Genomic DNA, 57,671 nt, shown 5'->3' on the forward strand with positions numbered 1-57,671 from the left:
CGCTCAGGCGGCTGCCCCTTACCCGTCCCCCCGTGGAGGCGGGGCCTCAGGCCCTGCGGTCCAGCACGTCCTCGACCTTCGCGCGGACCTCGTCCGTGGCCAGGCCGCGGATCGTCAGCGTCGTACGGCGGCGCAGCACGTCGTCCGCGGTCTCGGCCCACTCGTGGTCGCGGGCGTACACGACCTGCGCCCAGATCTCCGGCGCGTCCGGGTGGACGCGCTCGGCCAGCGCCGGGTCCTCGTTCGCCAGGCGCGCGATGTCGAACGCCAGCGAGCCGTAGTGCGTGGCCAGGTGGCGCGCGGTGTCGGCGGCCATCCGCGGACCGGGCGTGCCGCCGTCGACGAGCAGCCGGTGCGCGACCGCGTTCGGGTTGGAGATGCCGGGCAGCGGCAGCTTCCTGGGCAGCCGCGAGACCGGCTCCATGTCCTCGCCCAGCGGGTGGCCGGGCAGCGCGGCGAGCTTGTTCATGACGGTGCGGCCGATGTGACGGAACGTCGTCCACTTGCCGCCCGCGACCGACAGCATGCCGCCGCGGCCCTCGGTGACGACCGTCTCGCGCTTGGCCTTGGAGGTGTCACCGGGCCCGCCGGGCAGCACCCGCAGACCCGCGAAGGAGTACGTGATGAGGTCGCGGGAGAGCTGCTGGTCGCGGATCGAGAAGGCGGCTTCGTCCAGGATCTGGGCTATGTCCTTCTCGTTGACGGAGACGTCCCCGGGGTCGCCCTCGTACTCCTCGTCGGTCGTGCCGAGCAGGAGCTGGTCCTCCCACGGCAGCGCGAAGGTGATGCGGTACTTGTCGATCGGCGTGGCCAGCGCGGCCCGCCAGGGAGCGGTGCGCTTGAGCACCAGGTGCGCCCCCTTGGAGAGCCGGATGGAGGGGGCCGCGTACGGGTTCTCCATCGTGCGCAGGTGGTCGACCCACGGTCCGGTGGCGTTGAGCACCAGACGGGCCGTCACGCCGAACTCCGCGCCGTCGAGGCGGTCCCTGAGCTCCGCGCCCGTGACCCGGCCGCTGGTGAAGCGCAGGCCGGTGACCTCGGCGTGGTTGAGGACGGTCGCGCCCGACTCGACCGCGGCGCGGACCGTCATCAGGGCCATGCGCGAGTCGTTCATCTGGTCGTCGCCGTAGACGGCGACGGCCTTGAGGTCGTCCGTACGGAGTTCGGGCACCGCACGCGCGGCCTTCGCCGGGCTGATGACGTGTCCGACACCGTCCCCGAAGGCGGACAGCGCCGAGTAGGCGAAGACGCCCGCACCGAGTTTGGCCGCTCCGTGCGGACCGCCCTTGTAGACGGGGAGGTAGAAGGTCAGCGGATTGGCGAGGTGCGGCGCGACGTCCCTGGAGACGGCGCGCCGCTCGAAGTGGTTCTCCGCCACCAGCTTGACCGCGCCGGTCTGCAGGTAGCGCAGTCCGCCGTGGAGCAGCTTGGAGGAGGCGGAGGAGGTGGCGCCGGCGAAGTCGCCGGCGTCCACCAGGGCCACCCGCAGTCCCGACTGGGCGGCGTGCCAGGCGGTGGAGATGCCCAGGATGCCGCCGCCGATCACCAGGAGGTCGTACGTCGCCTTGGAAAGGTGTTCCCGGGTTTCGGCGCGGCTCGTCGTGGCACAGCCGTCGGCCGGGCGCGTCCCGAGGGCCGGGACGCTCTGCAGGGTGGTCATTTTCGTAACTCCTCGTCAGCTCTCGTCTTCGAGCCAGCCCATGGACCGCTCAACGGCCTTGAGCCAGCTCTTGTACTCGCGGTCCCGCGTGGCCGCGTCCATGCGGGGGGTCCACTCGGCGGCCCTGCGCCAGTTGGCACGCAGCTCGTCGGTGCTGGACCAGAAGCCGACGGCCAGGCCGGCGGCGTAGGCGGCGCCGAGGCAGGTCGTCTCGGCGACCATCGGGCGCACCACCGGTGCGTCCAGGAAGTCGGAGAGCGTCTGCATCAGCAGGTTGTTGGAGGTCATGCCGCCGTCGACCTTGAGGGCCGTCAGCTCGACGCCGGAGTCCTTGGTCATGGCGTCGCTGATCTCGCGGGTCTGCCAGGCGGTGGCCTCCAGGACGGCACGGGCGATGTGCGCCTTGGTGACGTACCGGGTGAGGCCGGCGATCACACCGCGGGCGTCGGGACGCCAGTACGGGGCGAACAGACCGGAGAAGGCCGGTACGAAGTACGCGCCGCCGTTGTCCTCGACCGAGGAGGCCAGCGTCTCGATCTCGGCGGCCGACTTGATCAGGCCCATCTGGTCGCGCATCCACTGGACGAGCGAGCCGGTGACGGCGATCGAGCCTTCGAGGGCGTAGACGGGCTTCTGGTCGCCGATCCGGTATCCGACCGTCGTGAGCAGGCCGTTGTACGAGTTGACGGGGGCGTCACCGGTGTTCAGGAGCATGAAGGTGCCGGTGCCGTACGTCGACTTCGCCTCGCCCGGCGAGAAGCAGGTCTGGCCGAACAGGGCGGCCTGCTGGTCACCCAGCGCCGACGCGACCGGCACGCCGGCCAGCGCACCGGACTTGGCGACGCCGTACACCTCGGCGGAGGAGCGGATCTCCGGCAGTACGGCGGACGGGATGTCCATCGACTGGAGGATCTTCTCGTCCCAGCGCATCTCGTGCAGGTTCATGAGGAGGGTGCGCGAGGCGTTGGTGACATCGGTGACGTGTACGCCGCCGTCGGTGCCGCCCGTCAGGTTCCAGATGACCCAGGAGTCCATGGTGCCGAAGAGGATGTCGCCGGCCTCGGCGCGCTCCCGCAGGCCCTCGACGTTGTCGAGCAGCCAGCGGACCTTGGGGCCCGCGAAGTACGACGCGAGCGGCAGGCCGGTCTCGCGGCGGAAGCGGTCCTGGCCGACGTTGCGGCCGAGCTCCTTGCAGAGCGCGTCGGTGCGGGTGTCCTGCCACACGATGGCGTTGTGGACGGGCTCGCCGGTGTTCTTGTCCCACAGCAGCGTGGTCTCGCGCTGGTTGGTGATGCCGATCGCCTTGACGTCGGCGGGCGTGATGCCCGCCTTGCTGATCGCGCCGGCGACGACTTCCTGGACGTTGGTCCAGATTTCGGCCGCGTCGTGCTCGACCCATCCCGGCTTCGGGAAGATCTGCTCGTGCTCCTTCTGGTCGACGGCGACGATCCGGCCGTCCTTGTCGAAGACGATGCAGCGGCTGGAGGTGGTGCCCTGGTCGATGGCCGCGATGAACGGGCCGGTGGTGTGTGCGTCGGTCACGGTGTGCTCCCGGAGGTCTGTAGAGAGTCGGCCGGTCGGCTCAGGCGAACGCGATGTTGTAGATACCCGCGGCGAGGGCTCCGCCGATCAGCGGTCCCGCGACGGGGATCCAGGCGTAGCTCCAGTCGGAGCCGCCCTTGTTCGGCAGCGGGAGCAGGGCGTGCACGATGCGCGGCCCGAGGTCACGGGCCGGGTTGATCGCGTAGCCGGTCGGGCCGCCGAGGGAGAGGCCGATGCCGACGACGACGAAGGCGGTGATCAGCGCGCCGAGCACGCCGAGACCCTTGCCGCTGTCGTTGAGGCCCTGGGTGAGCACCGCGAGGACGAGCACGACGGTGCCGATGATCTCGGTGGCGAGGTTCTGCCAGACGTTGCGCACCTCGGGGCCGGTGGAGAAGACGCCGAGGACGGGGCCGGCCTTGGGCGCGGCCTTCTGGTCGACCATGCCCTCTTCGGCCGGCTGCTCCGCGAGGATCTCCGGGTCCGTGAGATGGGCCTGGAACTGTCCGTAGTACGCGATCCAGACCAGGGCGGCGCCGATCATGGCGCCGAGTATCTGGCCTGCGAAGTAGACCGGAGCGTTGCTCCAGTCGCCGTCCTTGACCGCGATGCCGACCGTGACCGCCGGGTTGAGATGGGCGCCGGAGAGGGTGCCCGTCATGTAGACGGCCGTCATGACGGCGAAGCCCCACCCGAAGGTGATGGCGAGCCAGCCGGCGTTCTGCGCCTTCGAGCGCTTGAGCACGACGGCGGCCACGACGCCACCGCCGAGCAGGATGAGTACGGCGGTACCAATGATCTCGCCGATGAAGATGTCGGAGCTGGACACCCGCGACTCCTTTGTCCTTCGTCCAGGGGAAAGGCGAACCCCGGGTCCCTCCGGGTGGTCCGCGCCCTCGGTGAGGGCCTAACCGGTCCCTTGGCGTTGCCACACTCTAGCGCGTATTGCCGGTAGGTGTTCGGCATTGCCGACCGATGAACGGCAGTTTTGCCCTCGGTTAAGAGGTGCGTCAAGAGTTCCGTGACCGGTATCCCGATCGTTACCAGCCTGCCAGGGGGCGGCGGGGCCCGCCTCAGAAGCGGCTGGCACCCAGGTCCCGGGAGACCGCCCGCGCGCAGTCCCGTACGGCCGCCACCAGGTCGTTGCGCAGGCCGCCGTCCTCGCGGACGCGTTCCACGGCTCCGGTGACGCCGACCGCGCCGACCGGCATCCGCCGGCGGTCGTGGATGGGCGCGGCGATCGACGCCACCCCGTCCCAGGTCTCCTCCACGTCGGCGGCCCAGCCGCGCGCGCGGGTCAGGTCGAGCACCGCCTCGAACTCCTCCGCGTCCGTGATCGTGTGCGGGGTGAAGGACTTGCGCTCGTTCTCGACGACCTCGTTGTGCGCGACCGGGTCGTACGCGGACAGCACCTTGCCCAGCGCGGAGGAGTGGAGCGGCTGCATGGCCCCGACCTCAAGCACCTGCCGGCTGTCGTCCGGGCGGAAGACGTGGTGGACGATCAGTACGCCCTGCTGGTGCAGCACGCCCAGATAGACGCTCTCGCCGCTGGAGCGGGCCAGGTCGTCGGTCCACACCAGCGCGCGGGCGCGCAGCTCGTGCACGTCCAGGTACGTGCTGCCCAGGCGCAGCAGCTCGGCGCCGAGCTGGTAGCGGCCCGAGGCCTGATCCTGTTCGACAAAACCCTCCGCCTGGAGGGTGCGCAGGATGCCGTGGGCCGTACCCTTGGCAAGACCGAGGGACGAGGCCACCTCGGACAGTCCGAGCCTGCGCTCGCCCCCCGCGAGCAGGCGCAGCATCGCCGCCGCCCGCTCGAGCGACTGGATGTTCTTCGCCACGCTCGGCCACCTCCACCTCGGTTCGACAATGCTGAACACTATCGGCTCATGCCGACCTGGTGTCACCGTCCGAGGTCTACCCGGCGACCGTGAGCCATCAGAACACGCCACGCACCCGACACCGTCCGCCCCGTGGGACGCCTTCACGCCACGGACGGGGTCACGGCTACGCTGGCCAGGTGCGCCTTCCGCCGGGAAGGCGCAAAGCCGACAGCCGTCGCACTCCAGGGAGCAGATCCATGGCCTCGTTGCCGACCCCCACGCCTGCCAGCCACCGCAGCCGCGCCGACGCCCTCCGCGAAGCACTCGCCAGCCGTGTAGTGGTCGCCGACGGAGCGATGGGCACCATGCTCCAGGCGCAGGACCCCAGCCTCGAGGACTTCGAGAACCTCGAGGGCTGCAACGAGATCCTCAACATCACCCGCCCCGACATCGTGCGCTCGGTCCACGAGGAGTACTTCGCGGTCGGCGTGGACTGCGTCGAGACCAACACCTTCGGCGCGAACCACTCGGCGGCCAACGAGTACGAGATCGCCGACCGGATCTTCGAGCTGTCCGAGTCCGGCGCGCGCATCGCCCGCGAGGTCGCCGACGAGTTCGCCGCCAAGGACGGCCGCCAGCGCTGGGTGCTGGGCTCGATCGGCCCCGGCACCAAGCTGCCCTCGCTCGGCCACATCGCGTTCGACGTCCTGCGGGACGGCTACCAGCAGAACGCCGAGGGCCTGCTGGCCGGCGGCGCGGACGCCCTGATCGTGGAGACCACGCAGGACCTGCTCCAGACGAAGTCGAGCCTGATCGGCGCACGCCGTGCGATGGACGCCCTCGGCTTCGACGTGCCGCTGATCTGTTCGCTCGCCTTCGAGACGACCGGCGTCATGCTGCTCGGCTCCGAGATCGGCGCCGCCCTGACCGCCCTGGAGCCGCTGGGCATCGACCTGATCGGCCTGAACTGCTCGACCGGCCCGGACGAGATGAGCGAGCACCTGCGCTATCTGGCCCGCCATTCGCGTACGCCGCTGATGTGCATGCCGAACGCGGGCCTTCCCGTTCTCACCAAGGACGGCGCCCACTTCCCGCTCGGCCCCGTCGGTCTCGCCGACGCCCAGGAGACGTTCGTCCACGACTACGGCCTGTCCCTCATCGGCGGCTGCTGCGGTACGACGCCCGAGCACCTGCGCGCCGTCGTCGAGCGCACCCGCGACCTCGCTCCGGCGCAGCGCGAGCCGCGCCCCGAGCCGGGCGCCGCCTCCCTGTACCAGTCGGTCCCCTTCCGCCAGGACACCGCGTACATGGCGATCGGCGAGCGCACCAACGCCAACGGCAGCAAGAAGTTCCGCGAGGCCATGCTCGAAGCCCGCTGGGACGACTGCGTCGAGATGGCCCGCGACCAGATCCGCGAGGGCGCGCACATGCTCGACCTGTGCGTCGACTACGTGGGCCGCGACGGTGTGGCCGACATGGCCGAGCTGGCCGGCCGCTTCGCCACCGCCTCCACTCTGCCGATCGTCCTCGACTCCACCGAAGTGGACGTCATCCAGGCCGGTCTGGAGAGGCTCGGCGGCCGCGCGGTCATCAACTCCGTCAACTACGAGGACGGCGACGGCCCGGAGTCGCGTTTCGCCAAGGTCACCGCGCTCGCCAAGGAGCACGGCGCCGCCCTGATCGCGCTGACCATCGACGAGGAGGGCCAGGCCCGTACCGTCGAGCACAAGGTCGCCATCGCGGAGCGGCTGATCGAGGACCTGACCGGCAACTGGGGCATCGAAGAGTCGGACATCCTCATCGACTGCCTGACCTTCACCATCTGCACCGGCCAGGAGGAGTCCCGCAAGGACGGCATCGCGACGATCGAGTCGATCCGCGAGCTGAAGCGGCGTCACCCGGACGTGCAGACCACCCTGGGCCTGTCCAACATCTCCTTCGGCCTCAACCCGGCCGCCCGTGTCGTCCTGAACTCCGTCTTCCTCGACGAGTGCGTCAAGGCCGGCCTGGATTCCGCGATCGTGCACGCCTCGAAGATCCTGCCGATCGCCCGCCTGGAGGAGGAGCAGGTCAAGGTCGCCCTCGACCTGATCTACGACCGGCGCGCCGAGGGCTACGACCCGCTCCAGAAGCTCATGGCCCTCTTCGAGGGCGTCAACATGAAGTCCATGAAGGCCGGCCGAGCCGAGGAGCTGATGGCGCTCCCGCTCGACGAGCGTCTGCAGCGCCGCATCATCGACGGCGAGAAGAACGGCCTGGAGGCCGATCTCGACGAGGCCCTGCGGAGCCGCCCGGCCCTGGACATCGTCAACGACACCCTCCTCGCGGGCATGAAGGTCGTCGGTGAGCTGTTCGGCTCCGGCCAGATGCAGCTGCCGTTCGTGCTCCAGTCCGCCGAGGTGATGAAGACGGCGGTGGCTCACCTGGAGCCGCACATGGAGAAGACGGACGACGAGGGCAAGGGCACGATCGTGCTGGCCACCGTCCGCGGCGACGTCCACGACATCGGCAAGAACCTCGTCGACATCATCCTGTCCAACAACGGCTACACCGTCGTCAACCTCGGCATCAAGCAGCCCGTCTCCGCGATCCTGGAGGCGGCCGAACAGCACAAGGCCGACGTCATCGGCATGTCCGGACTGCTCGTCAAGTCCACGGTGATCATGAAGGAGAACCTTCAGGAGCTCAACCAGCGGAAGATGGCCGCGGACTTCCCGGTCATCCTCGGCGGCGCCGCACTGACACGGGCGTACGTGGAGCAGGACCTGCACGAGATCTACGAGGGCGAGGTCCGCTACGCCCGCGACGCGTTCGAGGGCCTGCGCCTGATGGACGCCCTCATCGGCGTCAAGCGCGGCGTGCCCGGCGCGGCCCTGCCGGAGCTCAAGCAGCGCCGGGTGGCGAAGAAGGACACGGCCGTCCTGGAGGTCGAGGAGCCGGAGGGCTCCGTGCGTTCGGACGTCGCCACCGACAACCCGATCCCCACTCCGCCCTTCTGGGGCACCCGGGTGGTCAAGGGCATCCAGCTCAAGGAGTACGCGCCCTGGCTCGACGAGGGCGCGCTCTTCAAGGGGCAGTGGGGCCTCAAGCAGGTCCGCAACGGCGACGGGCCCACCTACGAGGAGCTGGTGGAGACCGAGGGCCGTCCGCGCCTGCGCGGCTGGCTCGACCACCTCCAGTCGAACAACCTCCTCGAAGCGGCCGTCGTCTACGGGTACTTCCCCTGCCACTCCAAGGGCGACGACCTGATCCTGCTGGGCGAGGACGGTTCCGAGCGCACCCGCTTCACCTTCCCCCGCCAGCGGCGCGGCCGCCGGCTGTGCCTGGCCGACTTCTTCCGCCCGGAGGAGGCCGGTGAGCCCGACGTGGTCGGCCTCCAGGTGGTCACGGTCGGCTCCCGCATCGGCGAGGAGACCGCCCGGCTCTTCGAGGCGGACTCCTACCGCGACTACCTCGAACTGCACGGCCTCTCGGTGCAGTTGGCCGAAACCCTCGCCGAGTACTGGCACGCCCGGGTCCGCTCCGAACTCGGCTTCGGCGGCGAGGACCCCGACGCCATGGAGGACATGTTCGCCCTGAAGTACCGGGGCGCGCGCTTCTCCCTCGGCTACGGGGCCTGCCCCGACCTGGAGGACCGCGCCAAGATCGCCGACCTGCTGCGGCCGGAGCGGATCGGCGTACACCTGTCCGAGGAGTTCCAGCTGCACCCGGAGCAGTCCACCGACGCGATCGTCATCCACCACCCCGAGGCGAAGTACTTCAACGCGCGATAGACCGGGACGAGTCGTACACTGGTCGGTCCAGCGCAGGCCGGTCGCCTTCCCACCTGGGGAGACGGCCGGCCTTCTCGTCCCTTCAGGAGGTGTGCCCGGATGACCAGTACCGTCCCCGCGCCCAGTACCCGTACGGCCGAAGGCTCGGCCCTCCAGGCTGTCTTCCTCGACATGGACGGCACCCTGGTGGACACCGAGGGCTTCTGGTGGGAGGTCGAGGCCGAGGTCTTCGCGGACCTCGGGCACGTGCTGGACGAGGCGTGGCGCGACGTGGTGGTCGGCGGGCCCATGACGCGCAGCGCCGGCTACCTCATCGAGGCGACCGGCGCGGACATCACGCTGCCCGAGCTCACGGTGCTGCTCAACGACCGCTTCGAGAAGCGGATCGCGCGGGGCGTGCCGCTGATGCCGGGCGCCGCGCGGCTGCTGGCGGAACTGGCGGCGCACGAGGTGCCCACCGCCCTGGTGTCGGCCTCGCACCGGCGCATCATCGACCGCGTCCTCCAGACGCTGGGGCCGCAGATGTTCACCCTCACGGTCGCGGGCGACGAGGTGGCCCGTACGAAGCCGCACCCGGACCCGTACCTGCACGCCGCGGCGCTGCTCGGGGCCGATCCCGGCAGATGCGCGGTCGTGGAGGACACGGCGACCGGCGTGGCGGCTGCCGAGGCGGCCGGCTGCCGGGTGGTGGCCGTCCCCTCCGTGGCGCCGATCGCGCCCGCGCGCGGCCGGGTGGTCGTGGGGTCGCTGGAAGAAGTCGATCTCGCATTCCTCACCACCCTGATCACCAGAATGAACTGACCGGTCACCGAGGGGCCCTCTCCAAGGGAGGCGAAAACTCTCGGCATCGGACCGTTCATTTTCCGTCACAAGCGGAAATAGAAATGCGCAATGGGACAGAAGTATTCAGAAGGTGACCTTGGTCACCCTCTGTGAGATGTACTGCGGTCCCCGGCGGCGCCAATGCGCTTCCGTGGGGCCGCATATGGCGTCCTTGTGTCCCGATTGGTGAAGCGGTGTACGAATCATTCCGGCCCCACCGGGCGCATTCGCCCGGATCGGCGACCGCCGGCCGATGACGCGGAGGCACCGTCCCGGTCCGGCCGGCCCGGTGATTCCCACTAATCTCAAACCCGAGAACTTCGCCGCATCACCACGGGGTTCCGGCGCCCAACCCGTCGCCGGAGCCCACCGAACCGATCGCTCTGATCCGGCCCGATCGCCCCGCCCCGACCGGGCGGCCGCGGCGGAGTATCCCGTACACCGCTGAAGAACTCAGTGCCGGATGAGGGAGAACGTCCAGGATGAACCGCAAGACCTTGGTGCTGCCGGCCGTGATCGGCCTGCTCGCGCCCGCGCTGGCCGCGTGCGGCGGCGCGGACGTCGGCGGGAAGGGCGGTGACGCCATCGTCGTGGGCACCACGGACCAGTTCGTGGCCACGAAGGACGCGCCCGCGCCCTTCGACCCCGCGTTCGCCTACGACGCCGGCGCCTGGAACGTCCTGCGGCAGACCGTCCAGATGCTGATGCACGTCCCGCGCGGCGGCGGCGAGCCGGTGCCGGACGCGGCCTCCAAGTGCGGCTTCACCGACACCCAGAACGAGAGCTACCGCTGCACCCTTCGGGACGGGCTCACGTTCGCCGACGGCGACCCGCTCACCGCGGAGGACGTCAAGTTCTCCATCGAGCGCGTACTGAAGATCAAGAACAACAACGGGCCGGTCGCGCTCCTCTCGAACATCGACATGATCGAGACCAACGGCGACCGCGAGATCGTCTTCCACCTCAAGACGCCGGACGCCACGTTCCCGTACAAGATCGCGACGCCGGCCGCGGCCATCGTCGACCCCGACGCCTACCGGGCCGGCAAGCTGCGCGAGGGCTTCGACGCCGACGGCTCGGGCCCGTACACGCTGGAGACCGAGACCGACGGAGACCGGGTCGTCAAGGCGGTCTTCACCAAGAACCCCGCGTACAAGGGCGACTTGAAGCTCCGCAACGACAAGGTCGAGCTGCGGTCGTTCGCCGACACCGAGTCCATGGAGAAGGCGCTGAAGGACGGCGACATCAGCATGATGACGCGCACCCTCCAGCCCGAGCAGATCAAGGACCTGTCGGAGAACCCGGCCGAGGGCATCGACCTCATCGAGATGCCCGGCCTGGAGATCCGCTACCTCGGCTTCGACACCGAGGACTCCACCGTGAAGAGCAAGGCGGTGCGCCAGGCGCTGGCCGCCGTCGTGGACCGCGGGGACCTCGCGAGCAAGGTCTACCCGGCCACCGCCGAGCCGCTGTACTCGCTCATCCCGAACACCATCACGGGGCACCAGAACGCCTTCTTCAACAAGTACGGCGAGCCCAGCCGGGCCAAGGCCGCCGGCATCCTCAAGGCGGCCGGCATCGGCACGCCGGTGAAGCTGACGCTCAACTACACGACCGACCACTACGGACCGGCCACGAAGAAGGAGTTCGAGGTGCTCAAGGAGCAGCTCAACGCCACGAACCTCTTCGACGTCGGCATCAAGGGAACCGAGTGGTCGAAGTTCCGTGACAGCCAGAAGCGCGGCGAGTACGCCGTCTACGGCATGGGCTGGTTCCCCGACTTCCCGGACGCCGACAACTACGTCGCGCCGTTCCTGGACGAGGACAACTTCCTCAACTCCCCGTACGTGAGCAGCGAAACCAGGAACAAGCTCATCCCCGAGTCGCGCCGCGCGGCCGACCGGGCAACGGCCGCCGGGCCGTTCGAGCGAATCCAGGAGATCGTCGCCAACGACGTACCGGTGCTGCCGCTGTGGCAGGGCAAGCAGTACGTCGCCGCGCGCGACGACATCACGGGCGTCGAGTGGGCCATCAACTCCTCGGCGGACCTTCAGCTGTGGGAGCTGGGCCGCGGCGTCTCCTGACGCCGGCATTGTCCGGCGGCGAAGACCGCGCCGCCGGTGGGTTATTCATCGAATGTGTGAGGCAAGGATCCGTGAAGAGGCGTAACCAGTGGCTGACGGCCCCGCTCGCGGCGGGACTGGCGGCGGGGCTGCTCAGCGGTTGTGGAACCGAGAAGGGCGGCTCGGGGGGCACTGACGGCGGTGTGGTCATCGGAATGTCCGACGAGGTGCTGGCCACCGACCCGGCGTCGGGCTACGACCCGGGCTCCTGGCTGCTGTTCAACAACGTCTTCCAGTCGCTGCTGAGCTTCCCCAAGGGCAGCTCCTCCCCGCAGCCCGAGGCCGCGAAGACGTGCGACTTCGACAAGGGCGGCAGCACGGTCTTCCGCTGCACCCTGCGTGACGGCCTGACGTTCAGCAACGGCAACGAGCTGACCAGCAAGGACGTCAAGTACTCCTTCGAGCGCTCGCTGAAGATCAACGACAAGGCCGGCCCCGCGGCGGTCATGCTCGGCACCATCGACACGATCGAGACGCCGGACGAGAAGAACATCATCTTCCGCCTCAAGGTCCCGGACGCCACCTTCCCGAGCAAGATCGCCTCCGGCGCCGGCTCCATCGTCGACCACCGCGAGTACGCCTTCGACAAGCTCCGCACCGACAACAAGGCGGTCGGATCCGGACCGTACAAGCTGGACTCCTTCGGCCGGTCCGACGCGGCGTTCTCCGTCAACGAGAACTACGAGGGCACCGCCGAGACGAAGAACAACGGCGTCACCGTGAAGTTCTTCCACGGTGACCAGAAGGCGCTCGCCGCCTCCCTCAAGCGGCGCGACGTGGACATCGCCTACCGCGGTCTCACGGCCGGCGACATCGCGGGCATCGAGAAGTCCACGGCCGACCGCGACAAGGGCATCGAGGTCGTCGAGGGCTCCAGCGCCGAGGTCCAGCACCTGGTCTTCAACGTCAACGACCCGGTCGTCGGCAAGCCCGCCGTGCGCAAGGCCATGGCGTACCTGATCGACCGCGACGCGCTGGTGCGGGACGTCTACCAGTCCACCGCCACCCCGCTGTACTCGATCATCCCGAGCGGCATCGGCGCCCACAACACGGCGTTCTTCGACACCTACGGCGGCAGCCCGCAGCCGGCCAAGGCCGAGCGGGCGCTGCGCGGCGCGGGCATCACGGACAAGGTGAAGATCACCCTCTGGGCCACGCCCAGCCGCTACGGACCGGCCACCGTCGAGGAGTTCAAGGCGATCGCCAAGCAGCTCAAAAAGAGCGGGCTGTTCGACGCGAGCGTCGAGTCGGTCGAGATCAACGAGTACGAGAAGAACATCGCGGCCGGCAAGTACGGCGTGTACGTGAAGGGCTGGGTCCCGGACTACCCGGACCCGGACAACTTCACCCTGCCGTTCTTCGGCAAGGACAACGTCCTCGCCAACAACTACGAGAACCGCCGCATCACCGACGGGATCATCCCCGACACCGCCGCCGCCACCGACCGCCCCATGGCGGAGGAGGACTTCAACAAGCTCCAGGACATCGTCGCCGACGAGGTGCCGATCATCCCGCTGTGGCAGGGCAAGCAGTACGCCGTGGCCTACGACGACATCTCCGGCCTCGAATGGACCCTGGACGCGTCGACCGTCTTCCGGTTCTGGGAGATCAGCAAGGGCTGACCCCACCGTCGCCGGCACACGAGAAGCCGGACCCGGCCCCCTCGCGGGGCCGGGTCCGGCTTCTGTCGTACGCGTGCTACTGGGCGCCCGGCCTGACCAGGCCGCTCTCGTACGCGTACACCGCCGCCTGCACCCGGTCGCGCAGCCCGAGCTTCGTCAGCACGTGCCCGACGTGCGTCTTCACGGTCGTCTCGCTCACGAACAGATCGGCGGCGATCTCCGCGTTGGACAGCCCGCGGGCCACCAGCTTCAGCACCTCGACCTCGCGGTCGGTCAGCGTGTGCAGCGTGTCCGGAACCTGCTCGTCGCCGGACGGCAGGTGATCGGCGTACTTGTCGAGCAGCCGGCGCGTGATGCTCGGCGCGAGCATCGCCTCGCCCGCCGCGACCACCCGGATCGCCTGCACCAGCTCGGTGGCGGGCGCGTCCTTCAGCAGGAAGCCGCTGGCCCCGGCGCGCAGCGCCTCCACGACGTACTCGTCGAGATCGAACGTCGTCAGCACGAGCACCTTCGCCGGGCCGTCCTTGCCGGGACCGGTGATCTGACGCGTCGCCTCCACGCCGTCCATCCGCGGCATCCGGATGTCCATCAGCACGACGTCGGGCTGGAGCGCCCGCACCTGGTCGAGCGCCTGGAGACCGTCACCGGCCTCACCGACGACCGCGAGATCCTGCTCGGCCTCCAGAATCATCCGGAAGCCGGTGCGCAGCAGGGGCTGGTCGTCGACCAGTAGGACGCGGATAGCCACGGAGGACTCCTTCTCTAGACCGCGTCCATTCTGCCCTGGCCGCCTTCGGCCGGATCGGCCGGGCGCACCGTCCGCTGCACGGGCAGCGGGTACACCGGGGGAGTGCCGCCGAATTCCGGACACACCGCGCGGTGGTCGCACCAGCCGCACAGCTTCGTCGGACGCGGCCGCCACTCGCCCGTCTCCGTGGCCTCCTTGATGGCCTCCCACAGCGCGAGCAGCTTGCGCTCCACGCGCTCCAGGTCGCCCTCGACCGGGTCGTACGTCAGCACGTCGCCACTGCCCAGGTACACCAGCTGGAGCCGGCGCGGGACGACGCCCTTCCACCGCCAGATCACCAGCGCGTAGAACTTCATCTGGAACAGCGCGCCGTCGGCGTACTCGGCCCGGGGCGCCTTGCCCGTCTTGTAGTCGACGATCCGCACCTCACCGGACGGCGCCACGTCCACCCGGTCGATGATGCCGCGCAGCCGCAGTCCGGACTCCAGCTCCGTCTCGACGAAGAGCTCCCGCTCGGCCGGCTCCAGCCGCGTCGGGTCCTCCAGCGTGAACCACCGCTCGACCAGCTCCTCGGCCTCCACCAGCCAGCGCGCCAGCCGCTCGCCCTCCGGATCCTCGGCGAACAGCTCCGTGAGCTGCGGCTTCGACTCCAGCAGCCGGTTCCACTGGCCGGGCACCAGCGCCTTGGCCCGCCCTGCCGTACGCTCCGTCGCCGGGACGTCGAAGAGCCGCTCCAGCACGGCGTGCACCAGCGTGCCCCGGGTCGCCGCCTCGCTCGGCTTCTCGGGCAGCTTGTCGATGACCCGGAACCGGTAGAGCAGCGGGCACTGCATGAAATCGCTCGCCCGCGACGGGGAGAGCGACATGGGGCGCCGGGCCTCGTCGGCCCGACCGGAACTCGTCGTCATGTCCAAGACCTTAAGACCCGCCACTGACAGTCCCGGCATCCATGGCCGCGAAACGGCCGCGCGAGGGGAGCCGAGGCGGAACGGGCGGGGGCAGTCCGCATACCATCGACGGCAGACCCCTCTCGCGCTGCGTGGTCGGCGGACGCCGCGCGAGGACGCTGCGGACGAAGGGCCCCTGTGAACGAGAGCGGCGAGCGCGACAAGCGCGGCGAGAGCGGCGGGAGCGGCGGCAAGCCGCAGAGCCCCCGCGAGCCGGGCGGCGGCCTCCTCATGGGCCGCCCGTTCGGCGTGCCGGTGTACGTCGCCCCCAGCTGGTTCCTCGTCGCGGCCCTCATCACCTGGGTCTTCGGCGGCCAGCTCGACCGCGTCCTCCCCGAGTTGGGCAACCTCCGCTACCTGGTCTCGCTCTTCTTCGCGGTCGCGTTCTACGCCTCCGTACTGGTGCACGAGCTGGCCCACACGGTCGCGGCGCTGCGCTTCAAGCTGCCGGTGCGCCGCATCCAGCTCCAGTTCTTCGGCGGGGTGTCCGAGATCGAGAAGGAGTCGGAGACGCCGGGTCGCGAGTTCGTCCTCGCCTTCGTCGGACCGCTGCTCTCCCTCGTCCTGGGCGGCGTGTTCTACGCCGGCATGCGGATCGTCGAGCCCGGCACGGTGCCCGGCGTGCTGCTGGCCGGCCTGATGATCTCCAACCTCATCGTGGCGGCGTTCAACCTGCTGCCCGGCCTCCCGCTGGACGGCGGCCGGATGCTCCGCGCCATCGTGTGGAAGATCACCGGCAAGCCGATGAGCGGCACCATCGCCGCCGCCTGGGTCGGCCGTGCGCTCGCCGTCGCCGTCCTCATCGGCCTGCCGCTGCTCACCCACACCGGCGCCCTCGGCAACTCCACCGAGGACATCGGCGGCATGGAGACCGTCACCGACGCCCTGCTCGCCGCCATCCTGGCCGCGATCATCTGGACCGGAGCCGGCAACAGCCTGCGCATGGCCCGGCTGCGCGAGCACCTCCCCGACCTGCGCGCCCGCACGCTCACCCGGCGCGCCGTCCCCGTCGAGTCGGCCACCCCGCTCTCCGAGGCCCTGCGCCGCGCGAACGCCGCCGGCGCCCGCGCCCTGGTCGTCGTGGACGGCCAGGGAGAGCCCACCGGCGTCGTCCGCGAGGCGGCCATCGTGGGCGTGCCGGAGCACCGCAGGCCGTGGGTGGCGGTCAGCGGTCTCGCCCAGGACCTCACGGAGGACATGAAGATCGCGGCGGAGCTGGCGGGCGAGGCGCTGCTGGAGCGGCTGCGGGCGGCCCCGGCCACGGAGTACCTCGTGGTCGAGGAGACGGGCGAGATCTACGGCGTACTGTCCACCGCCGACGTCGAGCGCGCCTTCGTGTCGGCCATGGCCCGCCCCCAGTAACCGGTCCCGGGACGGCCCCGGCCCGCCCAGCGGCGCACCGCGGCGAATCGGGCCGTCAAAAGACCGGTAGGCTGGTCACATGTCCGAACCGACCGGTGCCGCCCGCCGTCGCGGCCCCTTCCAGGTCGGGGACCAGGTCCAGCTCACCGACCCCAAGGGACGCCACTACACGTTCACGCTCGAGGCCGGGAAGAATTTCCACACCCACAAGGGTTCCTTCCCCCACGACGAGCTGATCGGCTCCCCCGAGGGCAGTGTTGTCCGTACCACGGGAAACGTCGCCTACCTCGCGCTGCGCCCCCTGCTCCCCGACTACGTCCTGTCCATGCCCCGCGGCGCCGCCGTGGTCTACCCCAAGGACGCGGGCCAGATCCTGGCCTTCGCCGACATCTTCGCCGGCGCCCGCGTCGTCGAGGCGGGGGTCGGCTCCGGTTCGCTGAGCAGCTTCCTGCTCCGCGCCATCGGTGACCAGGGCATGCTGCACTCCTACGAGCGCCGCGAGGACTTCGCCGAGATCGCCACGCAGAACGTGGAGCGCTACTTCGGCGGCCCGCACCCCGCCTGGCAGCTGACCGTCGGAGACCTCCAGGACAACCTGACCGACACCGACGTCGACCGCGTGATCCTGGACATGCTCGCCCCGTGGGAGTGCCTGGAGGTCGTCCGCAAGGCGCTCGTCCCCGGCGGCATCCTCTGCTGCTACGTGGCCACCACCACGCAGCTGGCGCGCACCGTCGAGTCCATCCGGGAGATCGGCTGCTTCGCGGAGCCGACCGCCTGGGAGTCGATGATCCGCAACTGGCACGTCGAGGGCCTGGCCGTCCGCCCCGACCATCGGATGATCGGCCACACCGGATTCCTCCTCACCGCCCGCCGCCTCGCGGACGGCGTGGAGCCGCCCCTGCGCCGCCGCCGAGTTCCCCGACCGACCGGGGAACTCGGCGGCGGCGCTCTCGCGTTGCCGGGTCCGGCGCCCGCGCCACCGGGTCTTCACGTACGGGCAACCGTTACGGACCCTGGCGTTCCGCCGTGCTGTGACGTGTGGCACTATGCTCGCCACCCCACCGGTACAGCCCCCAGGAGACACCCGGCGTGCAGACCTCCGCAGCCCTGGACCTCGCGCACACCCGGCCCCGCCCGGTGCACTGGCTCGCCACCGCCGCCGCCATGGCCGCGGTCGTCGCCGCGGCCGGTTTCCTCCAGCCCGAGGCCGCCACCGCCTCCCAGACGGCCCCGGCGGCGGGATCCGGGCCGGTGGAACCCGCGGCGGCCCCGGTCCCCGACGCGGCCGGGGCGGTGTACCCGCTGGAGTGCCACGGGGAGAAGCCCGCCGTGGTCGAAGAGGGCTCCGGCGACCTCGACGGCGACGGCCGGCCCGAGACCGTGGCGGTCGTGCGGTGCGTCTCCGGCATCGGCACCCCCCCGAGCGGCGTCTTCGTGCTGACCGGGCCCTCGCGCGTCGTGGCGACCCTGGTCGACCCGGCCGACGGGCTGGGCATCAGCGATTTCACCGTGGGCGGGGGAGCGGTCTCCGCGACGCTGCTGGGCTATTCCTCGCCGGACGTGCCGCGCTGCTGCCCCGACCGGCGGGAGAAGGTCAAGTGGCAGTGGAAGGGCGGCAAGTTCGCCAGAACCGTCCTTCCGGACGCGCGCAGTATGTGATCCGTCACTCCGCGTCCGGGCCGTAGACCTCGACCCGGTCGGTCACGCGCCGTACGTGGATGCAGTCGCCCGGGCACTCCTTGGCCGAGTCGACCACGTCATTGAGGAGAGTCAGCGGGACGGGCGTTGTGGCGCCCGGGCTCTGGAGCAGCTCGTCGTCGGGGCTCTTCACGTAGGCCAGGCCGTCGATGTCCAGCTCGAAGACCTCGGGGGCGTACTGGACGCAGATGCCGTCGCCGGTGCAGAGATCCTGGTCGATCCACACCTCGAGCGGGTCGCCCGTCTGTGCGCCGTCGTCGGTGGGAGCCTTCTGCTGCACGGTCATATCTCCTGCCGTTTCCTGCGCGGTTGTAGCAATTCGAGCCAGCCCTGACGGGTGTTGAACACTTCGACGATACAACCGGCCGCTTTCCGATGTTGATGGGTGGGTATTCCCCTGACGTGAGGGAGTACGCAAGGGTGAAGATCGGACACACCCCGCAGTCTTTGTGATCTAGGGGTTTCAACCCGCACCAGCCCAGGTAGGGTCAGGAAGCGTCCAGCTCCCCTTGGAGGAGGTGAGGACCGTGGCAGCCCACGACGACGACATCAACCGCGGCATCCGGCCCGGGCGAGGGTCTGAGGACCCCGCCGGACAGGTTGCCTATCTCGAGCAGGAAATCGCCGTCCTGCGCCGCAAGCTCGCCGACTCTCCGCGTCATACGAGGATTCTCGAAGAGCGGATCGTCGAGCTGCAGACCAACTTGGCCGGCGTGTCCGCTCAGAACGAGCGGCTCGCCAATACGCTCCGTGAGGCCCGCGACCAGATCGTGGCCCTCAAGGAAGAAGTCGACCGGCTCGCGCAGCCGCCGGCCGGCTTCGGTGTCTTCCTCACGGCGAACGAGGACGGCACGGCCGACATCTTCACCGGTGGCCGCAAGCTACGGGTGAACGTCAGCCCCAGCGTGGAGCTCGAAGAGCTCAGGCGTGGCCAGGAGGTCATGCTCAACGAGGCCCTCAACGTGGTCGAGGCCATGGAGTACGAGCGCGCCGGGGAGATCGTCACCCTCAAGGAGGTCCTTGAGGACGGCGAGCGCGCCCTGGTGCTGGGGCACACCGACGAGGAGCGGGTGGTGCGGCTCGCCGAGCCGCTGCTGGACGTCACCATCCGCCCCGGCGACGCCCTGCTGCTGGAGCCCAGGTCCGGTTACGTCTACGAAGTCATCCCCAAGAGCGAGGTCGAGGAGCTCGTCCTCGAAGAGGTCCCGGACGTCGACTACGACAAGATCGGCGGTCTGGGCAGCCAGATCGAGATGATCCGCGACGCCGTCGAGCTGCCGTACCTCTACCCCGACCTCTTCAAGGAGCACGAACTGCGGCCGCCGAAGGGCATCCTGCTCTACGGTCCGCCCGGCTGCGGCAAGACGCTGATCGCCAAGGCCGTCGCCAACTCCCTTGCCAAGAAGGTCGCCGAGGTGACCGGCCAGCCCGCGGGGAAGAGCTACTTCCTCAACATCAAGGGCCCCGAGCTCCTCAACAAGTACGTCGGTGAGACGGAGCGGCACATCCGCCTCGTCTTCCAGCGTGCCCGTGAGAAGGCGAGCGAGGGTACCCCCGTCATCGTCTTCTTCGACGAGATGGAGTCGCTCTTCCGCACCCGTGGCTCGGGTGTCAGCTCGGACGTGGAGAACACCATCGTTCCGCAGCTGCTCGCCGAGATCGACGGTGTGGAGGGCCTGGAGAACGTCATCGTCATCGGCGCCTCCAACCGCGAGGACATGATCGACCCCGCGATCCTGCGGCCCGGCCGGCTCGACGTCAAGATCAAGATCGAGCGTCCGGACGCGGAGGCGGCGAAGGACATCTTCGCGAAGTACCTCCGCTCCACCCTGCCGCTGCACGCGGACGACCTGGCCGAGCACACCGGCTCCAGGGAGGCCGCGGTCCACGGCATGATCCAGTCGGTCGTCGAGCAGATGTACGCCGAGTCCGAGGAAAATCGCTTCCTCGAGGTCACGTACGCGAACGGCGACAAGGAAGTCCTGTACTTCAAGGACTTCAATTCCGGCGCGATGATCCAGAACATCGTCGACCGGGCCAAGAAGATGGCCATCAAGGCCTTCCTCGACCAGAACCAGAAGGGTCTGCGGGTCTCCCACCTCCTCCAGGCGTGCGTGGACGAGTTCAAGGAGAACGAGGACCTGCCGAACACCACCAACCCGGACGACTGGGCCCGTATCTCCGGCAAGAAGGGCGAGCGGATCGTGTTCATCCGCACGCTCGTCACCGGAAAGCAGGGCGCGGACACCGGACGCTCCATCGACACGGTGGCGAACACCGGTCAGTACCTGTAGAACGCAGACGGGCTGCGGGTACCCGCTGGGGTATCCGCAGCCTGCTGTTTTCCAGTCGCACCGGCCGCCGCGCCGACCACACCGGAGCAATGACGCAATTGATCTCCCTACCGGGGCAGAGGCGTTCTAGGCTCTTCGGTACCGCCGAGTCGCGCAGTGCGGGGCCGGGCGCCGCACACGCACCGGAGAACCAGCGGTACTTGAGTGCCGCCCCCGTCCGGGGGCGACGCCGGGCAAGGAGGGCCGCATGACCGTACGGCGAGTAATGGGCATCGAGACGGAGTACGGGATCTCCGTCCCCGGCCACCCCAACGCCAATGCCATGCTCACCTCGTCCCAGATCGTCAACGCCTACGCGGCGGCGATGCACCGGGCGCGCCGCGCCCGCTGGGACTTTGAGGAGGAGAATCCGCTGCGGGACGCGCGAGGCTTCGACCTCGCCCGGGAGGCCGCCGACAACAGTCAGCTCACGGACGAGGACATCGGCCTGGCCAATGTCATCCTCACGAACGGCGCGCGGCTGTACGTGGACCACGCGCACCCCGAGTACAGCTCCCCGGAGGTGACCGGCCCGCTGGACGCGGTGCTCTGGGACAAGGCCGGCGAGCGGATCATGGCGGAGGCCGCCGAGCGGGCCGCGCAGCTCCCCGGCGCCCAGCCGATCCACCTCTACAAGAACAACACCGACAACAAGGGCGCGTCCTACGGCACGCACGAGAACTACCTGATGAAGCGGGCGACCCCCTTCTCGGACATCGTGCGCCACCTGACCCCGTTCTTCGTGTCCCGGCAGGTCGTCACGGGTGCGGGCAGGGTGGGCATCGGCCAGGACGGCCACGAGCACGGCTTCCAGATCAGCCAGCGCGCCGACTATTTCGAGGTCGAGGTCGGCCTGGAGACCACGCTCAAGCGCCCCATCATCAACACCCGCGACGAGCCGCACTCCGACGCCGAGAAGTACCGCAGGCTGCACGTGATCATCGGCGACGCGAACCTCTCCGAGATCTCGACGTACCTGAAGCTGGGCACGACGTCCCTGGTGCTGTCCATGATCGAGGACGGCTTCATCAATGTCGACCTGGCGATCGACCAGCCGGTGCGCACGCTCCACCAGGTCTCCCACGACCCGACGCTGCAACGGCTGATCACCCTCCGCAGCGGCCGGACACTCACCGCCGTACAGCTTCAGATGGAGTACTTCGAGCTGGCGCGCAAGTACGTCGAGGAGCGGTTCGGCGTCGACGCGGACGACCAGACCAAGGACGTCCTGGGGCGCTGGGAGGACGTGCTGAACCGCCTGGAGAACGACCCGATGAGCCTGGCGGGGGAGCTGGACTGGATCGCCAAGCGGGAGCTCCTGGAGGGCTACCGCAGGCGGGACAGCCTGGACTGGGACGCTCCCAGGCTCCATCTGGTGGACCTCCAGTACGCCGACGTACGCCCCGAGAAGGGCCTGTACAACCGCCTGGCGGCCCGCGGCAAGATGAAGCGGCTGCTGGACGAGGACGCCGTGCTGCGGGCCGGTACGAAGCCTCCTGAGGACACCAGGGCGTATTTCCGCGGGCGCTGCCTTGAGCAGTACGCGGACGACGTGGCTGCGGCCTCCTGGGACTCCGTGATCTTCGACCTGCCGGGCCGGGACTCGCTCCAGCGCGTGCCCACGCTGGAACCGTTGCGCGGTACACGTAACCACGTCAAGGAGCTTCTCGACCGGTGCAGGACGGCGGAAGACCTGGTCCGGGTGCTCTCGGGCGGCTGAAAGGGCCGCCGGGTGGGAATCATCCAGGTGATCCCCACGCGTTGTGCAAGTACGGCGCGGATGTCAGACCCCGCTTGTAGGGTCTGATCAAGGACATCGAACCGAGCGAGCGGGGTGAGGTAGAGATGGCGACCAAGGACACCGACGGCGGGCAGCAGAAGGCGACGCGTTCCACCGGGGAGACCGAGGAGACCGCGCAGGACGCGCAGGCCTCCGAGGACCTCAAGGAGCGCCAGGAGAAGCTGTCGGACGACGTCGACTCCGTACTCGACGAGATCGACGACGTGCTCGAGGAGAACGCCGAGGACTTCGTGCGTTCCTTCGTTCAAAAGGGCGGGGAGTAGAGCCGGTTGTCCGTCCCGGTGGCCGTGGACCGAGGTCCGGCGCACCGGGACGGATGACCGGCGGCCGTACGGGTATCGTCCCAGCACAGTTCGCAAGATCGGCCCGGCCTCCCGGAGGCGGGCCGCCGCCTATCCGGAAGGAAACGCGTGGAAGCCAACCCTCGTAGCACCGGGCGTCTGCCGGCAGCCTTCCTGACGCCCGGCTCGTCGTCGTTCATGGACTTCCTGGGCGACCATGCTCCCGAGATGCTGCCCGGAAGGCGCGTCATGCCGCCCGTCAAGGGCGTCATAGAGGCCCCTCACGGCACGACGATCGTCGCCGCCGCGTTCCCCGGCGGCGTGGTGCTCGCCGGTGACCGGCGGGCCACCATGGGCAACATGATCGCCCAGCGCGACATCGAGAAGGTCTTCCCCGCCGACGAGTACTCGGCGGTGGGCATCGCCGGCACCGCCGGTCTCGCGGTGGAGATGGTCAGGCTCTTCCAGCTGGAGCTGGAGCACTTCGAGAAGGTGGAAGGCGCCCAGCTCTCCCTTGAGGGCAAGGCGAACCGGCTCTCCACGATGATCCGCAGCAACCTCGGCATGGCCATGCAGGGCCTGGCCGTCGTCCCGCTCTTCGCCGGCTGGGACGTCGACCGGGAGAAGGGCCGCATCTTCTCGTACGACGTGACGGGCGGCCGCTCGGAGGAGCAGGGGTACGCGGCCACCGGCTCGGGCTCCATCTTCGCCCGCGGCTCGATGAAGAAGCTCTACCGCGACGATCTGACGGAGCAGCAGGCGACCACGCTGGTGGTCCAGGCGCTGTACGACGCCGCCGACGACGACTCGGCGACCGGCGGTCCCGACGTGGCCCGCCGCATCTATCCGATCGTCACCGTGATCACCGAAGAGGGGTTCCGGCGGCTCACCGAGGCGGAGTCCTCGGAGCTGGCCCGTTCGATCCTCGAGCGGCGGCTGGAGCAGCCCGACGGCCCCCGGGCCGCGCTGCTCTGACGGCTCCCGCGCTCCGAATCGACGTGATCAACGTGATAACGACAGAAAGGGACGGATAGCCGGTGTCGACGCCGTTCTATGTCTCACCCCAGCAGGCCATGGCCGACCGGGCGGAATACGCCCGGAAGGGCATCGCCCGAGGCCGCAGCCTTGTCGTGCTGCAGTACGCCGACGGCATCGTGTTCGTCGGCGAGAACCCGTCCCGCGCGCTGCACAAGTTCAGCGAGATCTACGACCGGATCGGCTTCGCCGCCGCCGGCAAGTACAACGAGTACGAGAACCTGCGGATCGGCGGCGTCCGGTACGCCGATCTGCGCGGATACACCTACGACCGCGAAGACGTGACGGCCCGTGGCCTCGCCAACGTCTACGCGCAGACCCTCGGCACGATCTTCTCCAGCAACGCGGAGAAGCCGTACGAGGTGGAGCTGGTCGTCGCCGAGGTCGGGGCCCGTCCCGAGGGCGACCAGATCTACCGGCTGCCCCACGACGGTTCGATCGTGGACGAGCACGGCTCGGTCGCGGTCGGCGGCAACGCGGAGCAGATCAGCAGCTTCCTCGACCAGCGGCACCGGGACGGGATGACGCTCGCGGAGGCCCTCAAGCTGGCCGTGCAGGCGCTGTCGCGGGACACCAACGGCAGCGAGCGGGAGATCCCCGCCGAGCGCCTCGAGGTGGCCGTCCTGGACCGTACGCGGCCGCAGGACCGGAAGTTCAAGCGCATCGTCGGCCGTCAGCTGGCCCGCCTCCTGGAGGCGGACGGCGACGCGGCCACCCCCACCGACACCCCTTCGGACACCGAGGAGCCGTAGCAGCTCCGACGTCACCGTCCGGGTGCCCCGGGCCGCCCTGCGGCCCGGGGCACCCGTGTGACGCGCCGGCGGGTCAGGCGTGGGCGGTGGAGCCGCGGACCATCAGCTCGACGGGGATGTCGCCGCTCTCGGGCCGCCGGCCGTCCAGGACGGCCAGCAGGGCCGCCATGCCCCGCTCCCCGACCTGCTCGGCGGGCAGCCGCACGGTGGTGAGTTCCGGCTCCACGGCCGTCGCCAGGGCGAGATCGTCGAAGCCGGTGACCGACACGTCCTCGGGCACCCTCAGGCCGAGGCGGCGTACCGCCTTGCAGGCGCCCGCCGCGACGATGTCGTCGTCGCAGACCAGTGCGGTCGGGCGCGGACCCGGGCCGGTCAGGGCCAGTTCGGCGGCCCTGCGGGCACCGCTCACGTTCAGCGGCGCGTGCACCGTGTGCACCACGGCGTCGGGAACCCGCCCCAGCGCCTCCTGGAGAGCGGCCGCGCGCACATCGAACGTCCAGGACCCCACGGCCGACGCGAGATGCGCGAACCGCCGGTGCCCCAGGGCGAGCAGATGGTCCGTCACCAGACGCATTCCGTCGCCGATGCCCAGGTTCACGTACGCGGCGGCGCCGGGGTCCGCGGGGTCGCTGTCGAGCATTACGAGCGGCAGTCCCGCGTCCCGGATCGCGCCGAGGGCGCCCGTGGCCATGGAGGACGCGATGACCCCGTCCAGTGCCGCCTGCGCCGACGCGAACGGGTCCCTGGCCGGCCCGGTGCCCTCGGGCGACGGGTAGAGGACGACGCCGAAGTCGTGCTCGGCGGCCGTGCGGGCGGCGCCCGCGTAGACCCGGGCGAAGAACTCGTTGGTCAGCGCGGGCACGACCAGCAGCGCCGTCCTGGTCCTGCCCAGCCGCAGGTTCCGGGCGGCCAGGTTCGGGCGGTACCCGAGCTCCCGCGCGGCCCCCCGCACCAGTCCGGCGGTGCGCTCCGAGACCCGCCCGCGCCACTTGTCGCCGAGCACCAGCGAGACGGTCGCCTGCGAGACGCCCGCAGCCCTGGCCACGTCCCGGCTGGTCGGCGGTGCGGGGGGCGTCCCGGCGCCGGCGCCGCCGGTGTCGTCCGGGGTGTCGTCCGGGCTGGTCACTCACGCCTCCGCAGCAAAGGGCTCTTCGCCGCGAAGTGGACCCGCGGCCTGGCTCATGGTACGTATGACACAGGACGTTATACGTAAAACTTCGGTTCGCGCCGGAGCGGAGAGGGGCAGACATGGCGGCGGGATACGCGGAACTGCTGAGGACGCGCCACGCCGCGCGCCTCCTGGCGGGCACTCTGGTGGGGCGGCTGCCCAACGCCACCGCCCCCATCGCGATCGTGCTGCTCACCCGCGCCGAGGGCGGCAGCTACTCCCTGGCGGGCGGCCTGGCCGCCGTGTACGGCCTGGCCAACGCCGTGGGGCAGCCGCTGCTCGGCCGCGCCGTGGACCTGTACGGCCAGCCCCGCGTGCAGCTTCCCGCTGCCGTCCTGTCGGCGCTCGGCATGGTCCTGCTCACCCTCAGCGGCACCGACCCGCTGCTGCCGGCGTACGCCGCTGTCGTCCTCGCGGGCGTCTTCACCCCGCCCCTCGAAGGAGGGCTGCGGGCCCTGTGGCCCGACGTGCTCGGCCGCGAGGACCGCGTCCACCGCGCCTACGCCATGGACGCGGTGGCGCAGGAGATCATGTTCACCGCCGGGCCGCTGCTCGTCACGCTGCTCGTGGCCCTCCGGTCGCCGGCGGCGGCGCTGCTCGTGATCAACGCCGTGGGCGTGCTGGGAGCGCTCTCCGTGGTGCTCTCCGAGCCGTCGCGCGCCTGGCGCTCGGCGCCCCGCGAGGCGCACTGGCTGGGCGCACTGCGCTCGCCCGGCCTGCTGGCCCTCCTCGGGTCGTTCTTCTTCGTCGGCCTCGCGCTCGGCTCCATCACCGTCGCCGGCGTCGCGTACGCCGACGACCACGGCCGCGAGGCGGTGTACGGATGGCTCATGGCGGCGCTCGGGCTCGGCGCGCTCGTGGGCGGCACGGCGTACGGCGCCCGGCAGTGGGCCGGCGCCCCCGAACGGCGGCTGCGGTTCATCGTCGCCCTGCTTGCGGCCGGTTACCTGCCGCTGATGCTCACCCCCGGCGTCCCCGCGATGGTCGTGCTCGCCGCCGTCTCCGGCGTCTTCCTCGCCCCCGCGCTCGCCTGCGCGTTCATCGTCGTCGACCGGCACGCCCCGCGCGGCACCGTGACCGAGGCGTTCTCCTGGCTGGTCACCACCTTCGGCGTAGGCGCCGCGGTCGGGACCGGAGCGGCCGGACCGGCCGTCGAGCACGGCGGCACCGCCGCGAGCTTCGCCGTCGCGGCGGCGGGCGGAGTGGCCGCCCTGCTGGTGCTCCTGACCACCCGGCGGGTCCTCACGCTTCCCGTCGCAGCTCCCCTTCCCCAGGGCTCTGTCGCAATACCTTGCGAAAATGATCGAATCGGAGCGGCCGAACCCGGTTTCAGGACAGGCCATCAGGCGTAATGTTCAGTCATGGACCGCCGCATTTTCGGGCTGGAGAACGAGTACGGCGTCACGTGCACGTTCAGGGGACAGCGCCGACTGTCTCCTGACGAAGTGGCGCGCTACCTCTTCCGCCGTGTTGTGTCATGGGGCCGCAGCAGCAATGTCTTCCTGCGGAACGGCGCCCGCCTCTACCTCGACGTGGGATCGCATCCGGAATACGCAACTCCTGAATGCGACAACGTGACCGAGCTCGTCACCCACGACAAGGCCGGCGAGCGCATTCTCGAAGGCCTGCTCGTCGACGCCGAACGCCGCCTGCACGAGGAGGGAATCGCGGGCGACGTCTATCTCTTCAAGAACAACACCGACTCTGCGGGAAACTCCTACGGCTGCCACGAGAACTACCTGGTGGCCCGCCACGGGGAGTTCTCCAGGCTCGCGGACATCCTCATCCCGTTCCTCGTCACCCGGCAGCTCATCTGCGGCGCCGGCAAGGTGCTGCAGACCCCGCGCGGCGCGGTCTTCTGCGTCAGCCAGCGCGCCGAGCACATCTGGGAGGGCGTCAGCTCCGCGACGACGCGCTCCCGGCCGATCATCAACACCCGCGACGAGCCGCACGCCGACGCCGAGCGCTACCGCAGGCTCCACGTCATCGTCGGCGACTCCAACATGTCGGAGACCACGAACCTCCTCAAGGTGGGCGCCACCGACCTCGTCCTGCGCATGATCGAGGCGGGCACCGTGATGCGCGACCTCACCCTGGAGAACCCCATCCGGGCCATCCGCGAGGTCAGCCACGACATCACCGGCCAGCGCAAGGTGCGCCTGGCCAGCGGACGCGAGGCGTCCGCCATAGAGGTGCAGCGCGAGTACTACGAGAAGGCCGTGGACTTCGTGGAGCGCCGCGGCATCCGCACGGGCACGGTCGAGCAGGTCCTCGAACTGTGGGGCCGCGCGCTCGACGCCATCGAGGCCGAGGACCTCGACCGGATCGGCACCGAGATCGACTGGGTCATGAAGTACAAGCTCATCGAGCGCTACCGCGCCAAGCACAACATGACCATGTCGAACCCCCGGGTCGCCCAGATAGACCTCGCGTACCACGACATCCACCGTCGGCGAGGGCTGTACTACCTGCTGGAGAAGAAGGGACAAGCCGCCCGCATCTGCAACGACTTGAAAATCTTCGAGGGCAAGTCGGTACCGCCGCAGACCACCCGCGCGCGGCTGCGCGGCGACTTCATCCGCAGGGCCCAGGAACAGCGGCGGGACTTCACCGTCGACTGGGTGCACCTCAAGCTCAACGACCAGGCGCAGCGGACCGTGCTGTGCAAGGACCCCTTCCGGTCGGTCGACGACCGGGTGGAAAAGCTCATCGCCGGTATGTGATCCAGCCATTCCGGGATCTGCCGGAACGCGACCCGGGCCCCGCACGTTCCTCGTGCGGGGCCCGGGCCACGCCTTAGAGTGGCGGGCGACTACTGTGCCGTCTGAGATCTGAGGAACACGTGCGCCGACTTGCCGGCCTACTTGTCGTCCCCCTGCTGCTGCTTTCGACAGCGGCGTGCGGCAGCGACGACAAGGGCTCCGACTCCACCTCGTCAAAGAACGGACTGCCGGCGATCACCGCGGGAGCCAAGTTCGGCGAGAAGCCGACCCTTGCCAAGGGGGAGGGCGATCCGCCCAAGGAGCTGAAGACCGAGGTCCTCAGCAAGGGCAAGGACGACGCTGCGACCCTCAAGAAGGGTGACGCCATCGAGGTGAACTACCTCGGCCAGCAGTGGGACTCCACGAAGCCCTTCGACAACAGCTTCGACCGCAAGCAGCCGTTCCCGCTGACCCTCGGCGCGGGCATGGTCATCCCCGGCTGGGACAAGGGCCTGGAAGGCCAGAAGGTCGGCAGCCGAGTCGAGCTGGTCATCCCGCCGGAGCTCGGCTACGGCGCCCAGGGCCAGCCCCCCACGATCAAGCCCAACGCCACCCTCGTCTTCATCGTGGACATCCTGAAGGCGAAGTCGATCCCGGCGTCCGCCAAGGGCACCGCGGTCGCGCAGGACAACATCGACCTGCCCAAGGTCGGCACCAACACCGACGGCAAGGCGCCGAAGGTCACCGTGCCGAAGGAGTCCGACCCGCCGAAGAAGCTCGTCTCCAGCTACGTACTGGAGAGCGACGGCCCGGCGGTGAAGGACAGCGACACCGTGTCCGTCGCCTACCAGGGACTGATCTGGAAGGACGGCAAGCTCTTCGACAGCACCTACGCCCAGGGCAAGACCCAGCAGTTCGCGCTGCCGCAGGTCACCCTGAAGGGTCTCAAGAACGGTCTGGTCGGCAAGAAGGCCGGCAGCCGCGTGCTCCTCGTCATCCCGCCGGACCAGGCGTTCGGTGACAAGAAGCAGCAGTCCATCCCCGCCAACTCCACACTGGTGTTCCAAGTGGACATTCTCGCGGTGATGTAGGACTGTCCAGGTTGCCCAGTTCGTAGTACAGAGGAGCATTTTCCGTGAGCATCGAGAAGCCCGAGGTCGACTTCCCGGGTGGCGAGCCGCCGCAGGACCTGAAGATCCGGGACATCTGGGAGGGCGACGGCGAGGTGGCCAAGGCGGGCCACAACGTCAAGGTCCACTACGTGGGCGTGGCCTTCTCCACCGGCGAGGAGTTCGACTCCAGCTGGAACCGCGGCAACCCGCTGCAGTTCCAGCTCGGCGCCGGCCGCGTCATCGCGGGCTGGGACCAGGGCGTGCAGGGCATGAAGGTCGGCGGCCGCCGAGAGCTGATCATCCCCCCGCACCTCGCGTACGGCGACACCGGCGCCGGCGGCGTCATCAAGCCGGGCGAGACGCTGATCTTCGTCTGCGACCTCGTCGCGGTCTGATCCGCACCGCTTCCTGATCAACTGAGAGCGGTACGAGGGCCCATGCCGTCCGGCATGGGCCCTCGGCTTTTGCCGCGACACCCCGGGGCGGTACGGTCGAGGGTCGTAGAGCAAGAGAGAGGGTGCCGATGGCGATCGCCAAGGCCGAACGGTTGATGAACCTGGCGTTGTGCCTGCTCGGGACCCGGCGCCCGCTCAGCAAGCGGGAACTGCGGGGCTCCATCGAGGCGTACCTGGAGGCCGGCACCGACGAGTCCTTCAACCGGATGTTCGAGCGCGACAAGGACGATCTGCGCGAACTCGGCCTGGTCATCGACACCGTCGAGAACCTCGACGGCGAGGCCGGCTACCTGGCCCGCCGCGACAGCAACCGCCTCCCCGCGATCACCCTCGACGCCGAGGAGGCCGCCGCCCTCGGCCTCGCCGCCAAGGTCTGGCAGCAGGCCCGGCTCGCCGGCGCCGCCAGCGGCGCCCTCCAGAAGCTGCGCGCGGCGGGCATGCCGGAGGCGGAGGACCCGTTCGAGGGCCATCAGAGCGCACTGGAACCCCGCATCCCGGTCCACGAGGCGGCCTTCGAACCGCTGATGCTCGCCTGCCGCGACCGGCGCCCCGTCGTCTTCGACTACCGCAAGGCCAACGCCGCCCGGTCGGAGACCCGGCACGTCGAGCCGTGGACGCTGGAGTGCTGGCGCGGCCACTGGTACCTGGCCGGCTGGGACCGCGAGCGCGGCGCCGAGCGCGTCTTCCGGCTCTCCCGGATCACCGGGAAGGTCCGCTCCCGCGCCGGAGCGTTCACGGCCGAGGTCCCGGACGTGGTGACCGTGCGCGAGACCGTCGAGAGCTGGGCCGGCGAGACCGCGACCCGCAGCGCCCTGATCAAACTGCGCCAGGGCTCCGGCTACCCCCTGCGGGCCAGGGCCACCGCCGTACGGGACCTGGGCGACGGCTGGGACGAGCTGGCCGTTCCGTACGGTCACGGGCTCGACGCCTGGCTCGCGGAGCTCGGCCCCGAAGTCGTCGTACTGGAGCCCGCGGACCTGCGGGCGGACGTCGTGGACCGGCTGCGCGCCGTGGCCAAGGACTGAGAAGGACTGAGAGGAACGCCTTCATGGCCACGAACGCGATCGACCAGACCCGGCGGATGCTCTCCCTCGTGACGTACCTGCGCGAGCGCCCCGGCGCGCACGTCAGCGACGTCGCCCGGGCCTTCGGGATCACCGAGGACGAGCTGATCTCCGACCTCGACGTGCTGCCCATGTGCGGCACCAGCTTCCGGGGCGGCGACCTCCTCGACATCGACACCGACGGCGACCGGATCTGGTGGCGCAACCCGGACGCCTCCGGCTCCAGCACGGCCGAGCCGCTGCGGCTCGCCGCCGACGAGGCGACCGCGCTGCTCGTCGCCGCCCGCGCCGTGTCCACGCTGCCCGGCCTGCGCGAGGGCGACCGGCAGGCGCTGCTGCGCGCCACGGCGAAGCTGGAGGCCGCGGCGGGGGAGGCGGCCGGCGCCAGCTCCCGCCTCTCGGTGACCTTCGAGTCCGAGGGCGGGGTCTTCGCGGACGTCGACCGGGCGATCGCGGAGCGGCGCAGGCTGTGGCTGCGCTACTACTCGCCGGCGCGCGACGAACTCACCGAGCGCGAGGTGGACCCGATCCGGCTCTTCGCCGTCGGCCACACCTACATGGAGGCGTGGTGCCGGCTCTCCGAGGCGCGGCGCACGTTCCGGCTCGACCGGGTGGCCGAGATCAGGCTGCTCGACGAGCCGTCGGTGCCGCCGGAGATCGAACTGCGGGACCTCTCGGAGGGGCTCGTGCACCCCTCGGCGGACGATCCCGAGGTCGTGGTGGAGGTCGGGCCCGGCGGACGCTGGGTCGCCGAGTACTACCCGCACGACAGCGCGGAGGAACTGCCCGACGGCGGCCTGCGGATCACCCTGCGCACCCCGGAGCCGGCCTCGCTGCGGCGGCTCGCGCTGCGGCTCGGCAGGGACGGGCACATCGTGTCGCCGCCGGAGCTGGCGGTCAGCGCGCGGGAAGCGGCCCGCGAGGCACTCGCCGCGTACGAGAGCGCCGGCCAGGTCTGAGGAGATGGTGGACATGTCGCTGCTGCCAGGAATCCCCACGCAGGTGGGCCCGGTCCTCTTCAGGGCGGGCTGCCCCGACTGCGGCGCCCGCTTCGAACTCTCCGCGGGCTCGCTGCGCCTCGCCATCGGCGCCAGCCGCCGTACGACCTTCTACTCCTTCACCTGCCCGGAGTGCGAGGCGGCGGTGCGCAAACCCGCGGGGGAACGGATCGTCGAGCTGCTCACGGGCGGCGGCGTGCGGACGCTGCGGCTCCACTCGACCGTCTGAGCGTCTAGGCTCTGCGCATGCTCTGGCCGATGCTCGCAATCGCTCTTGGTTTCTGTGGTCTTGCCGTACTGGGCGTGCTGGCGATCCGCGTGTTCGTCGAGGTCCAGCGCCTCGGGCGGCAGGTCGCCAGCACCTCGCAGGAGATCAACAGAGCCGCGGAGAGCCTGGAGCGCGCGGCGGAGGACCTGGCGCGCACCGGCGAAGCGTGGCGGTAGTACGGAGCGGCTGCGGTCGCCGAGGGGCGGGGGCGTAGGCTGGTCGGGCGGCTCCTGAGCGAGGCGCGGGCCGCAATCCGTAGTACGCACGGGCATTGCCCCGCGTTTACTCCTACGGGTTACGATCGCTTGCAGCGTGAAGGGCGGACACAGGTCCGACCGAAGGGACAGCCCCGTAGCACCAACCCAGCCGCCTCGGTGAGAAGGAAGTCGCACATGATCGGCAATCTGAAGCCCCTCGAGATCATTCTGATCCTTGTTGTCATTCTGTTGCTCTTCGGTGCCAAGAAGCTTCCGGACATGGCGCGTTCCCTTGGCAAGTCCGCTCGAATCCTCAAGAGCGAAGCCAAGGCGATGAAGAAGGACGACGAGCCGTCGACCCCGGCCGACGTCACGCCCACGGCTCCCGAGCAGCAGGCCCCGGCACCGCGCACGATCAAGGCCGCTCCCGGCGACGTCACCAGCGCGCGCCCGGTGAACGACCCGAGCCACACCACGCAGAGCTGACGCGGTTCAGCCGAAGCATCAACTGACAGCTGCCGCACGAGACGAGGGGCGTGGGTTGCTCAAGTCTGCCCGCAAGCAGGTGAAGGACGACGAGGGGCGCATGCCCCTCGCCGATCATCTGCGTGAGCTGCGTAACCGACTGCTGAAGTCTGTACTGGCCATCGTCGTCATGGTGGTCGTCGCAGCGTTCTATCAGCGGGAGATCTTCAGGTTCCTGATGCAGCCGATCCTGTCCTCGGTCGGTTGCGTCGACGGAGCCCTCACCATGCGCAACGGCAAGCCGTGCGCGTCCATGACGACCAACGGTCTGCTGTCCCCGTTCACCATCGCGCTCAAGGTCTCGCTGATGGCGGGCGTCCTGGTGGCCACTCCGGTCTGGCTCTACCAGCTCTGGGCGTTCGTCGCGCCCGGTCTGCACCGCACGGAGAAGCGCTACTCGCTGGCCTTCGTGGCGGCGGGGGTCCCGCTCTTCGCGGGCGGCGCCTACCTCGCGTACGCGATCCTTCCGCAGACCGCCGAGATCATGCTCAGCTTCACGCCCGACGACGCGCAGAACCTGCTGCCGCTCGACGACTACCTCGACCTGATCACCCGCATGGTGATCGTTTTCGGTCTGGCCTTCGAGCTGCCGCTGCTGCTCATCCTGCTCAACATCACCGGTGTCCTCACGGGCACGCGCATGCTGCACTGGTGGCGCGGGATGCTCGTCGGCCTCACCGCCTTCGCGGCCGTCGCGACTCCGGGCGGCGAGCCGATCTCCATGCTCCTGCTGGCCGGCCCGCTGGCCGTCCTGTACTTCATCGCCGTCGGCTTCTCGCTGCTCAACGACAAGCGGCGGGCCCGCAACAACCCGGACGCCGCACTCGACGACGACGAGGCGTCCCGGCTCGACCTCACCCCGGAGGCGGTCGGGGAGATCGAGCCCGTGCCCGCCGCGCGCGCCCTGCCCGAGCAGGCGAGCGGCGCCGAGAGCGCCGGGCCGAAGCAGCTCAACGGTTACGACGACGTCACCTGACCTTGTAGGGTCCGCCGGGTGACCAGTGAGATCACCCTCTTCGTCAATCCCACCGCCGGACGCGGCCGGGGCGCGCACGCCGCGCAGCCGGCCGCTTCCGCGTTGCGGAACGCGGGTTTCTCCGTACGCACGGTCCTCGGCCAGGACGCGGACGACGCCCTGCGGCGGGCGCGCGACGCCGTGGCGGAGGGGACCGGGGCGCTCATAGCCGTCGGCGGGGACGGGATGGTCTCGCTGGCGCTCCGGGCCGTCGCCGGGACACGGACGCCGCTGGGCGTGGTGGCCGTCGGCACCGGCAACGACTTCGCCCGTACGCTCGGCCTGCCCGTACGGGACCCGGCGGGCGCCGGGGCCCTGGCCGCCGGTGCGCTCAAGGGCGGGCGGATCGTCGACGTGGACCTGGGGCGGGTGGGGGAGAAGTGGTTCGGGACCGTCCTCGCCTCCGGCTTCGACTCGCGGGTCAACGACCGGGGGAACCGGATGCGGTGGCCCGGCGGGCGGCTGAAGTACGACCTCGCGATGATCGCTGAACTGGCCTCCTTCAAGCCCGTCCCGTACCGGATCACGCTCGACGACGGGGACGTCCGCGAGGTCGAGGCGACGCTGGTGGCGGTCGGGAACGGCACGTCGTACGGCGGCGGGATGCGGATCTGCGCCGACGCCAGGACCGACGACGGGCTCTTCGACCTCACGGTGGTGGGGGACTGCTCCCGTACGACGCTGATCAAGGTCTTTCCCCAGGTCTACCGGGGCACGCACCTCAACCACCCCAAGGTCTCCGTGCACCGCGCGGCCAAGGTCGAGCTGGTCGCGGACGGCGTCACCGGGTACGCCGACGGGGAGCCGCTGGGCCCGCTGCCGCTGACGGCCGAGTGCGTGCCAGGAGCGGTCCGGGTCCTCGGCGGGCGGGTTTCCCCGCGCTGAAAGAAAGATCGGGCTGACTGTCATACGTGGCGGGTAGGCTCGAAGACAAGATGACAGAGGACCTTTCTCCCGCTGAGCGTTACGCCGCTGCCCGGATCCGCGCCGCCGAGCAGGCCACCGCACTCGCCCCCTTCCGCGAGCTGTACGACTTCGATCTGGACCCGTACCAGGTCGACGCATGCAAAGCCCTGGAGGCCGGGAAGGGCGTGCTCGTCGCCGCCCCGACCGGTTCGGGCAAGACCATCGTGGGCGAGTTCGCGGTGCACCTGGCGCTGGCCGAGGGCCGCAAGTGCTTCTACACCACGCCCATCAAGGCGCTGTCGAACCAGAAGTTCCAGGACCTCGTGCGGCGCTACGGCGCCGACAAGGTCGGGCTGCTGACCGGCGACAACAGCGTCAACGCCGACGCCCCGGTGATCGTCATGACCACCGAGGTCCTGCGGAACATGCTGTACGCCGGTTCGCAGGCGCTGCGCGGGCTCGCGTACGTGGTCATGGACGAGGTGCACTACCTCTCCGACCGGTTCCGCGGCGCCGTCTGGGAAGAGGTGATCATCCACCTCCCCGACTCGGTGACGCTGGTGTCACTGTCCGCCACCGTGTCCAACGCGGAGGAGTTCGGCGACTGGCTGGACACCGTCCGTGGGGACACCGAGGTGATCGTCTCCGAGCACCGGCCCGTGCCGCTGTGGCAGCACGTGCTCGCCGGCCGCAAGATGTACGACCTCTTCGAGGAGTCCGACGACGGCAGGGGCGGCCGGCGCGAGGTCAACCCCGACCTGGTGCGCATGGCCCGCATGGAGAACAGCAGCCCCTTCGCCCGCGGGCGCGGCCGGGGGAACTCGCGGGAGGCGGACCGGGAGCGGGAGCGCAGGCAGCGCAGCCGCATCTGGACGCCCGCCAGGCCCGAGGTCATCGAGCGGCTCGACAGCGCGGGCCTGCTGCCCGCGATCACGTTCATCTTCAGCCGGGCCGGCTGCGAGGCCGCCGTACAGCAGTGCCTGTACGCGGGCCTGCGGCTCAACGACCAGGACGAGCGCATGCTGGTGCGCGAGATCGTCGAGGAGCGGACGGCCTCCATCCCCGGCGAGGACCTGCACGTCCTCGGGTACTACGAATGGCTCGAAGGTCTGGAGCGGGGCATCGCCGCGCACCACGCCGGAATGCTCCCGACCTTCAAGGAGGTCGTCGAGGAGCTGTTCGTACGAGGGCTCGTCAAGGCGGTCTTCGCCACGGAGACCCTGGCGCTCGGCATCAACATGCCGGCCCGCTCGGTGGTGCTGGAGAAGCTCGTCAAGTGGAACGGCGAGCAGCACGCCGACATCACCCCCGGCGAGTACACCCAGCTGACCGGCCGGGCCGGGCGGCGGGGCATCGACGTCGAGGGCCACGCGGTGGTGCTCTGGCAGCGCGGAATGGATCCGGGGGCGCTCGCCGGCCTCGCCGGGACGCGTACGTACCCGCTGCGCTCCAGCTTCAGGCCGTCGTACAACATGGCGGTCAACCTGGTCGAGCAGTTCGGGCGGCACCGCTCGCGCGAGCTGCTGGAGACGTCGTTCGCGCAGTTCCAGGCCGACAAGTCGGTCGTCGGGATCTCGAAGCAGGTCCAGCGGAACGAGGAGGGCATCCAGGGGTACCGCGAGGGCATGACCTGCCACCTCGGAGACTTCGAGGAGTACGCGCGGCTGCGCCGCGAGCTCAAGGAGCGCGAGACCGAGCTGGCCAAGCAGGGCGCCACGCAGCGAAGGGCGGCGGCGGCTGCGTCGCTGGAGAAGCTCAAGCCCGGCGACGTCATCCACGTGCCCACCGGCAAGTTCGCGGGACTGGCGCTGGTGCTCGATCCGGGGCTGCCCGCGGGGCGCGCCAACGGGCACCGCGGGTTCGACCAGCACGACGGGCCCCGGCCGCTGGTGCTGACCGCCGAGCGGCAGGTCAAACGGCTCGCCTCGATCGACTTCCCGGTGCCGGTGGAGGCGCTGGAGCGGATGCGCATTCCGAAGTCGTTCAACGCGCGCAGCCCGCAGTCGCGGCGTGACCTGGCCTCCGCGCTGCGGACCAAGGCCGGGCACATCGCGCCCGAGCGGCACCGCAAGCAGCGCGCCGCCGCGGCCGACGACCGCGAGATCTCGCGGCTGCGCGCCGAGCTGCGCGCGCACCCGTGCCACGGCTGCGACGAGCGTGAGGACCACGCCCGCTGGGCCGAGCGCTACCACCGCCTCCAGCGGGACACCAAGCAGTTGGAGCGGCGCATCGAGGGGCGGACGAACACCATCGCCCGGACCTTCGACCGCATCTACGCCCTGCTGACCGAGCTCGACTACCTGCGAGGCGACAAGGCCACCGAACACGGCAAGCGGCTCGCCCGGCTCTACGGCGAGCTGGACCTGCTGGCGTCCGAGTGCCTGCGCGAGGGCGTGTGGGAAGGGCTGAAGCCTGCCGAACTGGCGGCCTGCGTCTCGGCGCTGGTCTTCGAGGCGCGGCAGGCGGACGACGCCGTCGCACCGAAGGTCCCGACCGGGCCCGCGAAGGTGGCGCTGGCCGAGATGGTCCGCATCTGGGGCAGGCTGGACGCCCTGGAGGAGGACTTCAAGATCAACCAGGCCGAGGGCGTCGGTCAGCGCGAGCCCGATCTCGGGTTCGCCTGGGCGGTGTACATGTGGGCCTCCGGCAAGGGGCTCGACGAGGTGCTGCGCGAGGCGGAGATGCCGGCGGGGGACTTCGTCCGGTGGTGCAAGCAGGTCATCGACGTACTCGGACAGATCGCGGCGGCGGCGCCGTCGTCCGCCGAGGGCAGCACGGTCACGAAGAACGCGCGCAAGGCGGTCGACGCCGTGCTCCGGGGCGTGGTCGCCTACTCGTCGGTGGGCTGACGGGCCGGTAGTTCGTCCGGCTGCGGTTCGTCGGCGGTGGTTTGTCTCCTTCGGTGCGCCGCCCTGTTCCGTGCCTCATAAATGAGGCCGGAGGGGGCGGCGCATTGGTGTGCGCGGGGTCAACGGGGCGTGTGGGGCGGCTGGTTGCGAGTTGTCCACAGGGCTGGTGCGGTGTCGGACCCCTGCGCTTCCATGGAGTCATGCGCGGCGCACGACACGGTGTGCGCCACCCGAGCAGGGGAGACCCGTCATGACCACGGAAACCGGTGCCGCCTCCGGCGTACAGCCCAAGGGGCCGGGTGCGGCGGCGATGACCGTGGAGGGTCCGCGTGGGGTGCCGGTCCTGGGGAACCTGCCGCTGTTCGGGAAGGACCCGCTCGCGTTCTTCGAACGGCTGCGGGCCCGGGGCGACCTGGTGCGCTGGCGGTTCGGCCCGGTGCCGTCGCTGTTCCTCGCCGATCCCGAGCACATCGGTGAGCTGATGAGGGAGACGGAGCGGACCTTCGACCAGCCGGAGCTCGGCGTCGCGTTCCGCACTGTGATGGGCAACGGGGTGGTGGTGGCGCGGGGGCCGGAGTGGCGGCGGAAGAGGTCACTGGTGCAGCCGTCCGTACGGCCCAAGCAGGTGCGCTCGTACGCCGCCACGATGGCGGGCTGCGCCGTGGAGCTCGCCGACAGGTGGTCCGACGGCGAACGCATCGACATCAAGCGGGAGATGGCCGTCCTCACCCAGCGGATCGCCGTCCGCACCATCTTCGGCGCGGACACCGGCGCGGACGCCGACGCGATCGGGCGGGCGATGGACGTGGCGCAGCGGGAGATCGGCGCGGAGTTCAGCGGCATCGGGGCGCTGCTGCCGGACTGGGTGCCGACCCGCGGGCGGGCCAGGATCAAGCGGGCGGCGGAAGTCATCGACGCGGAAGTGGCCCGCGTGGTGGCCCGGCACCGGCGGGGCGACGGGGACCGTCCCGACCTGCTGAGCCGGCTGCTCACCGCGCAGGACGAGACGGGGGCGCGGCTCTCGGACGAGGAGATACGCGACGAGACCGTCACCCTCTACATCGGCGGCCACGAGACCACCAGCAGCACGCTGGTGTGGGCGTGGTACCTGCTCGCACGTGAGCCGAGGGTGCGGCAGGCCCTCGCCGACGAGCTGGACCGGGTGCTCGGCGGCCGCGAGCCGGGCTTCGAGGACTACGCGCGACTGACGTACACACAAGCGGTGGTGAAGGAGACGCTGCGGCTCTACCCCACGATCTGGCTGCTCACCGGGGTGGCCAGGGAAGGGGCGCGGATCGGGGGACTGCCGTTGGTGCCGGGGACGCGGGTGTGGAGCAGTCAGTGGGCCACGCATCGCGACCCCCGGTGGTTCCCCGAGCCTCTAAAGTTCCGGCCCGAGCGGTGGGATCCGGACACCGGCGACGACATACCGGAGTACGCCTGGTTCCCGTTCGGGGGCGGGCCGCGGGTGTGCCTCGGGGCGCGGTTCGCCATGGTCGAGGCGGTGCTGGTGCTGGCGGTGCTGGCGCGGCGTTTCGAGCTGGACGTCGACCCCGGGGAGATACGGCCGGTGCCGTCGCTCACTCTCCAGCCGGACCGGGAGGTGCTGGCCACGGTGCGCGCCCGGTAGGGGCACGGTCGGCGTGGGGCGCGCCGGGGCGCGCCGGGGCCCGCCACCGGCGTGTGTGCGACGATCGGCGGCATGAGCACCACAGGAGGGCGGGTCGGACGGCCGCGCGCCCGGCAGCGGCCGGACAACGGGCTGACGCCGCGAGAAGAACTCCTCGAAGCGGCGGCGGAGTTGTTCACCACCCATGGCTACGCGGCCACGACCACCCGCGCCGTCGCCGAGCGCGCGGGGATGCGTCAGGCGACGATGTACCACTACGTCACCGGCAAGGAGGAGCTGCTGGCCGGCCTGCTGGAGTCCACCGTCGCCCCGTCGTTGGCGCTGGCCCGCCGGTTGCTCTCCGACGGGACGGCCTCGGCCGAGTACCGGCTCTGGCAGCTGTGCCGCTCCGACGTCGAGCTGCTGTGCGGCGGTCCGCACAACCTAGGCGCGCTGTATTTGCTGCCCGAGGTGCGGACGGAGGCGTTCGCGGAATTCCGGCGGGTGCGGGCCGATCTGAAGAACGCCTACGGGCAGCTGCTGGCCGCGACCGGGGTCTGCGGCGAGCTCGGCCCGGACGAACTGGCCCTGCGTACGGACCTGGTCTTCGGGCTCATCGAAGGCGTCATCCTGATTCACCGCTCGGACCCCGAGCGGCCGGCCGAGTCGTTCGCCGCCGCGACGGCGGACGCGGCGCTGCGCATCGCGGGCGTCGCCGACCGCCCGGCCGGCTGAGAGGTGGCAGCAGGCACCGGCCCGGGGCGGCTGGGCCGCCCGGGCCGGTCACGGCGTCGGGCCCCTGGTTACTTGGGCATCAGGACGGTGTCGACGATGTAGACGGTCGCGTTGGACGTCTGGACGTTGCCGCAGACGACGTTCGACGTGTCGTTCACCTTGTACGACTCGCCGGAGCCCGAGGTCGTCAGCATGCCCTTCTGGAGCGTCTCGAACGAGCCGTTCTCCAGCTGCTTCGGCGTGAGCTTCTGGCCCACCACGTGGTAGGTCAGGATCTTGGTGAGCGTCTCCTTGTCGTTGAGCACCTTGTCGAGGTCCGCCTTCGGGATCTTCGCGAAGGCGTCGTTCGTGGGTGCGAACACCGTGATGTTCTCGGCGCTGTTGAGCGTGTCGACCAGGCCGGCCTTCTTCACCGCGGTGACGAGGGTGGAGAGCGCGGGGTTGTTCGACGCGGCGGTCGCCACCGGGTCCTTCGCCATGCCGTCGAAGCTGCCGGCCCCGTCCTTCGGAACCGAGGCGCACCCGGGGCCGAACGGCTTGTCCGTCGTCGCCGCCCGGTCGCCCGTCGTGGACTCGGACTCGGAGGACCCGGCGGACTCCTGACCCGCGGTCGGCGAGCCGGCGGCGCCGCTGTCGCCACCGTCGTCACCGGAACAGGCGGTCAGCGACAGGGGAAGCAGAGCGGCCCCCGCGACGACGACGGCAACGCGCTGGAAGCGGGTGGTCTTCATGGTGTTCTCCTTGGCAGGGATACGTACGAAAGGGGCCGAGAGAGGTCCGCGGGGCGTCGGGCCAGGCGCTGAGCCGCCGTGTCCCGTACCGCCGTTGCTTCCCGGTCTCCGCTCACATCCCCTATTCGGTGCCGTCCCTGCCGTGGATTGGTCGTTCCCCCGATCCGGTCAACCTCCGTACAGGCGATCGAGCAAGAGGGCGGGGGAGCAGGCGGGTGCGGGCACCGTGGTCCGTGCCCGGCTCACAGCAGGCCCCGCGCCCGTTCGAACCGGGCGCGTCCCTCGGCGAGGTCCACCAAGGGGTCCGGGTAGTCGATCGCGGCCCGGTGCGTTCCCGTGACCGTCCAGGGCTGGTGCACGGCCGAGCCCTCGATGCCCGCGAGTTCGGGCACCCAGCGCCGCACGTAGTCGCCCTTCGGATCGAAGCGCCTGGCCTGGGCGAGGGGGTTGAGCAGCCGGTTGGGGCGCGTGTCGGTACCGGTTCCCGCCACCCACTGCCAGTTGAGCTGGTTGTTGGCGATGTCCCCGTCCACCAGCAGGCTCAGGAAGTGCCGCGCGCCCACCCGCCAGTCGACGTACAGCGTCTTGCTCAGGAAGCTCGCCGTCAGGAGCCTGCCCCGGTTGTGCATCCATCCCTCGTGCCGCAGCTGGCGCATGGCCGCGTCGACCAGCGGATAGCCCGTGCGGCCCTCCCGCCAGGCGGCGATCTCCTGCTCGTCCGCGCGCCACCGGTCGCCGCGTGCGCGGTAGTCGGTCCAGGAGGCGGCGGGCCGGGCCGCGAGGACCTGGCAGTGGAAGTCCCGCCAGGCCAGCTGACGTACGAAGGCTTCCGCGCCTGGTCCCCCCTTCTCCCGCGCGCGGTGGACCGTTTCGGCGGCCGAGAGGCAGCCGAAGTGCAGGTGCGGCGAGAGCCGCGAAGTGGCGTCGCCGGCGAGGTCGTCCTGCCGTTCGCCGTACGCCTCGACGCCGTCCGCCAGCCAGGCGCGAAGCCGCTTCCGGGCCTCGGGCTCACCGCCCCTCGCGAGACCGGGCGAGGTTCCTCCGACGGCGGCGCGGGACGGCAGGGGCTCGCTCTCGACCGTATCGGGGACCCGCACGGACCGGGGCGCGGGCGCCGTGTCGCGCACACCGACCGCCTCCCACTTGCGCAGGAACGGCGTGAACACCGCGAAGTGGTTCTTGCCCTGCGGCGTGACGCGCCCGGGGGCCACCGCCGTCACGACAGCGTCGTGGACGTGCAGCGCGCACCGCACCTGTTCCAGGGCGGTGCGCAGCCGTTCCTCCCGGTGGGCGGCGTACCCGCTGACACCGCCCGCGACATGCACCTCGCCGGCCCCCGTCCGGGCCACGACCCGGCAGACCTCCTCCACCACGTCTCCGGTGCGGACCACCAGCCGCCCGCCCCGCTCCCGCAGTCCGGCGTCCAGGGCGGCCAGGCAGTCGGCCAGGAAGGCACGCCGGTTGGGCGCGCCGAAACCGGCTTCCGTCACGCCCCTGTCCTGGACGAACAGGGGCACCACCTCGTCGGCGCGGCGCAGCGCCGCGCCGAGCACCGGCTGGTCGTGGAGCCGCAGATCGGAGGTGAACAGCACCACGGCGACACTCATACGCGGTTCCATCTGTCCTCTTGCTGTCGTGTGTGCGTCTTGGCTGTCTTGTCTGTTTCGCTCGATCGGGCTCGTGCGCGGCGCGTGCCGGGCCGGCGCCTGTCGGTCAGGCGCCCGTCGGTCAGGCGTCCGCGAAGTTCATCAACGCCAGGGGAGTGGTCGTGGGGCGCGGTGAGCCGCCCGCCGGTTCCACCGTGATGCCCATGCCCTCGGCCGAGTCGACCGGGCCCTCCATCAGCACCGCGGCCGCCGGCCCGGCGAGCGCCGACCGGTCCATCAGCCCGGCGGAGCGCATCGTGCCGCCGTCGTCGAACCACAGCTGGTACACCTTGCCGCTGGGCGGTTCCGGCATCCCGGAGGCCAGGAAGACCGCCCGGTTCCGGTCGCGCGAGACGACGACCGTGCCGGTCGCCCCGTCCGTCAGCTTCCCCGTGGTGAGCTTGGCGTCCGGAGCGGCGAGCACCGAGGCCAGTGCCTCGGAGCGCTGCTCGGACCGCTGCGCCTGCTGGCGGGCGTCGCGCGCCTCCTGGTTCTGCCAGACCGCGACCCCGCCGAAGGCGGTGGCCGCCGCGAGGCAGGCGGCGAGGACAAGGCGCGGCAGGACCCGTCGCCGGCCGCGGGCGGTGGCGACGGGGGCGGGCTGCTGCACCTTGGGCGGGTCCTGGCGCTCCGTGGTGATCCGCCGCATCACCTGCTCCTTGAGCGCGGCGGACGGCGTCATCGTCACCGCGAGGCCCAGCCGGGCGGCGGTGGCGGTGAGTTCGCGGACCTCCTGGGCGCAGGGCGCGCAGTCCTCCAGGTGCCGTTCGAACTCCGCGCGCTCCCCGGCGCTCAGCGCGTGCAGTGCGTAAGCACCGGTCAGCGTGTGCAGTTCGGCCGTGTTCATGCGCCCACCCCCAGGCAGTCGCGCAGCCGGATGAGTCCGTCGCGCAGGCGTGTCTTGACCGTGCCGAGCGGTACGGCGAGCAGTTCGGCCACCTCGCGGTAGGCCAGTCCGCGGTAGTAGGCGAGCGTCACCGACTGCCGCTGGAGTTCGGTGAGGGTGCGCAGGCAGCGCCGTACCTGCTCGCGTTCGAGACGGCTCTCCACCTCCTCGGTCACCTCGTCGAAGGCGGGCGTCTGCTCCAGCAGCGCCGCCTTGCGCTCACGGTCCGACGACGCCTGCGCCGAGCGCACGCGGTCGACCGCCCGGCGGTGAGCCAGCGTAAGCACCCAGGTCATGGCCGATCCGCGGGACGGCTGGAAGCGCGCGGCGCCCCGCCAGACCTCGATCAGCACCTCCTGGGCGACCTCCTCGGACTGGGCCGGGTCGCGCAGCACCGCGCGCACCAGACCCAGGACGGGTCCGCAGACCGCGTCGTAGACCTGGCTGAAGGCGTCACGGTCCCCGCGGGCCACCCGCCCGAGCAGTTCCTGGAGATCGGGCGGCATCGAGGCGATGCCCCCGATGTGTACGACTTCGTTCACGCGGCTTTCCTCCACGGTGCGGACCGGCGAGGCCCGAACCGGGCTTCACCCCGCATTCGGAGCCGCGGGCCGCCCGGATTGGTCCTCATCGAAGATCGTTCCACCGGGGCGGGTCGTCCGTCGTCCGCCGCGCGGGACCGGGGCGTGCGTACGAGAACGCCACGGCCCCCGCCGACGTGGGCGGGGGCCGTGAGGAGGGGGTGAGGGAGCCGGTGGTCAGGCCGCGGACTCCTGCTCCCGCTCGACCTGCTCGTTCCACTCGCGCTTGACCGCGCGCCACGCGTCGTCGTCCTGACCGAGACGCCAGTACCCGGAGACGGAGAGCCGCTCGCGCGGGATGCCGCGCTCCATGCGCAGGTGGCGGCGGAGGTCCTTCACGAAGCCGGCCTCGCCGTGGACGAAGGCGTGCACGTCACCGGCCGGGAAGTCGAGACCGCGCACCGCCGCGATCAGCGCCCGGCCCACCGGGTCGCCGCCGCGGTGCAGCCAGGTCACCTCGACCCCGTCGGGCGTGGCGATCTTCTGCTGCTCCTCGGGACCCGCCACCTCGACGAAGGCGTGCCCCACGGCCCCCGCCGGCATCCGTTCCAGCGAGGCGGCGATTGCGGGCAGCGCGCTCTCGTCGCCCACGAGCAGATGCCAGTCTGCGGCCGGGTCCGGCGCGTAGCCGCCGCCGGGGCCGAGGAAGCGCACCCGCTCACCGGGCCGTACGGCCGCCGCCCACGGGCCGGCGAGGCCCTCGTCGCCGTGCACCACGAAGTCGACCGTCAGCTCCCGGTGCACGGCGTCCCAGGCCCGTACCGTGTACGTCCGGGTCACCGGCCACTGCTCGGCCGGGAGTTCCTCGCGGATCCGGGCCATGTCGAAGGGCTCCGGGTACGTCACGCCGGCCGGTGGGAACAGCACCTTGATGTAGTGGTCGGTGAACTCGTCGGCCGCGAAACCGGCCAGCCCTTCACCGCCGAGGACGACGCGCACCATGTGCGGCGTGAGCCGCTCGGTGCGCACGACCTCGGCCTCGCGGGCCTGCGGTGTCCTGCGGGCCGGTCGTTCTGCCACGGCGCTCTCCCTGCTGTCGCTCGATGCGTGCTTAGGCTTACCTAAGTTAGCAGCCCTCGCGGCGCAGTGTCGTCAACAGCCGCTCCAGCGGCCCGCCGAGCCCCCACCGCACCGCGAGCGCGTCGAGCGCGGCGGGATCGCGCGGCTCGGTGGGCAGCGCCGGGTCGAAGTCGGGCAGCGGTACGTCGGAGGCGACGCGGACCACCGTGGGCGCGACGGCGACGTAGTCCCGTGCCTCGTCGAGCCGCTTGCGCTGCGAGGGCGTCAGCCCGGATACGGGGTCGGCGACGGCCGCCATGATCCCGGCCAGGTCGCCGTACGCGGCGATGAGCTTCGCGGCCGTCTTCTCGCCGATGCCGGGAACGCCCGGAAGCCCGTCGCTCGGGTCGCCGCGCAGGAGCGCCAGATCGACGTACCCGGGACCGTTCACGGCGTACTTCTCGCGGAGCCACGCCTCGTCGGTGACCTGGAGCGTGCCGACCCCCTTCAGCGGGTACAGCACCCGGATCCCGCGGGCGTCGTCGACGAGCTGGTAGAGGTCGCGGTCGCCGGTGACGATGTCGACGGGGCCGGTGGCCCGCCCCGCGAGCGTCCCGATCACGTCGTCCGCCTCGTAGGGCTCGACGCCCACCCGGGCGATCCCCAGCGCGTCGAGCACGTCCTCGATGACGGGCACCTGCGGCGAGAGCGTGTCCGGGATCTCCTCCTCGTCGGGGCCGGTGACCGTCTCCTCCGCGACCCGGTGCGCCTTGTACGACGGGATCAGCTCCACCCGCCAGTGCGGCCGCCAGTCGGCGTCCATGCAGGCGACGAGGTCGTCGGGGTGGTGGTCCTGAACGAGCCGGGTGATGAAGTCGATCAGGCCGCGTACGGCGTTGACGGGCGTGCCGTCCGGGGCGCGCACGGAGTCCGGGACCCCGAAGTACGCGCGGAAGTAGAGGGAGGCGGTGTCGAGGAGCATCAGGCGTCGCGTCACCCCCCGATCATGCCGCACGCCCGGCGCCGCACGCCGCCGTGACGGCCGCCGGGCGCAGTGGACCACTCCGATGTTTGTCCACTACATCTAACGGCAGGCGCGGCCCCGGAGCGGACCCACCAGGTCATCACCGGCGGCAAGGGGCGTCCCGGGGTGCCGGCACGCAGAGGGCCCCGGGAGAGCGCCGGGGGAGCATCACAGCAGGCCGCGGAGGGGCGGGCCTCGTCTTGTGGCGGGGCCCGCGCCTCGGTGCTGTCCTGGACAGGGGGGTCATCCCTGACGTATGTACGAAACCGACGAGCGAAGCTGCGTAGGCTGCACTCAGCGTTGACGACCACGAGACAGGGAGGGAGCCGGAGCGATGGACGACAAGGAAACTCTTCGGGTCGGCACGGCCGTCCGGAGGCGCCGCAAGTCCCTGGCCCTCACCCTGGCCACCGTCGCGGCGCGCAGCGGGCTCTCGGTGCCGTTCCTCAGCCAGATCGAGAACGAACGGGCGAGACCGAGCACCCGCTCCCTGGAGCGGGTGGCCAAGGCGCTGGAGACCTCCGCGGCCGAGCTGATCGCCGCCGCGGACTCGGGCCGTACGGTCGACGTCGTACGGGCCGGGCGCTACGACGGCGCGCCGGGCGGCGAGGCCGTGCGCTGCGTGGTGCGCGGCCGGCACCAGCTGCGGGCCACCGAGTACACCGGGGAGCAGGACACCGGACGCGAGTTCCAGCACCACGGCGACGAGCTGATGTACATCGCCGACGGCGCCGCCGAGGTGGAGGCGGAGGGTCGCGCGTACCGCCTGGAGCGCGGCGACACGCTGTTCCTGTCCGGCGGCGTACGGCACCGGTGGCGCGCCACCGAGGAGGGCACCCGGATCCTCGTCGTCGCGGCGGCGGGAACCGTCGGGCACGACGACGACCGCGAGACCGGGCCGGGCGCCGACGGCGACGACGCCGGCCACGACGGCTGACGGGCGCCCGGCCGCCGTGCGCGTCGTCTCCCTCGTCCCGTCCCTCACCGAGGCCGTCGCCGTCAGTGCGCCGGGCCTGCTCGTCGGGGCCACCGACTGGTGCGCCCACCCGGCGGACCTCGACGTCGTCCGCGTCGGCGGAACCAAGAACCCGGACGTCGGGGCGGTCGTACGGCTGCGCCCGGACCTGGTGATCGCCAACGAGGAGGAGAACCGCGCACCCGACATCGCCGCCCTCCGCGAGGCCGGCCTCACCGTCCTGGTCACCGTGATCCGCGACCTGCCCGAGGCGCTCGCCGAACTGGAGCGGGTCCTGCTCGACGGCTGCGGACTGCGCACCCGGCCCGGCTGGCTCGACGCGGCCGAGGAGGCGTGGAGCGGCCTTCGGCCCCCCGGCCCCCGGCTGAAAGCGGTCGTGCCGATCTGGCGCAGACCGTGGATGGTCCTCGGCCGCGACACCTTCGCCGGTGACCTGCTGGCCCGGCTCGGCGTCGACCACCTCTACGCCGCCCATCCCGAGCGCTACCCGCGCGTCCCCCTGGACACCCTGCGCGCCGCCGGGGCGGACCTCGTCGTACTGCCCGACGAGCCATACCGCTTCACCGCCGACGACGGCCCCGAGGCGTTCCCCGGGCTGCGCGCCGCGCTCGTCAGCGGGCGCCACCTCACCTGGTACGGGCCGTCCCTGGCCGAGGCGCCCCGGGTGCTGCGAGCAGCGCTCCGCTGACCAGGCCGCGCAGTGTCCGTACGCCCGCCACCGCCCACGCGAGCACCAGCGCCGCGTAGAGGGCCGCCGCCAGCCAGCCGAAGGCGTCGAGCCCGGTATGACGCGCGAGCCCGGCGGCGCCCGTCACGCAGGTGCCGACGGGGAAGGTGAACGCCCACCACGTCATGGCGAACGGCATGCCGCCGCGCGCGGCCCGCACGACCATCGCCGCCGCGAGCGCCAGCCACAGCAGCGCGAAACCCATCACGGGCACGCCGTAGAGCACCGCGAACGTGCCGAACGCGTCGGCGTACGGCGCTCCGCTCGCGCCCGGGGCCACGTCCGCGAGGGCGTTGACGGCGGTGGTCGACTGGCCGAGCGGCCCGAGGACGAGGAACAGGGCCGGGGTCAGCGCGAGCGGCAGCGGCCCGCCGTGGACGAGCCGGCCGAATATCAGCGGCAGCATCACCAGGGTGGCGAGCAGGCTGAGACCGAACAGGGCGAGGCAGCCGAGCAGCATGGCCTCCCGCCACTGGCCCGCGGGCAGGTGGGGCACGAGCTGCGGTCCCAGCGCCGCCGAGACCATCGGCGCGACCACCGGGAGCAGCCACACGGGCGACGCGCTGCCGGGCTCGACCCGGTGGCGCACCACCATCAGGTACGGGATCGCGACGGCGGCGGTCAGACCCACGGCCGTCCCCAGGCACCACAGCACCGCGCCGGCGGCGAGGGCCGCCTCCCCGCCGACGGCGTCCGCGCCCAGCGTCACGGTGGCGCCGCCGACCGCGAGGAGTGCCATGGCCAGGCAGCCGTAGAAGGGGGCGACCGCCGGGTCGAGCAGGTGCGCGCCCGCCTGGTCGCGGTGGTACGCCCAGTGGCCGGCGCGCGCGAGCAGCAGAGCGCCGAGCAGCACCGCGGACAGCGCCCAGACACCGGTGAGCGCCGGGCGCGCGCCGGGGACGGTGAAGGGCAGGGCAGCGCCCGCGTTGGCCACGATGGCGGTGCCCATGACGGCGGCGTACCAGTTGGGGCCGAGGTGGCGCAGCGCGGGCAGGCGAGGGGAGGCGACGAGCGGATGCGGCTGCGCGTAGGTGGCCATACGGCCACGGTGGACGTACGAAGAGGTCCCCGCCAGGGACGGGAGGTGTATGAGGTCATAAACTGACGTTATGAGCATCCATGATCCGGGTCACGAGCGCGGTCCGCAGTCCGGAACCGGTCACCGGCCGGGTGCCGGCGACGAACCCGGCCCCGCCTCCGGCGACCGGGCTCCGCTCGCCCACCGGGTGCCCGACCTGGGCGCGATGGAGCTGCTGCTCGGTGTGGCCCGGCTCGGCAGCCTGGGGCGGGCGGCGCGGGAGCTGGGGATCAGCCAGCCCGCCGCGAGCAGCCGCATCCGCTCCATGGAACGCCAGCTCGGCGTCGCCCTCGTCGACCGTTCGCCGCGCGGCTCCCGTCTCACGGAGGCGGGCTCGCTCGTCACCGACTGGGCGAGGCGGGTCGTGGAGGCGGCCGAGGCGTTCGACGCGGGGGCGCAGGCGCTGCGCGGGCGGCGGGACTCGCGGCTGCGCGTCGCGGCCAGTATGACGATCGCCGAGTACCTGCTGCCCGGCTGGCTGATCGCACTGCACGGACAGCGCCCGGGCACGGCGGTCTCGCTGCTCGCGGGCAACTCCTCGGCCGTCGCGCAGCGCCTGCTGTCCGGCGAGGCCGATCTCGGCTTCGTGGAGGGCCTTTCGGTGCCCGACGGGCTCGACGGGGTCGTCATCGGACACGATCGGCTCGTGGTGGTCGCCGCCAAGGAGCACCCCTGGGCCCGCAGGCGCCGCCCGGTGGCCGCCCGGGAACTGGCCGAGGCCTCGCTCATCCTGCGGGAGAAGGGCTCCGGTACCCGCCAGGTCCTGGACGCGGCCCTCGCCGGATACGGAGGGCTGGCCGTACCCCTTCTCGAACTCGCCTCCACCACGGCCGTGAAGGCGGCGGCCGTCAGCGGCGCCGGGCCGAGCGTGCTCAGCGAACTCGCCGTACGGGAGGAGCTGGCCTCCCGCCGTCTGGTCGAAGTACCGGTCGAGGGCGTACGGATGGGCCGCGATCTGCGCGCGGTCTGGCCGACCGGGCCGAAGCCGACCGGGCCCGCCCGTGACCTGCTGGGGCTGACGCGTCCCGCCCCGAAATCGGCTTGACTGTTTGTCACGGCTTCGAACGGATACCCGAAGAGCATGACTGAACAGGACAAGAACACCAGGACCAAGGCCAACGGCACAGCGACGCGCGCCGCGAACGGCGCCACCGGCAAGGCCGCGAACGCGGCCGGCACCGCCAAGTCCGCCGCCTCCGGCACCACCGGCAAGGCCGCGGACACGGCGAAGTCCGCCGCCTCAGACACCACCGCGAAGGCGGCCGACATGGCCGGTTCCGCGAAGGCCGCCGGCCTCAAGGGAGTCGAGGCGAGCCGTCAGGCCATCGGGTCGGCGGCCGGCAAGGTCGCGTCGACGGCGTCCACCGCCTGGATGCTGCTCAACGCCCGCAAGGCCGTCGTCGCCGGTGCGGGCGCGGGCGCGGTGGCGATCGGAGCGGCCTCGTACGTGGCGGGCCGCAAGGCCGAACAGCGGTCCCTCGGGCCGGTCACGCGCCTGCTGGCGGGCCGCATCTGACGTCGTGTCGGATGCGGAGCCGGTGGCGGCCACGGCACCCGGCTCCGCGCGGCGACGCGACGCGGACCTGCCCGCACGCGCGCGAGGAAGCGCGTGGCCGACGGAACGACGGCTCCCGGCAAGTGGGCGTCCGCCCCGGCCTCGCGGCTGTCCGAACGACGGCCCGCGGCTGTCCGAACGACCGCCCCGCATCACGCCGCTGCCCCGTCCACGCCACGAAGGCGCGTCCACGGTGGAAGCCGGCGCGCGAACGGGAAGGCGGGCGGCAGGGTCACAGCCCCCGCCGCCCGCCCCGCGCCGCCGCCCCCGGGGAGCGCCGGACTCCGGAGCACGGCGGGCCGCCCCGCCGCCTCCGTCAGACCTGTACCTCCCGCCCCCGCAGCGGCGACCGGCCGAGGGCGGCAGCCGTCACCAGCGCCTCCATCACCCGCACGTCCTCACCGGCCTCCGGGTGCCACTGCACGCCCAGCACCCACTGCGCGCCGGGCAGTTCGAGCGCCTCGGGCGTCCCGTCCTCGGCGTACGCCGACACCACCAGGCCGTCACCGATCCGGTCGGCGGCCTGGTGGTGGTACGTGGGTACGCCGGTCTCCCGCGGCACGGCCGAGGCGTAACGCGTGCCCGGCACAGGCCGTACCGTGTGCCGCCCGAAGACGCCGGGGCCGCCGGTGTGGCCGTCCAGGTGCTGGACGAGCGTGCCGCCGCGCGCCACGTTCAGCAACTGCATGCCCCGGCAGATGCCGAGCAGTGGCGTACCGGACGCCAGTGCGGCGTCGATCAGCGCCAGTTCCCAGGCGTCGCGCTCCCGGGCCGGCGGCCCGGTGCGCGGGTCCGGCTCGGCTCCGTACCGCACGGGCTCGACGTCCGCGCCGCCCGCGACGACGAGGCCGTCGAGGCGCGCCACCACCGCCTCGGCACACGACGGCGCGTCGGGCGGGACCATCGCCGCGAGACCTCCCGCCGCCTGCACGAGACGCGGATACCCGGCCGGGAGCAGGGCGGCGGGCATGTCCCACACCCCCCAGCGCGCGGGCTCCAGGTAGGTGCTGATGCCGATGAGCGGCTTGGACACGGATCCTCCGGACGGTGTGGGGTGTGTTGCCCAGGGACGGGCGGCGGCGCGTCGGCCGGTCAGCCGCGTTCGAGTTCCGCCTCGGCCTCCGCCAGGGCGGCGAACTCCTCCTCGGGCGCCGTGGCGACGAGCCGGTGCCGACTGTAGAACGCGAAGTAGGCGAGGGCGACGCCGTACACGACGAGTGCGATGAACGCCGCTTCCTTGTCCACCAGGAACGTGGCCACCAGCGCGGACAGCGCCAGCACGAAGGCCACGGACGAGGTGAGGACGCCGCCCGGCGTGCGGTACGGCCGGTGCAGGCCGGGCTCGCGGCGGCGCAGCACGATGTGGGAGAGGGCCATCAGGGCGTACGAGATGGTGGCGCCGAAGACCGCGATGTTCAGCATCCGGGCCCCGTCACCGGTCCCCGCCGCCAGCGCGAAGCCGATCGCGCCGGGGATGAGCAGCCCGAGGTACGGGGCCTTGCGGCGGCTCGTCAGCGACAGGAAGCGGGGCAGGTAGCCGGCCCGGGAGAGCGCGAAGAGCTGCCGCGATCCGGCGTAGATGAGTGAGAAGAACGAGGCGACCAGGCCCGCGAGACCGGCGTAGTTGACGAATCGGCTGAGCGCGGTCGGGTCGCCGTCGCCCTGGAGCGCCACGACCAGCGGGTTGCCCGCGTCCTGGACGGCGGCTGCACCGCGCGCGCCGGTGGCCGCGAAGAAGGTGATCAGCGCGAGCAGCGCGAGCACGGCCATGGAGATGGCCAGGGCGCGCGGCATGGAACGCACCGGGTCCTTGGCCTCCTCTGCGGCCAGCGGAACACCCTCGACGCCGAGGAAGAACCACATGCCGAACGGGAACGCGGCCCAGATCCCCAGCAGTCCGAACGGCAGCCAGGAGTTCGCCCCGAACGCCCCCTCGTCGACCGGGATGTCGTTGAGCCCGTCGGCGCTGAACTCGGTGAACGCGCCCACAGCGAAGATCAGCAGCGCGGCCACGGCGACGGCCGTCACCACCAGGCTGAAACGCAGCGCCTCGCCGACGCCCCACAGGTGGATCCCGATGAAGACCGCGAAGCAGGCGAGGTAGACGGGCCACCCGGCGGTGAGCCCAAAGAGGTTCAGCGACTCGACGTACTGGCCGATGAAGATCGAGATCGCCGCGGGAGCCAGGATGTACTCGATGAGGATGGCGGTGCCGGTGAGGAAGCCGCCCCAGGTGCCGAGCGCGCGGCGGGCGAAGCCGTAGCCGCCGCCGGCCGTGGGCAGGACGGCGGACAGTTCGGCCAGGGAGAAGACCAGGCAGGCGTACATCACGCCCATCAGGAGGGTGGCGATCGCCAGGCCGCCGAAGCCGCCTTCGGCGAGGCCGATATTCCAGCCGGAGAAGTCCCCGGAGACGACGTACGCGACGCCGAGTCCGGTGAGCAGCAGCCATCCGGCGCTGCCCCGGCGCAGGGTGCGCCGCTGGAGGTAGCCGCTGCCGGCGTCGGGGGAGGCCGGCGCCGCGGCCGGGGGTGGGGTGCGCGAGTCGGTGCTGTCGGCCATGAGCCGCTCCTGCCTCGGGTCAATGGTGGGTGGCCATACCTTTGTGGTTCGGCCGGTCCCGGCGCAAGACCCCTGGCGTCAAGCCGCTGTTACGGATCCGCATCGCCCGGCGCCCGCACTCCCCGATCCGCACCCGCCGATCCGCACCGGTCGGCGCGCGCACGCCCCCGGATCCCCGTCGCCCGTGCGCACGCCCCGGACCCCCGTCGCCCCGGCGCGTGCACGCCCCGAGGTCGCGCGAGGCGTCACATGAGAAAGCCCCGCAGCAGCGCGGCCGTACCCGAGCAGTGCTCGCGCATCACCTCGCGCGCCCCGTCCGCGTCGCCGTCGAGCACCGCCTCCACGAGCGCGGTGTGCTGCTGCTGGGAGTGCTCCAGGTTGCGTACGAGCAGCGGGATGCAGTCGAGCAGCCCGTTCACGGTGGCCCGAACGGCGGCGTACTGCGCGGTCAGCGTCGGCGAACCGGACAGCTCCGCCAGCGTCAGGTGCAGCAGGGTGTCCAGCCTGCGGTAGTCCGCGAGGGGCGCGTCGTGCGTCGCGGCGAGCGCCGCCCGCAGCCGCCGCTCGCCGTCCTCGCCGAGCCCGTACGCCGCGCACAGCCCGGCCGCGCCCACCTCCAGCACCTCGCGGAAGCGCAGCGCGTCCTCCACGTCGACGGCCGCCACGCGCCGGCGCAGCTCGTCCTGCCCGGAGGCGTCCGGGCGCGGCAGCACGAACGTGCCGCCGTACCGGCCGCGCCGGCTCTCCACGAGCCCCTGGTCCTGAAGCACCTTCAGGACCTCGCGCAGGGTGACCCGGCTGATCCGCAGGCGGTCCGCGAGCTCGCGTTCGGCGGGCAGCCGCTCCCCGACGGGCACCAGACCGAGGCGCAGGACCTGGAGGATCTGCTCCAGCGCCTCCTCGAACCCGTTCCCCGCCCGCACCGGCCGCAGCACGGGCGTCAGGCGGTCCGCCGAATCGTTTTCGCTCGCCACGTTGCGGTTTCCCCTTCCCAAGCAATGGTCTTCAGCAATACCTTATGGCTTCCGGCTGACCGAAGGAGGAAGTTTCCGTGGCAGACCGCACACCCCCGCTCGCTCTCGAGGAGCTCCGCGCCCTCGTGGCGAGCGGTGAGATCGACACAGTCGTCCTGGCCTTCCCCGACATGCAGGGCCGCCTCCAGGGCAAGCGGTTCGCCGCCCAGTTCTTCCTCGACGACGTACTGGACCACGGCACCGAGGGCTGCAACTACCTTCTCGCCGTCGACACCGAGATGAACACCGTCGACGGCTACGAGATGTCCTCCTGGGACCGCGGCTACGGCGACTTCGCCATGCACGCCGACCTCTCCACCCTGCGCCGCGTGCCCTGGAACGACGGAACCGCCCTGCTCGTCGCCGACCTGGCCTGGAACGACGGCTCACCCGTCGTCGCCGCGCCCCGCCAGATCCTGCGCCGCCAGCTGGAGCGACTCGCCGAGCACGGCTATACGGCGCACGTCGGCACCGAACTCGAGTTCATCGTCTTCAAGGACAGCTACGAGGAGGCGTGGGACCGCGGCTACAAGGACCTCGTCCCCGCCAACCAGTACAACATCGACTACTCGGTCCTCGGCACCGGCCGCGTCGAACCCCTCCTGCGCCGCATCCGCAACGAGATGACCGCGGCGGGCCTGACCGTCGAGTCGGCCAAGGGCGAGTGCAATCCGGGCCAGCACGAGATCGTCTTCAAGTATGACGAGGCCCTCGTCACCTGCGACCAGCACGCCGTCTACAAGACCGGCGCCAAGGAGATCGCCTCCCAGGAGGGCTACGCGCTCACCTTCATGGCGAAGTACAACGAGCGCGAGGGCAACTCCTGCCACATCCACCTCTCGCTCCAGTCCGCCGACGAGGCCGGCCGCAACGTCATGGCGGACGAAAGCGCCCCCGACGGGATGTCCCCCGTCATGCGGCACTTCCTCGCCGGGCAGCTGGCCGCGCTGCGCGACTTCTCCCTCCTCTACGCGCCCAACATCAACTCCTACAAGCGCTTCCAGCCCGGCTCCTTCGCCCCGACCGCCGTCGCCTGGGGCCACGACAACCGCACCTGCGCGCTGCGCGTGGTCGGCCACGGCCGCTCCATGCGCTTCGAGAACCGGCTCCCCGGCGGCGACGTGAACCCGTACCTCGCCGTCGCCGGCCTGATCGCGGCCGGTCTGCACGGCATCGAGCACCGGCTCGAACTCCCCGAGGCGTGCGCGGGCAACGCCTACACCGGCGCATACGCGCACGTCCCCACCTCGCTGCGCGAGGCCGCCGAGCTCTGGGAGAACAGCCCCCTCGCCAAGGCCGCCTTCGGCGACGAAGTCGTCGCGCACTACAGCAACATGGCGCGGGTCGAACTGAGGGCGTTCGACTCCGCGGTGACCGACTGGGAGCTGCGCCGCTCCTTCGAACGACTGTGAGGCACGCCGTGTCCTTCGAGCACCACATCCTCAATCCGGCCACCGAAGAGGTCGTCGCCACCGTCGCGGCCTCCACCGCCGCGGACGTCGACGCGGCCGTCGTACGGGCCACCGGCGCGCAGCGGGCCTGGGCCGCCGCCGCCCCCGCCGACCGCGCCCGCCTGCTGCGGCGCTTCGCCGCCACGGTCGACGAGCACATCGAGGAACTCGCCCGCCTTGAGGTCCGCGAGGCCGGCCACACCCTGGGCAACGCGCGCTGGGAGGCGGGCAACGTACGCGACCTGCTCGACTTCGCCGCCGGGGGAGTGGAGCGCCTGAACGGCCGACAGATCCCGGTCGCCGGCGGCCTGGACGTCACCCTCCTCGAACCCCTCGGCGTCGTCGGCGTCATCGCGCCCTGGAACTTCCCCATGCCGATCGCGGCCTGGGGCACGGCCCCCGCCCTCGCCGCGGGCAACGCCGTCATCCTCAAGCCCGCCGAGACGACGCCGCTGACCGCCCTGCGGCTCGCCGAACTCGCCCTCGAAGCCGGGCTGCCCGACCACCTCTTCCAGGTCCTGCCCGGAGCGGGCGACGTGGCGGGCGACGCGCTGGTCGAACACCCCGGCGTGGCGAAGATCGTCTTCACCGGGTCCACGCGCGTCGGCAAGCGGATCATGGCCAAGTGCGCGGACCGCGTGAAGCGCGTGACCCTCGAACTCGGCGGCAAGAGCCCCAACATCGTCTTCGCCGACGCCGACATCGAGACGGCCGCCGCCGCCACCCCGATGTCCTTTCTGGACAACTCCGGCCAGGACTGCTGCGCCCGTACCCGCATCCTCGTCCAGCGCACGGTGTACGACCGCTTCCTGGAGCTGCTCGCCCCGGCGATCGAGGCCGTGGTCGTGGGCGACCCGTCGGACGACAAGACGCAGATGGGCCCCCTGATCTCCAGGACCCAGCTGGAGCGCGTACGGGCGTACGTCCCGGAGGGCGCGCAGGCCCTGCGGGGCAGCGCCCCCGAGGGGCCCGGCTTCTGGTTCCCGCCGACCGTCCTCACGGGCACCGGCCCGGACGCGCCCGCCGCGACGGAGGAGGTCTTCGGCCCCGTCGCCGTGGTCCTGCCCTTCGACGACGAACAGGACGCCGTCCGCCTCGCCAACGCCACCGAGTACGGACTGTCCGGATCCGTATGGACGCGCGACGTGGGGCGCGCGCTGCGCGTCTCCCGGGAGGTCCGGGCGGGCAACCTGTCCGTCAACTCGCACAGCAGCGTCCGCTACTCGACGCCCTTCGGCGGCTACAAGCAGTCCGGACTCGGCCGCGAACTGGGCCCCGACGCGCTCACCGCTTTCACCGAAACCAAGAACATCTTCATCAGCACGGAGGCCTGAGACCATGACCGAGACTGTTGAGAGCGCCGGAACCGGCGCCGCCGTCTGCCGCCGGCTCGTCGGCCGCACCGCCGTGATCACCGGCGCCGGCAGCGGCATCGGCCTCGCCGCCGCACGCCGCCTCGCCTCCGAGGGCGCGCACATCGTCTGCGGCGACATCGACGAGACCGCGGGCAAGGCCGCGGCCGACGAGGTGGGCGGCACGTTCGTACGCGTCGACGTCACCGACGCCGAGCAGGTCGAGGCGCTCTTCAGGACGGCGTACGACACCTACGGCTCGGTCGACGTCGCGTTCAACAACGCCGGCATCTCGCCGCCCGAGGACGACTCGATCCTGACCACAGGACTCGAGGCGTGGAAGCGCGTCCAGGACGTCAACCTCACCTCCGTCTACCTCTGCTGCAAGGCCGCCATCCCCTACATGCAGCGCCAGGGCCGCGGCTCCATCATCAACACCGCGTCGTTCGTCGCGATCATGGGCGCCGCGACGTCGCAGATCTCGTACACGGCGTCCAAGGGCGGCGTCCTCGCGATGTCCCGCGAGCTGGGCGTGCAGTTCGCCCGCGAGGGCATCCGGGTCAACGCGCTCTGCCCGGGACCGGTCAACACCCCGCTCCTGCGGGAGCTGTTCGCCAGCGACCCGGAGCGGGCGGCGCGCCGGCTGGTGCACATCCCGGTCGGCCGTTTCGCGGAGGCGGACGAGATCGCGGCGGCCGTGGCGTTCCTGGCCAGCGACGACTCGTCGTTCGTCAACGCCACCGACTTCCTGGTCGACGGCGGCATCGCGGGCGCGTACGTGACCCCGCTCTAGCGGTCGCACCGGGGGCCGGGGCCCCCCCGGCCCCGCCCCCCTCCCGACAGGACTGTACGCCCATAAACCCCGGACGTAGGCACCGTGGCCCCCCCCCCGCCCCCCTCGACGAGATGGAGCCGGTCGAACCGCTCGCACAGCTCCCCGGCCTTCGCGTGCCGGAACCACACCTTGTCGCCGATCAGCAGATCGTCGGCGGCGGAGCCGATCAGCGGCGTCTGCACCTCGCCGGCCCCCTCCTGGGGGTCGTAACGCAGCCCCTCCGGCAGGTACGGCACGGGCGACCGGTCGGGACCGGCCGCGCCCGAGGCGGGATAGCCGCCGCCGAGGACCGTCACCACCCCCACGCCCGGCCTGCGGACGACGGGCTGA

General features: G+C 71.2%; 51 protein-coding genes and 2 pseudogenes (1 of these 53 running past the window's edge). 34 read left to right on the forward strand and 19 right to left on the reverse strand.

Annotation, left to right across the window (positions count from 1 at the left end; translation table 11 throughout):
• Positions 1-46: 46 nt before the first annotated feature.
• The 4 genes from ACWGH0_RS21550 to ACWGH0_RS21565 form a co-directional block, all read right to left on the reverse strand.
• Positions 47-1,660, reverse strand: a complete 1,614-nt coding sequence (locus ACWGH0_RS21550; protein WP_453405808.1) for an FAD-dependent oxidoreductase — start codon at positions 1,658-1,660, stop codon at positions 47-49.
• Positions 1,661-1,675: 15 nt separating this feature from the next.
• A complete protein-coding gene (gene glpK / locus ACWGH0_RS21555; protein WP_453405809.1) occupies positions 1,676-3,202 on the reverse strand; it encodes a glycerol kinase GlpK in 1,527 nt (508 codons plus the stop codon).
• A 40-nt stretch (positions 3,203-3,242) separates the two neighbouring features.
• Positions 3,243-4,031, reverse strand: a complete 789-nt coding sequence (locus tag ACWGH0_RS21560) for an MIP/aquaporin family protein (protein WP_453405810.1) — start codon at positions 4,029-4,031, stop codon at positions 3,243-3,245.
• Positions 4,032-4,275: 244 nt separating this feature from the next.
• A complete protein-coding gene (locus ACWGH0_RS21565; RefSeq protein ID WP_453405811.1) occupies positions 4,276-5,040 on the reverse strand; it encodes an IclR family transcriptional regulator in 765 nt (254 codons plus the stop codon).
• A 239-nt stretch (positions 5,041-5,279) separates the two neighbouring features.
• Between ACWGH0_RS21565 and metH the strand changes: the two genes are divergently transcribed.
• The 4 genes from metH (at position 5,280) to ACWGH0_RS21585 (ending at position 13,362) form a co-directional block, all read left to right on the forward strand.
• Positions 5,280-8,795: a methionine synthase gene (metH, locus tag ACWGH0_RS21570; RefSeq protein ID WP_453405812.1), complete on the forward strand. Its 3,516-nt coding sequence runs from the start codon at positions 5,280-5,282 to the stop codon at positions 8,793-8,795.
• A gap of 99 nt (positions 8,796-8,894) precedes the next feature.
• On the forward strand, positions 8,895-9,596 hold the full coding sequence (locus ACWGH0_RS21575; RefSeq protein WP_453405813.1) for an HAD family hydrolase: 702 nt from the start codon (positions 8,895-8,897) through the stop codon (positions 9,594-9,596).
• A 503-nt stretch (positions 9,597-10,099) separates the two neighbouring features.
• Positions 10,100-11,701, forward strand: coding sequence for an ABC transporter substrate-binding protein (locus ACWGH0_RS21580; RefSeq protein ID WP_453405814.1), 1,602 nt, complete (start codon positions 10,100-10,102; stop codon positions 11,699-11,701).
• Positions 11,702-11,772: 71 nt separating this feature from the next.
• Positions 11,773-13,362: an ABC transporter substrate-binding protein gene (locus ACWGH0_RS21585; RefSeq protein ID WP_453405815.1), complete on the forward strand. Its 1,590-nt coding sequence runs from the start codon at positions 11,773-11,775 to the stop codon at positions 13,360-13,362.
• Between the two features lie 76 nt (positions 13,363-13,438).
• Here the strand turns inward: ACWGH0_RS21585 and ACWGH0_RS21590 are convergent, their stop codons facing one another.
• Both ACWGH0_RS21590 and ACWGH0_RS21595 read right to left on the reverse strand, forming a co-directional pair.
• Complete coding sequence (locus ACWGH0_RS21590; protein ID WP_069929570.1) at positions 13,439-14,110, reverse strand: response regulator; 672 nt, start codon at positions 14,108-14,110, stop codon at positions 13,439-13,441.
• 14 nt (positions 14,111-14,124) lie between these two features.
• A complete protein-coding gene (locus tag ACWGH0_RS21595) occupies positions 14,125-15,018 on the reverse strand; it encodes a RecB family exonuclease (RefSeq protein WP_453405816.1) in 894 nt (297 codons plus the stop codon).
• Positions 15,019-15,195: 177 nt separating this feature from the next.
• Between ACWGH0_RS21595 and ACWGH0_RS21600 the strand changes: the two genes are divergently transcribed.
• From ACWGH0_RS21600 to ACWGH0_RS21610, 3 genes and pseudogenes are all read left to right on the forward strand, one after another.
• A complete protein-coding gene (locus tag ACWGH0_RS21600) occupies positions 15,196-16,419 on the forward strand; it encodes a site-2 protease family protein (RefSeq protein WP_453405817.1) in 1,224 nt (407 codons plus the stop codon).
• A gap of 79 nt (positions 16,420-16,498) precedes the next feature.
• Positions 16,499-17,335 (forward strand): annotated as a pseudogene (locus tag ACWGH0_RS21605) (tRNA (adenine-N1)-methyltransferase); the annotation flags it as partial.
• A gap of 176 nt (positions 17,336-17,511) precedes the next feature.
• Positions 17,512-18,081: a hypothetical protein gene (locus ACWGH0_RS21610; RefSeq protein ID WP_453405818.1), complete on the forward strand. Its 570-nt coding sequence runs from the start codon at positions 17,512-17,514 to the stop codon at positions 18,079-18,081.
• A gap of 4 nt (positions 18,082-18,085) precedes the next feature.
• Here the strand turns inward: ACWGH0_RS21610 and ACWGH0_RS21615 are convergent, their stop codons facing one another.
• Positions 18,086-18,406: a ferredoxin gene (locus ACWGH0_RS21615; RefSeq protein ID WP_453405819.1), complete on the reverse strand. Its 321-nt coding sequence runs from the start codon at positions 18,404-18,406 to the stop codon at positions 18,086-18,088.
• A 241-nt stretch (positions 18,407-18,647) separates the two neighbouring features.
• Between ACWGH0_RS21615 and arc the strand changes: the two genes are divergently transcribed.
• The 6 genes and pseudogenes from arc to prcA all read left to right on the forward strand — a co-directional run bounded on the left by arc (position 18,648) and on the right by prcA (position 24,322).
• A complete protein-coding gene (gene arc, locus ACWGH0_RS21620) occupies positions 18,648-20,414 on the forward strand; it encodes a proteasome ATPase (RefSeq protein ID WP_453405820.1) in 1,767 nt (588 codons plus the stop codon).
• A gap of 247 nt (positions 20,415-20,661) precedes the next feature.
• Positions 20,662-22,173, forward strand: a complete 1,512-nt coding sequence (gene dop / locus ACWGH0_RS21625) for a depupylase/deamidase Dop (protein ID WP_453405821.1) — start codon at positions 20,662-20,664, stop codon at positions 22,171-22,173.
• 125 nt (positions 22,174-22,298) lie between these two features.
• Positions 22,299-22,517, forward strand: coding sequence for a ubiquitin-like protein Pup (locus ACWGH0_RS21630; protein WP_453405822.1), 219 nt, complete (start codon positions 22,299-22,301; stop codon positions 22,515-22,517).
• A gap of 109 nt (positions 22,518-22,626) precedes the next feature.
• Positions 22,627-22,713 (forward strand): annotated as a pseudogene (locus ACWGH0_RS21635) (endonuclease VII domain-containing protein); the annotation flags it as partial.
• Positions 22,695-23,510, forward strand: a complete 816-nt coding sequence (gene prcB, locus ACWGH0_RS21640) for a proteasome subunit beta (protein WP_453405873.1) — start codon at positions 22,695-22,697, stop codon at positions 23,508-23,510. The pseudogene ACWGH0_RS21635 and the gene prcB, both read left to right, overlap by 19 nt.
• Before the next feature lie 62 nt (positions 23,511-23,572).
• Entirely contained in the window at positions 23,573-24,322 is a 750-nt protein-coding gene (prcA, locus tag ACWGH0_RS21645; protein ID WP_453405823.1) for a proteasome subunit alpha, read from the forward strand.
• A 73-nt stretch (positions 24,323-24,395) separates the two neighbouring features.
• Here the strand turns inward: prcA and ACWGH0_RS21650 are convergent, their stop codons facing one another.
• Positions 24,396-25,448, reverse strand: coding sequence for a LacI family DNA-binding transcriptional regulator (locus tag ACWGH0_RS21650; RefSeq protein ID WP_453405824.1), 1,053 nt, complete (start codon positions 25,446-25,448; stop codon positions 24,396-24,398).
• Positions 25,449-25,570: 122 nt separating this feature from the next.
• Here ACWGH0_RS21650 and ACWGH0_RS21655 point away from each other — a divergent pair, with 122 nt between their 5' ends.
• From ACWGH0_RS21655 to ACWGH0_RS21720, 14 genes are all read left to right on the forward strand, one after another.
• Positions 25,571-26,842, forward strand: coding sequence for an MFS transporter (locus ACWGH0_RS21655; protein ID WP_453405825.1), 1,272 nt, complete (start codon positions 25,571-25,573; stop codon positions 26,840-26,842).
• Between the two features lie 9 nt (positions 26,843-26,851).
• Positions 26,852-28,213 carry a Pup--protein ligase gene (gene pafA, locus ACWGH0_RS21660; RefSeq protein ID WP_453405826.1) on the forward strand — a complete coding sequence of 454 codons (1,362 nt, stop codon included), beginning with the start codon at positions 26,852-26,854 and terminating at the stop codon, positions 28,211-28,213.
• A 119-nt stretch (positions 28,214-28,332) separates the two neighbouring features.
• Positions 28,333-29,283: an FKBP-type peptidyl-prolyl cis-trans isomerase gene (locus tag ACWGH0_RS21665; protein WP_453405827.1), complete on the forward strand. Its 951-nt coding sequence runs from the start codon at positions 28,333-28,335 to the stop codon at positions 29,281-29,283.
• 44 nt (positions 29,284-29,327) lie between these two features.
• Positions 29,328-29,699, forward strand: a complete 372-nt coding sequence (locus ACWGH0_RS21670; RefSeq protein ID WP_453405828.1) for an FKBP-type peptidyl-prolyl cis-trans isomerase — start codon at positions 29,328-29,330, stop codon at positions 29,697-29,699.
• Between the two features lie 128 nt (positions 29,700-29,827).
• Entirely contained in the window at positions 29,828-30,784 is a 957-nt protein-coding gene (locus ACWGH0_RS21675) for a helix-turn-helix transcriptional regulator (RefSeq protein WP_453405829.1), read from the forward strand.
• Positions 30,785-30,807: 23 nt separating this feature from the next.
• On the forward strand, positions 30,808-31,782 hold the full coding sequence (locus ACWGH0_RS21680; RefSeq protein WP_453405830.1) for a helix-turn-helix transcriptional regulator: 975 nt from the start codon (positions 30,808-30,810) through the stop codon (positions 31,780-31,782).
• Positions 31,783-31,795: 13 nt separating this feature from the next.
• Positions 31,796-32,050 carry a hypothetical protein gene (locus ACWGH0_RS21685; protein ID WP_453405831.1) on the forward strand — a complete coding sequence of 85 codons (255 nt, stop codon included), beginning with the start codon at positions 31,796-31,798 and terminating at the stop codon, positions 32,048-32,050.
• A gap of 17 nt (positions 32,051-32,067) precedes the next feature.
• Complete coding sequence (locus ACWGH0_RS21690; protein ID WP_453405832.1) at positions 32,068-32,265, forward strand: hypothetical protein; 198 nt, start codon at positions 32,068-32,070, stop codon at positions 32,263-32,265.
• A 216-nt stretch (positions 32,266-32,481) separates the two neighbouring features.
• On the forward strand, positions 32,482-32,772 hold the full coding sequence (tatA, locus tag ACWGH0_RS21695) for a Sec-independent protein translocase subunit TatA (protein ID WP_453405833.1): 291 nt from the start codon (positions 32,482-32,484) through the stop codon (positions 32,770-32,772).
• Positions 32,773-32,827: 55 nt separating this feature from the next.
• Positions 32,828-33,787: a twin-arginine translocase subunit TatC gene (gene tatC / locus ACWGH0_RS21700; RefSeq protein WP_453405834.1), complete on the forward strand. Its 960-nt coding sequence runs from the start codon at positions 32,828-32,830 to the stop codon at positions 33,785-33,787.
• 18 nt (positions 33,788-33,805) lie between these two features.
• The gene (locus ACWGH0_RS21705; protein ID WP_453405835.1) at positions 33,806-34,711 is read left to right on the forward strand and encodes a diacylglycerol kinase; all 906 of its coding nucleotides are present in this window, start codon (positions 33,806-33,808) and stop codon (positions 34,709-34,711) included.
• 50 nt (positions 34,712-34,761) lie between these two features.
• Complete coding sequence (locus tag ACWGH0_RS21710; RefSeq protein ID WP_453405836.1) at positions 34,762-37,581, forward strand: DEAD/DEAH box helicase; 2,820 nt, start codon at positions 34,762-34,764, stop codon at positions 37,579-37,581.
• A 310-nt stretch (positions 37,582-37,891) separates the two neighbouring features.
• Complete coding sequence (locus ACWGH0_RS21715) at positions 37,892-39,211, forward strand: cytochrome P450 (RefSeq protein ID WP_453405874.1); 1,320 nt, start codon at positions 37,892-37,894, stop codon at positions 39,209-39,211.
• A gap of 72 nt (positions 39,212-39,283) precedes the next feature.
• Positions 39,284-39,925 carry a TetR/AcrR family transcriptional regulator gene (locus ACWGH0_RS21720; RefSeq protein WP_453405837.1) on the forward strand — a complete coding sequence of 214 codons (642 nt, stop codon included), beginning with the start codon at positions 39,284-39,286 and terminating at the stop codon, positions 39,923-39,925.
• A gap of 68 nt (positions 39,926-39,993) precedes the next feature.
• Here ACWGH0_RS21720 and ACWGH0_RS21725 read toward each other — a convergent pair whose 3' ends face one another.
• The 6 genes from ACWGH0_RS21725 to ACWGH0_RS21750 all read right to left on the reverse strand — a co-directional run bounded on the left by ACWGH0_RS21725 (position 39,994) and on the right by ACWGH0_RS21750 (position 45,750).
• Complete coding sequence (locus ACWGH0_RS21725) at positions 39,994-40,656, reverse strand: fasciclin domain-containing protein (protein ID WP_453405838.1); 663 nt, start codon at positions 40,654-40,656, stop codon at positions 39,994-39,996.
• 242 nt (positions 40,657-40,898) lie between these two features.
• The gene (locus ACWGH0_RS21730) at positions 40,899-42,263 is read right to left on the reverse strand and encodes a cryptochrome/photolyase family protein (protein WP_453405839.1); all 1,365 of its coding nucleotides are present in this window, start codon (positions 42,261-42,263) and stop codon (positions 40,899-40,901) included.
• A 121-nt stretch (positions 42,264-42,384) separates the two neighbouring features.
• Complete coding sequence (locus ACWGH0_RS21735; RefSeq protein ID WP_453405840.1) at positions 42,385-43,149, reverse strand: anti-sigma factor; 765 nt, start codon at positions 43,147-43,149, stop codon at positions 42,385-42,387.
• Entirely contained in the window at positions 43,146-43,730 is a 585-nt protein-coding gene (locus ACWGH0_RS21740; RefSeq protein ID WP_453405841.1) for a sigma-70 family RNA polymerase sigma factor, read from the reverse strand. Before ACWGH0_RS21740 ends, ACWGH0_RS21735 begins: the two co-directional genes overlap by 4 nt.
• A 216-nt stretch (positions 43,731-43,946) precedes the next feature.
• Positions 43,947-44,789 carry a siderophore-interacting protein gene (locus ACWGH0_RS21745; RefSeq protein ID WP_453405842.1) on the reverse strand — a complete coding sequence of 281 codons (843 nt, stop codon included), beginning with the start codon at positions 44,787-44,789 and terminating at the stop codon, positions 43,947-43,949.
• 46 nt (positions 44,790-44,835) lie between these two features.
• Entirely contained in the window at positions 44,836-45,750 is a 915-nt protein-coding gene (locus tag ACWGH0_RS21750) for a 5'-3' exonuclease (RefSeq protein ID WP_453405875.1), read from the reverse strand.
• A 376-nt stretch (positions 45,751-46,126) separates the two neighbouring features.
• Here ACWGH0_RS21750 and ACWGH0_RS21755 point away from each other — a divergent pair, with 376 nt between their 5' ends.
• Complete coding sequence (locus tag ACWGH0_RS21755) at positions 46,127-46,729, forward strand: helix-turn-helix domain-containing protein (protein WP_453405843.1); 603 nt, start codon at positions 46,127-46,129, stop codon at positions 46,727-46,729.
• Positions 46,730-46,745: 16 nt separating this feature from the next.
• Positions 46,746-47,456 carry a helical backbone metal receptor gene (locus tag ACWGH0_RS21760; protein WP_453405844.1) on the forward strand — a complete coding sequence of 237 codons (711 nt, stop codon included), beginning with the start codon at positions 46,746-46,748 and terminating at the stop codon, positions 47,454-47,456.
• Here ACWGH0_RS21760 and ACWGH0_RS21765 read toward each other — a convergent pair.
• On the reverse strand, positions 47,395-48,534 hold the full coding sequence (locus tag ACWGH0_RS21765; protein WP_453405845.1) for a TDT family transporter: 1,140 nt from the start codon (positions 48,532-48,534) through the stop codon (positions 47,395-47,397). The two genes, ACWGH0_RS21760 and ACWGH0_RS21765, sit on opposite strands and share 62 nt — an antisense overlap.
• Before the next feature lie 70 nt (positions 48,535-48,604).
• Here ACWGH0_RS21765 and ACWGH0_RS21770 point away from each other — a divergent pair, with 70 nt between their 5' ends.
• Both ACWGH0_RS21770 and ACWGH0_RS21775 read left to right on the forward strand, forming a co-directional pair.
• A complete protein-coding gene (locus tag ACWGH0_RS21770) occupies positions 48,605-49,618 on the forward strand; it encodes a LysR family transcriptional regulator (protein ID WP_453405846.1) in 1,014 nt (337 codons plus the stop codon).
• Positions 49,619-49,654: 36 nt separating this feature from the next.
• Positions 49,655-50,089 carry a hypothetical protein gene (locus tag ACWGH0_RS21775; protein WP_453405847.1) on the forward strand — a complete coding sequence of 145 codons (435 nt, stop codon included), beginning with the start codon at positions 49,655-49,657 and terminating at the stop codon, positions 50,087-50,089.
• 355 nt (positions 50,090-50,444) lie between these two features.
• Here the strand turns inward: ACWGH0_RS21775 and ACWGH0_RS21780 are convergent, their stop codons facing one another.
• From ACWGH0_RS21780 to ACWGH0_RS21790, 3 genes are all read right to left on the reverse strand, one after another.
• Positions 50,445-51,161 (reverse strand): gamma-glutamyl-gamma-aminobutyrate hydrolase family protein, encoded by a 717-nt coding sequence (locus tag ACWGH0_RS21780; RefSeq protein WP_453405848.1) that lies wholly within the window; start codon positions 51,159-51,161, stop codon positions 50,445-50,447.
• Between the two features lie 59 nt (positions 51,162-51,220).
• Positions 51,221-52,690, reverse strand: coding sequence for an ethanolamine permease (gene eat / locus ACWGH0_RS21785; protein ID WP_453405849.1), 1,470 nt, complete (start codon positions 52,688-52,690; stop codon positions 51,221-51,223).
• A gap of 245 nt (positions 52,691-52,935) precedes the next feature.
• Entirely contained in the window at positions 52,936-53,664 is a 729-nt protein-coding gene (locus ACWGH0_RS21790; protein WP_453405850.1) for a FadR/GntR family transcriptional regulator, read from the reverse strand.
• 77 nt (positions 53,665-53,741) lie between these two features.
• Here ACWGH0_RS21790 and ACWGH0_RS21795 point away from each other — a divergent pair, with 77 nt between their 5' ends.
• From ACWGH0_RS21795 to ACWGH0_RS21805, 3 genes are read left to right on the forward strand one after another with little or no spacing between them, the layout of a single operon-like run.
• On the forward strand, positions 53,742-55,115 hold the full coding sequence (locus ACWGH0_RS21795) for a glutamine synthetase family protein (protein ID WP_453405851.1): 1,374 nt from the start codon (positions 53,742-53,744) through the stop codon (positions 55,113-55,115).
• Between the two features lie 8 nt (positions 55,116-55,123).
• Positions 55,124-56,488 carry an aldehyde dehydrogenase family protein gene (locus ACWGH0_RS21800; protein ID WP_453405852.1) on the forward strand — a complete coding sequence of 455 codons (1,365 nt, stop codon included), beginning with the start codon at positions 55,124-55,126 and terminating at the stop codon, positions 56,486-56,488.
• Positions 56,489-56,492: 4 nt separating this feature from the next.
• A complete protein-coding gene (locus ACWGH0_RS21805; protein WP_453405853.1) occupies positions 56,493-57,299 on the forward strand; it encodes a 3-oxoacyl-ACP reductase in 807 nt (268 codons plus the stop codon).
• Here the strand turns inward: ACWGH0_RS21805 and ACWGH0_RS21810 are convergent.
• Positions 57,296-57,671, reverse strand: partial view of an alanine racemase gene (locus ACWGH0_RS21810; RefSeq protein WP_453405854.1) — the 3' portion only. It continues 875 nt past the right edge of the window; only the last 376 of its 1,251 coding nucleotides appear in the window; the start codon falls outside the window, past its right edge; it ends in the stop codon at positions 57,296-57,298. The genes ACWGH0_RS21805 and ACWGH0_RS21810 overlap by 4 nt on opposite strands.

This window comes from Streptomyces sp. NPDC054887, assembly GCF_053610585.1.

Excerpts from the sequence above, each read along its gene's own strand:
- ACWGH0_RS21550 (WP_453405808.1), bottom strand. The coding sequence starts at position 1,660 with ATGACCACCCTGCAGAGCGTCCCGGCCCTCGGGACGCGCCCGGCCGAC.
- metH (WP_453405812.1), top strand. The coding sequence starts at position 5,280 with ATGGCCTCGTTGCCGACCCCCACGCCTGCCAGCCACCGCAGCCGCGCC.
- ACWGH0_RS21575 (WP_453405813.1), top strand. The coding sequence starts at position 8,895 with ATGACCAGTACCGTCCCCGCGCCCAGTACCCGTACGGCCGAAGGCTCG.
- ACWGH0_RS21580 (WP_453405814.1), top strand. The coding sequence starts at position 10,100 with ATGAACCGCAAGACCTTGGTGCTGCCGGCCGTGATCGGCCTGCTCGCG.
- ACWGH0_RS21595 (WP_453405816.1), bottom strand. The coding sequence starts at position 15,018 with ATGACGACGAGTTCCGGTCGGGCCGACGAGGCCCGGCGCCCCATGTCG.
- ACWGH0_RS21615 (WP_453405819.1), bottom strand. The coding sequence starts at position 18,406 with ATGACCGTGCAGCAGAAGGCTCCCACCGACGACGGCGCACAGACGGGC.
- dop (WP_453405821.1), top strand. The coding sequence starts at position 20,662 with ATGACCGTACGGCGAGTAATGGGCATCGAGACGGAGTACGGGATCTCC.
- ACWGH0_RS21630 (WP_453405822.1), top strand. The coding sequence starts at position 22,299 with ATGGCGACCAAGGACACCGACGGCGGGCAGCAGAAGGCGACGCGTTCC.
- ACWGH0_RS21655 (WP_453405825.1), top strand. The coding sequence starts at position 25,571 with ATGGCGGCGGGATACGCGGAACTGCTGAGGACGCGCCACGCCGCGCGC.
- pafA (WP_453405826.1), top strand. The coding sequence starts at position 26,852 with ATGGACCGCCGCATTTTCGGGCTGGAGAACGAGTACGGCGTCACGTGC.
- ACWGH0_RS21675 (WP_453405829.1), top strand. The coding sequence starts at position 29,828 with ATGGCGATCGCCAAGGCCGAACGGTTGATGAACCTGGCGTTGTGCCTG.
- ACWGH0_RS21680 (WP_453405830.1), top strand. The coding sequence starts at position 30,808 with ATGGCCACGAACGCGATCGACCAGACCCGGCGGATGCTCTCCCTCGTG.
- ACWGH0_RS21685 (WP_453405831.1), top strand. The coding sequence starts at position 31,796 with ATGTCGCTGCTGCCAGGAATCCCCACGCAGGTGGGCCCGGTCCTCTTC.
- ACWGH0_RS21690 (WP_453405832.1), top strand. The coding sequence starts at position 32,068 with ATGCTCTGGCCGATGCTCGCAATCGCTCTTGGTTTCTGTGGTCTTGCC.
- tatA (WP_453405833.1), top strand. The coding sequence starts at position 32,482 with ATGATCGGCAATCTGAAGCCCCTCGAGATCATTCTGATCCTTGTTGTC.
- ACWGH0_RS21710 (WP_453405836.1), top strand. The coding sequence starts at position 34,762 with ATGACAGAGGACCTTTCTCCCGCTGAGCGTTACGCCGCTGCCCGGATC.
- ACWGH0_RS21715 (WP_453405874.1), top strand. The coding sequence starts at position 37,892 with ATGACCGTGGAGGGTCCGCGTGGGGTGCCGGTCCTGGGGAACCTGCCG.
- ACWGH0_RS21720 (WP_453405837.1), top strand. The coding sequence starts at position 39,284 with ATGAGCACCACAGGAGGGCGGGTCGGACGGCCGCGCGCCCGGCAGCGG.
- ACWGH0_RS21725 (WP_453405838.1), bottom strand. The coding sequence starts at position 40,656 with ATGAAGACCACCCGCTTCCAGCGCGTTGCCGTCGTCGTCGCGGGGGCC.
- ACWGH0_RS21730 (WP_453405839.1), bottom strand. The coding sequence starts at position 42,263 with ATGAGTGTCGCCGTGGTGCTGTTCACCTCCGATCTGCGGCTCCACGAC.
- ACWGH0_RS21735 (WP_453405840.1), bottom strand. The coding sequence starts at position 43,149 with ATGAACACGGCCGAACTGCACACGCTGACCGGTGCTTACGCACTGCAC.
- ACWGH0_RS21750 (WP_453405875.1), bottom strand. The coding sequence starts at position 45,750 with ATGCTCCTCGACACCGCCTCCCTCTACTTCCGCGCGTACTTCGGGGTC.
- ACWGH0_RS21755 (WP_453405843.1), top strand. The coding sequence starts at position 46,127 with ATGGACGACAAGGAAACTCTTCGGGTCGGCACGGCCGTCCGGAGGCGC.
- ACWGH0_RS21765 (WP_453405845.1), bottom strand. The coding sequence starts at position 48,534 with ATGGCCACCTACGCGCAGCCGCATCCGCTCGTCGCCTCCCCTCGCCTG.
- ACWGH0_RS21770 (WP_453405846.1), top strand. The coding sequence starts at position 48,605 with ATGAGCATCCATGATCCGGGTCACGAGCGCGGTCCGCAGTCCGGAACC.
- ACWGH0_RS21775 (WP_453405847.1), top strand. The coding sequence starts at position 49,655 with ATGACTGAACAGGACAAGAACACCAGGACCAAGGCCAACGGCACAGCG.
- eat (WP_453405849.1), bottom strand. The coding sequence starts at position 52,690 with ATGGCCGACAGCACCGACTCGCGCACCCCACCCCCGGCCGCGGCGCCG.
- ACWGH0_RS21805 (WP_453405853.1), top strand. The coding sequence starts at position 56,493 with ATGACCGAGACTGTTGAGAGCGCCGGAACCGGCGCCGCCGTCTGCCGC.